Here is a 41,711-nt window from a genome sequence, read left to right as displayed (position 1 = left end):
ATCGGCCCCGACGCACCCATCATCACCACCGACGCCCGCCACCGCGCCGACGCCAAGAGCGCCCTCATCACGCTCGTCGAACACGCCCTCATGGCGCGCCTGCGGTAGGCGACGACGCTCTCTCGGACAGGCCCCCGTACGCGCGCAGCGTGCGGGGGCCTGTCCCGTACCGCCCCGGGGGCCTGTCCCGTACCGCCGCGGGGCCGCTCCCGGACCGCCGGGACTCGGGGTCCGGACATGCGTGAGGCCCCGCACCCGGGTCGGGTGCGGGGCCTCACGTCGAGAGCCGTGGCGGGACTCAGCCCTGCCAGCTGTGCGGCGCGCGGAAGCCGGGCGTGCGCTCCAGGCGGCGCCAGCCGGCCGTGGAACGGGACCGGCGGGCGGCCGGGACCTCCGAGGTGGAGGCGGCGCGGGCCAGCAGGATCGCGGTGATCGCGGCCAGCTCCTCGGGCTCGGCGTTGCCCTTCTCGACGCGCAGCAGCATGTCGGTGCTCATCGGTGGCTTCTCTCCCTTACTGCGGCGGGTTGCCGTGCTTGCGGGACGGCAGGTCGGCGTGCTTGTTGCGGAGCATCGCGAGGGCGCTGATGAGCGTCCCTCGGGTGTCCGCCGGGTCGATGACGTCGTCGACGAGGCCGCGCTCGGCCGCGTAGTACGGGTGCATCAGCTCGGCCTTGTACTCCTTGACCATGCGGGCGCGCATGGCCTCGGGGTCCTCGGCGTCGGAGATCTGCTTGCGGAAGATGACGTTGGCCGCGCCCTCGGCGCCCATGACCGCGATCTCGTTGGTCGGCCACGCGTACGTGATGTCGGCGCCGATGGACTGGGAGTCCATGACGATGTACGCGCCGCCGTAGGCCTTGCGCAGGATCAGCGAGATCCGCGGGACCGTGGCGTTGCAGTAGGCGTAGAGGAGCTTGGCTCCGTGGCGGATGATGCCGCCGTGCTCCTGGCTGACGCCCGGCAGGAAGCCGGGGACGTCCAGCAGCGTGATGATGGGAATGTTGAAAGCATCGCACATCTGGACGAACCGGGCGGCCTTCTCGGACGCCTCGATGTCCAGGACGCCGGCCAGGTGGCCGGGCTGGTTGGCGACGATGCCCACGACCTGGCCGTCCATCCGGGCCAGGGCACAGATGATGTTGCGGGCCCAGCGCTCGTGGATCTCCAGGACGTCGCCGTCGTCGACGACCTCCTCGATGACCTTGAGCATGTCGTACGGGCGGTTGCCGTCGGCGGGAACGAGGTCCAGCAGGACGTCGGAGCGCCGGTCGGCGGAGTCGTCGGTCGGGTGCAGCGGCGGGTTCTCGCGGTTGTTCGACGGGAGCATCGTGATGAGGTACCGGACCTCGGCGATGCAGGTCTCCTCGTCGTCGTACGCGAAGTGCGCGACGCCGGAGGTCTCGGCGTGCACGTCCGCGCCGCCGAGCCCGTTCTGCGTGATCTCCTCGCCCGTCACCGCGCGGACCACGTCCGGGCCGGTGATGAACATCTGCGAGGTGTCCCGGACCATGAACACGAAGTCCGTCAGGGCCGGGGAGTACGCCGCGCCGCCCGCGCACGGGCCGAGCATCACCGAGATCTGCGGGATGACCCCCGAGGCGCGGGTGTTGCGCTGGAAGATGCCGCCGTACCCGGCGAGCGCGCTGACGCCCTCCTGGATCCGCGCGCCCGCCCCGTCGTTGAGGGAGACCAGCGGGGCACCGGCCGCGATGGCCATGTCCATGATCTTGTGGATCTTCGTCGCGTGGGCCTCGCCCAGCGCACCGCCGAAGATCCGGAAGTCGTGCGCGTACACGAAGACCGTGCGGCCCTCGACCGTGCCCCAGCCGGTGATCACACCGTCGGTGTACGGCTTCTTCGCCTCCAGACCGAAGCCGGAGGCGCGGTGCCGGCGCAGCTGCTCGACCTCCCGGAAGGAGCCCTCGTCCAGCAGCAGGGCGATGCGCTCACGGGCGGTCAGCTTGCCCTTGGCGTGCTGCGCCTCGGTCGCCCGGTCACTGGGGCCGCGCCGCGCCTGCTCGCGCAGGTCGTACAGCTCGGCCACGCGCCCGCGGGCGTCCGTCGGCTCGCTCGGAGTCTGGTCCACAACGGTCATGTACTGACCTTACGAAGCCGACCAAGAAAAACCTTCCGTTGATTCCGCACAGTCTCGGGAGCTATCCGCTGTACGGCCCGGACAGTAGCCCGATGGGATGCATGGACATCACCAGTACGGACCAGCGGCGGTTGTGGGCACCGCACAAAACGGCGTGTCGCGCCTCCGGAAGGTTGAAATTTGAACGGAATGGGCCTAACGTCGTTCTCGTTGAAAGTTCAACAACAACGGATCACCCCCACACCGAGGAGCACGTCATGGGTCTGTTCACCCGCCGCACCCCGCAGGACACCGCCGCCGTCGCCACCCTGGAGGTCGACCCGGCCCTCGCCGCCCTCACCGGCGACTACGTCATCGACCCCGCCCACAGCAGCATCGGCTTCACCGTGCGCCACGCCATGGTGACCAACGTGCGGGGCAGCTTCACCGGCCACGAGGGCAGCCTGCACCTCGACGGCGCGGACCCGTCCCGCTCCACGGCCTCGATCGACGTCACGATCGCCTCCGTGGACACCGGCATCGCGGACCGTGACACCCACCTGCGCAGCGCGGACTTCTTCGACGCCGAGACCTTCCCGCTGATGCGCTTCCGTTCCACCGGGGCGCAGCAGCTCGGCGGCGACCTGTACCGCATCGCCGGTGAGCTGACCATCAAGGACGTCACGCGCCCGCTCTCCATCGACCTGGAGTTCAACGGCGCGGCCACCGACGTCTACGGCAGCGAGCGCGTCGGCTTCGAGGGCACGGCCGAGATCCTGCGCTCCGACTGGGGCCTGACGTGGAACGCCGCGCTGGAGGCGGGCGGTGTGATGGTCAGCGACAAGGTGAAGCTGACCTTCGACATCTCGGCGGTCAAGCAGGCCTGACCCGGCACGACGAAGCACCGGCGACCGGGGCGGCCGGAACCCGCCCCGGCCGGGGGCGGCTAGAACCCGCCCCCTCCGTCGAAGCCGCCGCCCCCGCCGAAGAAGTCGCCGCCGCCGAAGTCCGAGCCGTCGAAGTCGGCGCCGGAGTACTCCCCGCCCTCGAAACCGCCGCCGTCGCCGTACCCGCCGCTCCAGTCGGAGGCGTACGCCGGGCTGGACATCATCGAGCCGAGCAGGGTGCCGACCAGCAGGCCGGGCAGGATGCCGCCGCCGAAGTAGCCGCCGGCCCACGGCCCGTACGCGGGGCCCGCGTCGTAGTAGGGCCGCCGCCCCTGAGCCGTCTCGACCGTGCGGACCATCGGTTCGTCGCCCTCGCGCAGCCGGACCGCGTCCGCCGCGCAGACCGGCACCGTACGGGCGGCCCCGCCGGCCGGCGCCCACGCGGCGTCCTCGGTGCTGGGCCCGTGCCGCGGGTCGAAGAAGCAGGGCAGCCGGCGCTCGGGCAGCGCCCGGCCCTCCCGGCGGGCGGCGAGCACGGCCAGCGCGTGGCGGCCGTCCTCCAGGGCCTGCGTGACACCGATGACCTCTTGGGGGTGCTGGACGCCGCCCATGATCTGCTTGGCCTTGTCGTAGGAGTCCAGGGCCCGCTCGTAGTCCCCGCGCATGGCGTCGTCCGCGCCGGGCTCCGAGGGGTGGAAGTCCAGCCGTTCGAGTTCCTCGCCGAAGGCCGTGATGTCCTCGTCGACCACGACGCGCAGCTTCTCGACGGCCTCGCGCTCGGCGGCTTCCTTCCTGCGGCGCTTGGTGCGGACCAGGGTGTACGCGCCGCCGCCACCGATCAGGGCCACCGCCCCGAGGCCGACCAGCGCACTGATGGACACGCCTGCGCCGTCACCGGCGCCCGTGCTGCCCCAGGAAGCCGGCGCCTTGCCCTTGACCTGTGGCAGGGCCTGGTCGACGAAGTTGTTCAGCTCGGTGACGGCGTCCACGGGACCGCCGGCCTTCACCGCGTCGGTGAGGTTGCGGACGGCGTTGCCGGGCATGACCGAACGATCGGCGCCCGCGTCGAACCCGTCGCCCAGCCGGATCGCGTACAGCCCGGTGATCCCGGTCTGCGTCCGGACGGTGCGCAGCACGCTGTCGGCCGGGAACTCGGCGGCGGTGGGCAGCACGGCGACGAACACCGGCTTGCCCGCGTCCTTGATCTTCCGCGCGAGCGCGTCCGCCTGTGCCGGGGGCAACTGCGCCTCGGCGCGTGGATCGACGTAGACCGGGCCCTCCTTGAAGGCCTCCGCCACGGCGGCTGGGCCGGTGGCCGCGGCCGCCTGCGGGGCCGCCGCGAGGGCCCCCGCCGACAGGGCCAGCAGCAGACCGGAGAGCACGGATATCAGCCTGGTCCTCATGTCTACGACGCTACCGGAACCGGGCCTTCCCTGTGTTAATAGGACATAAGGGCACCCGGTGCCGGTGAGCTGCGACGACGTCGGCGCGCGGGACCCCTACTCGGCCGGTTCGACACCCGCGTGCAGGAGGCCGTAGGTGATGGCGTCCTCCAGGGCCTGCCAGGAGGCCGCGATCACGTTCGGGGCCACGCCCACGGTGTTCCACTCGCGCACGCCGTCCGTCGTGGCGATCAGGACACGGGTCGTGGACTCCGTGCCGTGCTTGCCCTCCAGGATGCGGACCTTGTAGTCCACCAGCTCGAACTTGGCCAGCTGCGGGTAGAAGCGCTCCAGGGCGACCCGCAGCGCGCGGTCCAGCGCGTTGACGGGGCCGTTGCCCTCGGCCGTCGCGACGATCCGCTCGCCCTTGGCCCACAGCTTCACCGTGGCCTCGTTGGCGTGCGTACCGTCCGGGCGGTCCTCGACGATCGCGCGCCAGGACTCCGTACGGAAGTACTTGCGGGCGCGGCCCTCGACCTCGGTGCGCAGCAGCAGCTCGAAGGAGGCGTCGGCGGCCTCGTAGGTGTAGCCGGCGAGCTCGCGCTCCTTGACCCGCTCGACCACGCGGGAGACCAGCGCGCGGTCCCCGCCGAGGTCGACGCCGAGCTCCTTGCCCTTGAGCTCGATCGAGGCGCGGCCGGCCATGTCGGAGACCAGCATCCGCATGGTGTTGCCGACCCGCTCGGGGTCGATGTGCTGGTAGAGGTCGGGGTCGACCTTGATCGCGGAGGCGTGCAGGCCGGCCTTGTGCGCGAAGGCCGAGACACCCACGTAGGGCTGGTGCGTGGACGGGGTGAGGTTGACGACCTCGGCGATGGCGTGCGAGATGCGGGTCATCTCGGCCAGCGCGCCCTCGGGCAGGACCTGACGGCCGTACTTGATCTCCAGCGCGGCGACCACCGGGAACAGGTTGGCGTTGCCGACCCGCTCGCCGTAGCCGTTGGCGGTGCACTGCACGTGCGTGGCCCCCGCGTCGACGGCGGCGAGGGTGTTGGCGACCGCGCAGCCGGTGTCGTCCTGGGCGTGGATGCCCAGCCGGGCTCCGGTGTCGGCGAGCACGGTGGCGACCACGGCCGTGATCTGCGCCGGGAGCATGCCGCCGTTGGTGTCGCAGAGGATGACCACGTCCGCGCCGGCCTCGTGCGCGGTCCGGACGACCGACTTGGCGTACTCGGCGTCGGCCCGGTAGCCGTCGAAGAAGTGCTCGCAGTCGACGAACACGCGCCGGCCCTGCTCGCGCAGGTAGGAGACGGTGTCGCGGACCATGGCGAGGTTCTCGTCGAGGGTGGTGCGCAGCGCGAGCTCGACGTGCCGGTCGTGGGACTTGGCGACCAGCGTGATGACCGGCGCGCCGGACTCCAGCAGGGCTCTGACCTGCGGGTCCTCGGCCGCCGAGCCGCCGGCGCGGCGGGTCGCGCCGAAGGCGACGAGCTGGGCGTGCTTGAGGTCGAGCTCGCGGGCACGGGCGAAGAACTCGGTGTCGCGGGGGTTGGCGCCGGGCCAGCCGCCCTCGATGAAGCCCACGCCGAACTCGTCCAGGTGCCGGGCGATCGTCAGCTTGTCGGCGACCGTGAGGTTGATGCCCTCACGCTGGGCGCCGTCGCGCAGGGTGGTGTCGAAGACGTGGAAGCTGTCGCCCGGGCCCCGGGTCGGCGTGGTCGCCTCTGTCGTCGTCATGCTGATCTGACTCCTGTCGGATGAGTGGCTCCGGATGCCCGCCCCAGGGGAGGCCGCCGCCACTGCCCCCATCATCGCGCGCACCCGTTGCCCCGGCCGGAATGGAGCCGGGAAACGAAAAGACCTCTCGCGGGTGCGAGAGGTCTGCGCGCGGGTCTGGGGCACGATGGCCGCCGCCGCGAAGTTCTTCCACGGTTCAGCGGCCACTGCGGACCGGCGCGCTGCTGCCGATAATCATGGACGGAGCAAGCACATCCGCAGTGTGGCACAGCGCCCGGCGCGCGCGGACACCGGTCTCACCATTCGGTCAGGCGTCCGCGGTCCCGCCGGAGGCCCGGGGTGCGAGCGCGTCGGTGAGGTACGCGTGCACGTGGTCGAGGATGTCCTGGCGGGAGACCGTGGGCAGCCCGACCGCCAGCTGGATGCTGAACCCGTCGAGCAGCGCCCGGGTGCGCGCGGCGAAGCGGTCGGCGTCCACCGGCCGGAACTCGCCGCGCGAGACGCCCTCGGCGAGCAGCGCGACCAGGTCGCGGTGCCAGGCTCCCTCGATGGCGGCCTGGCGGTCGCGCTCCTCGGGGCCGGCGTTCTGCGAGCGGTTCCAGACCTCCAGCCACAGGGTCCAGTGCGGGTCGCGGGCGCCCTCGGGGATGTACAGGTCGACGTACGCCTCCAGGCGCTCGCGCACCGGGCCGCGCCGGGCGAGCAGGGCGCGGCGCTCGTCGCCGAGCGCGGCCTCGCTCCACTCCAGGGTCTGCAGCAGGAGCTCGTCCTTGCTGCGGAAGTAGTAGAGGAGGTGGCCGCTGCTCATGCCGACCTGGCGGCCGAGCCCCGCCATGGTCAGGCCTTCCAGGCCGCGCTCGGCGATCGTGGCCATGGCGGCGACGAGGACGTCCTCGCGAGGCGGCGCGTTCTTCCGCGCGCGTACTCCACCCGCCACCATGGGCCACTCCTCGCCGTTCCGCCTCCGGTGCTTCTCAGACCTTCGGCTGCTGCTGGGTGATGCAGTGGATACCGCCACCCCCGGCGAAAATCGTACGTGCGTCGACCAGGGTGACGGTGCGGTCGGGGAAGAGACCGCGGAAGATCTCGGCGGCCTCCTCGTCGCGCGGGTCGTCGAAGGAGCACAGCACCACGCCGTCGTTGCACAGGAAGTGGTTGATGTAGGAGTAGTCGACCCAGTCGCCGTCCTCCTCCAGCACGGTGGGCGCCGGGATCTCCACGACCTCGAGCCGCCGGCCCCGCGCGTCGGTGGACGCGCGCAGGATGGCCGCGATGGTCTTGCAGCGCTCGTGGTCGGGGTGGGCCGGGTCGGGCTGGGTGTGCACCATCACCACGCCGGGGCGGGCGAAGGCGGCGACGATGTCCACGTGCCCCTGGGTGCCGTAGGTGCCGTAGTCGCCGGCGAGGCCGTACGGCAGCCAGATGGCCTTGGTGGTGCCGAGGTGGGCGTGGATCTCGGCCTCGACCTGCTCGCGGGTCCAGCCGGGGTTGCGGCCCTTGCCCAGCTGCACGGTGTCCGTGAGCAGGACGGTGCCCTCGCCGTCCACGTGGATGGCGCCGCCCTCGTTGACCAGCGGGGTGCTGTACGTCCGGGTGCCGGCCAGGTCGGAGACGTGCCGGGCGATCTTGGAGTCGTGCTCCCAGCGGGCCCACTCCTGGGCGCCCCAGCCGTTGAACGTCCAGTCCACGGCGGCGAGGCGGCCTGCGCCGTCGGTGACGAAGGTGGGCCCGATGTCGCGCATCCAGGCGTCGTCGAGCTCGCGCTCGACGAGGGTGACCGGGTGCCGGTCGCCGTCGCCGACCACGGCGCGGGCGCTGTCGGCGTCGCCGGGCGAGACGACCAGGGTGACGGGCTCGTAGGCGCTCACCGCGCGGGCGACGGCGCCCCAGGCGCGGCGGGCCTCGTCGAGCTCCTGGTCGTTGGTGAAGGTCGGGTTGGGGCTGGGCCAGGCCATCCAGGTGCGCTCGTGCGGGGCCCACTCGGGGGGCATGGCGAATCCGTCGGCGGCGGGGGTGGTCGGCTGGGTCATGGCGGGAATCCTTGGAGGAGGGCTGAGCCGGTGTGCGGGCGGGGCCGGCGGCTCAGAGGAAGTACAGGCGGTTGAGGGTGACCGACTCGGCGGCCTCGGAGCGCAGCGGGTCACCGTCAAGGGTGACCAGTCCGCTGCGCGCGTCCACATCGACCGCGCCCACCCGGGAGTTGAGCAGGAGGTCCGCGGGGCCGATGCCGCGGGTGCCGCGGACGGCGACCCGGCGGCGCCGGGTCGGCATCCGGTCGGAGTCGAGGGCCGCGGCCGCGGCGGAGACGAAGGCGACGGAGATGTCGGCGGCCGTCGCCCCGTACGCGCCGAACTGCGGGCCGAGGACGAGCGGCTCGCAGGTGTCGGTGGCGGCGTTGGGGTCGCCGGTGACGCCGTACGCCGGGAAGCCGGACTTCAGCACCAGCTGCGGCTTGGCGCCGAAGAACTGGGGGCGCCACAGCACGATGTCGGCGAGCTTGCCGACCTCGATGGAACCGATCTCGTGGGCGAGGCCGTGGGCGATGGCCGGGTTGATGGTCAGCTTGGCCATGTAGCGCAGGACGCGGGCGTTGTCGTCGCCCTCGCCGTCGCCTTCCATCGGGCCGAGCTCGGCCTTCATCTTGGCGGCCATGGCGAAGGTGCGCCGGACGGTCTCGCCGGCGCGGCCCATGCCCTGGGCGTCGGAGGAGGTGATGCCGATCGCGCCCAGGTCGTGCAGCACGTCCTCGGCGCCCATCGTCCCGGCGCGGATGCGGTCGCGGGCCATGGCGGCGTCGCCGGGCAGGTCCGGCTTGAGGTCGTGGACGGAGACGATCATGCCGTAGTGCTCGGCGACCGCGTCCCGGCCGAAGGGCAGGGTGGGGTTGGTGGAGGAGCCGATGACGTTCGGCACGCCCGCCATCTTGAGCACGTTGGGCACGTGTCCGCCGCCGCAGCCCTCGATGTGGAAGGCGTGGATGGTACGGCCCTCCAGCACCCGCAGGGTGTCCTCGACGGAGAGGCACTCGTTGAGGCCGTCCGAGTGCAGGGCGACCTGGACGTCGTGTTCCTCGGCCACCCGCAGGGCGGTGTCGAGGGCGCGGGTGTGGGCGCCCATGTCCTCGTGGACCTTGAAGCCGGAGGCGCCGCCCTCGGCGAGGGCCTCGACCAGGGGTGCGGCGTCCGAGGAGGAGCCGCGGGCGAGGAAGCCGATGTTGACGGGCCAGGCGTCGAAGGCGTTGAAGGCGTGCTTCAGGGCCCACGGGGAGTTGACGCCGACGCCCCAGACGGGGCCGAACTCCTGGCCGATGATCGTGGTGACGCCCGCGGCGAGCGAGGCCTCCATGACGCGCGGCGAGAGCAGGTGGACGTGGGTGTCGACGGCGCCCGCGGTGGCGATCAGGCCCTCGCCGGAGACGATCGACGTACCCGTGCCGACGACGACGTCGACCCCGTCCAGGGTGTCGGGGTTGCCGGCCCGGCCGATGGCGTGGATGCGGCCCTCGCGGATGCCGATGGAGACCTTGGCGACACCGAGGACGGCGTCGATGACCAGCACGTTGCTGATCACGACGTCGCAGGTCTCGCGGACGGCGGCCGCCTTGAGGTGCAGGCCGTCGCGGGCGGTCTTGCCGAAGCCGGCGAGGAACTCGTCGCCGGGCTTCTGGGCGTCGTGCTCGACCCGTACGGTCAGCCCGGAGTCGCCGAGGCGGACCCGGTCCCCGGCCCGGGGGCCGAAGACGGAGGCGTACTCGTGGGGGTCGATGTGCCGGCTGCCCGGCGCGCAGTGGTCGCTGTGTCGGGTCTGCTTGCTCATCGACGCTCTCCTTCCGCGCCCAGGTAACCGCAGGCCGCGGCCTTGCGCAGGGCTTCCTCCCGGGCCCCCGGGGCGTCGAGGGGGCCGTCGACCAGACCGGCGAAGCCGATGGCGACGCGGTCGCCGCCGATGGGGACCAGGCCGATCTCGGCCTCGCCGCCGGCGTCGAAGCGGACCGAGGAGCCCGCGGGGACGCACAGCCGCATGCCGTAGGCGGCCGCGCGGTCGAAGTCCAGGCGCGGGTTGGCCTCGAAGAAGTGGAAGTGCGAGGTCACGCTGACCGGGACGGTCGCGGTGTTGCGCACGGTCAGCCGCAGTGCGGGCTCGGGGGCCGGGGTGTCGGGGCCGGGGACGACCGCGCCGGGGGCGTCGTCGCCCAGACCGGTCGCGCCCCGGATCGGGGAGGAGACCACGGCGAGCCGGGAGCCGTCGTCGAAGACGGCCTCCACGTGCACCTCGGTGACCACGTCGGCGACGCCGGGCAGGACGTCGTCGGGGCCCAGCACGCTGCGGGCCGCCTCGATCGCCTCGGCCAGGCGCCGGCCGTCGCGGGCCGCCTCGCAGACCGTGTCCGCGATCAGCGCGGTGGCCTCCGGGACATTGAGCCTGAGGCCGCGGGCGCGACGGGCCCGGGCCAGTTCCGCCGCTCCGAAGAGCAGTAGCCGGTCGCGCTCCGTAGGGGTCAGCCGCACGACGTACACCTCCAAGGTCCAACGTTTAGAGCATCACTCTAACTCTTCACTTCTCCGCAAGGAACCATTGACCGGGCACCAGGCCTTAGGTCACATTGAGTGTCGCTCAAAGCTGGCCTCAGAACCTGCCCCACACCCTCGCCGTCCGCCCGTCCTCTGCACCGGGAGTCCCCCCATGCCCATCGAACAGCGCGGAGTCGACACCGTCCCCGAGGAGGAACGGACCAGCGGTCCCCGTGACCTCGTCTCGATCCTGCTGGGCTCGAACCTCTGCCTCGGTGTGATCGTGTTCGGCTGGCTGCCGCCCTCCTTCGGGCTGGGCCTGTGGCCCTCGGTCACCGCCATCGTCACCGGCACCCTGATCGGCATCGCGTTCACCGCGCCGCTCGCACTGGTGTCCCTGCGTACGGCGACCAACCTGTCGACCTCCAGCGGCGCCCAGTTCGGCGTCCGCGGCCGCCTCGTCGGCTCCGTGGTCGGCCTGCTCCTCTCCCTCGGGTACACCGCGCTCACGCTGTGGATCGGCGGCGACGTGATGGTGGGCGTGCTCTCCCGGCTCACCGGGCTGCCGGACACCGGCGTGACACGGGCCGCGATGTACGGCGTCCTGGCCGCGTGCACGGTCGTCGGGGCCGTCTTCGGCTACCGGCTGCTGCTGCGGATGAGCAAGCTGCTCTCCGTCGCCATGCTCGTGCTCCTCGCCGCCGGTGTCCTCGCCTACGCCGGCGACTTCACCACCGCCGCGCCGCCCGGCACCGACTACCTGCTGGGCTCCTTCTGGCCGACCTGGGTACTGGCCGCCGTCGCCGCCGGGCTGAGCGGGCCGGTCGCCTTCATCACCCTGCTCGGCGACTACACGCGCTACATCTCCCCGCGCCGGCACAGCTCCCGCAAGGTCTTCTGGGCCACCTGCGCGGGGCTGCTCGCCGGACTGCTGATCCCGCAGCTCTTCGGTACGTACACCGCGCTGGCCGCCCGCGCCGGCACCGACTACGCCGGCCCCCTGGTGGACGCCGCGCCGTACTGGTACCTGCTGCCGCTGCTGGCGGCCGCCGCCGGCGGCTCGGTGGGCAACGCCGGGCTGATGCTCTACTCCATGGGCCTGGACCTGGACGCGATCGTGCCGAGGGCCACCCGGACCACGGCCACCCTGGTGGCCGCGGCCGTCGCGACCGCCTTCGTCTTCGTCGGCTCCTTCGAGTGGAACGCGCAGGCCGCGATGACCTCGTTCGTGCTGCTGCTGACCGCCATCGGCACCCCGTGGGCGGTGATCACCCTGATCGGGTACGTACGCTGCCAGGGCCGGTACGACGCCGACGCCCTCCAGGTGTTCAACCGGCGCTCGGTCGGCGGCGCCTACTGGTACCGCGGCGGCTGGAACGTCGCGGCCACCGTCTCCTGGGCGGCGGGCGCCCTGGTCGGCCTGCTCGCCGTGTCCACCCCGGTCTACGAGGGACCACTGCTGGCCCTGACCGGCGGTGTGGACTGCTCCTTCGTCCTGTCGGGCCTGGCCGGCGCGGTGGTCTACTCGCTGCTGACCGCGTGGACCGCCCCGGCCGCCGTTCTCGCGCCCGCGGCCGCGGACCCCGAGGGGGCCGCCCCCGGATCCGCGGCCGTCTGAGCCACGGACGTCTGTACGGCGAAGGGCCCGCCTCCCCCGAGGGGAGGCGGGCCCTTCGCCCGTGACGCGCGACGCGCGGCCGGCTCAGCCGAGCGGGTGCATCCAGCCGTGCGCGTCGGCGGCCCGGCCGGTCTGGAGGTCCAGCAGCGCCTTGCGGAGCTTCATGGTGACCTCGCCGGGCTCGCCGTCGCCCTGGGTGAAGTTGGCGCGCTCGGACTTGACCGAGCCGACCGGGGTGATGACGGCGGCGGTGCCGCAGGCGAACACCTCGGTGAGGGTGCCGTTCTCGTTGTCGCGGATCCAGTCCTCGGTGGAGATACGCCCCTCCTCGGCGGTGTAGCCGAGGTCGCGGGCGATGGTGAGGAGCGAGTCACGCGTGATGCCCGGCAGCAGCGAGCCGGTGAGCTCGGGGGTGACGATGCGGTCGCCGTACACGAAGTACAGGTTCATGCCCCCCATCTCCTCGATCCAGCGGTGCTCGACCGCGTCCAGCCAGACCACCTGGTCGCAGCCGTGCGCGGCGGCCTGGGCCTGGGCGACGAGGGAGGCCGCGTAGTTGCCGCCGGTCTTGGCCGCGCCGGTGCCGCCCTTGACGGCGCGGACGTACTCCTCGGAGAGCCAGACGGACACCGGCTTGACGCCACCGGGGAAGTAGGCGCCGGCGGGCGAGGCGATGACCATGAAGAGGAACTCGTTGGCCGGGCGGACGCCGAGGCCGACCTCGCTGGCGAACATGAACGGCCGCAGGTACAGCGAGGCCTCGCCGGAGTCCGGCACCCAGGCGCGGTCCTGCTGGATGAGCGCGTCACAGGCGGCGATGAACAGCTCGGTGGGCAGCTCCGGCATGGCCATGCGGCGGGCGGAGGCCTGGAACCGCTCGGCGTTGGCCTGCGGGCGGAAGGTGGCGACGGTGCCGTCGGGCTGCTTGTACGCCTTGAGGCCCTCGAAGATCGTCTGCGCGTAGTGCAGGGTCATGTTGGCCGGGTCGATCGACAGCGGCGCGTACGGGACCAGCTCCGCGTCGTGCCAGCCGCGGCCCTCGGTCCACTTGACCGTGACCATGTGGTCGGTGAAGTGGCGGCCGAATCCGGGGCTGGCCAGGATCGCCTCGCGCTCCGCGTCGGACAGCGGGTTCGAGGAGGGCTTGAGCTCGATCGTGGGCGTCGTCATGAGTGCTTGTCCTTCACCGTTTCGTAGGGCGGACCGCGCTCACGGCGTACTAGGACGTCCGAGCTTCCCCGTATTCCGCGGCCTCGCGTTCGATTATCGCCCGCGGGGTGGCTTCGGAGAAACGGGGCGTAGCGGCCCAGGGGAGATGGTGGCACCCGGGGCCGCACAGGGAAAGCCGCCGGGTGATGGTGCTGCCCGGCGGCTTCCTTGCGGGTGGAGCTGCCGGGGTCAGCCGGCTACTCGGGCGGCGAGGGCGTCGCCGATCCGGTCGGTGGAGCGGAAGGTGCCGTCGCGCTCGGCCAGATCGGCGCTGACCGCGTCCTCGATGCGGACGGCCTCGGCCTCGAAGCCGAGGTGGCGCAGCAGGAGGGCGACGGAGAGGATCGTCGCGGTCGGGTCGGCCTTGCCGGTGCCGGCGATGTCCGGGGCCGAGCCGTGGACGGGCTCGAACATGGACGGGAAGGCGCCGGTGGGGTTGATGTTCCCGGAGGCGGCGAGCCCGATGCCGCCGGTGACGGCGGCGGCCAGGTCGGTGAGGATGTCACCGAAGAGGTTGTCCGTGACGATGACGTCGAAGCGCTCGGGCTGGGTGACGAAGAAGATCGTCGCGGCGTCGACGTGCAGGTAGTCGGTGGTGACCTCGGGGTACTCCTGGCCGACCCGGTCGAAGATGTTCTTCCACAGGTGGCCCGCGTACACGAGGACGTTGTTCTTGTGGACCAGCGTCAGCTTCTTGCGGGGGCGGGAGTTCGCCCGCTCGTACGCGTCGCGCACGACGCGCTCGACACCGTACGCGGTGTTGACGCTGACCTCGGTGGCCACCTCGGCGGGGGTGCCGGTGCGCAGCGAGCCGCCGTTGCCGGTGTACGGGCCCTCGGTGCCCTCGCGGACGACCACGAAGTCGATGTCCGGCCGGCCGGCCAGCGGGGTGGCTGTGTTCGGGAACAGCTTCGAGGGCCGCAGGTTGATGAAGTGGTCGAAGGCGAAGCGCAGCTTCAGCAGCAGCCCGCGCTCCAGGACCCCGGACGGGACCGACGGGTCGCCGATGGCGCCGAGCAGGATCGCGTCGTGGTGCCGCAGGGCTTCCAGCTCCGCGTCCGGGAGGGTCTCACCGGTGCGGTGCCAGCGCTGGGCGCCGAGGTCGTATTCCTTGGTCTCCAGCTTCACGTCCTGCGGCAGGACCGCGGAGAGGACCTTCAGGCCCTGCGCCACCACTTCCTGACCGATGCCGTCACCGGGGATCACTGCGAGATTGATGCTGTGCGCCATGACGGCACCGTACTCCCTGTCCCAGCCCCTGACACGTCATGTCCAGCATGTGGAACCACGTGTCAAGGGCGCACGCCGTGCGGGGCCGTTGGGTCAGTGGCCGGTGGAGCCGCCGTTGTCGCGGCGGTCGAGGGCGCGCTGGAGGGCGGCCGCGGCGTTCTTGCGGTCGGCGTCGGCGGCGGAGGAGCGGCGCAGGCGGCGGGAGGCGGAGGCGGTGGTGGTGTGCATGGTGATCGACTCCTTGAGATCACGGCGTGGCGGGGCCACGGATGAGGGGTTCCTTCAAGGCGCCGGAAGGGGCGGGGAGCGGGGCGCCGCAGGGGTTGCCTGCCAGGGGCGCGCTCCGGACCGCCCTTCGCTGGATCAGCGAGACGTTCGGCTCCTACCAAGCTAGGGCACCCCGCGCTGTATGTCTCCGCAATTACTCGGACTTCCTACTATCTGAGACGCCGCACCCCCCGTACGGCGGTCCCGGGGCCCCTCGCGCGGCCCGGCACCCGGGCGAGGAAGGGTTCGTTCAGGCCACCGAAAGGCGCATTGGTTCGAAACCGCACCAATCCCCAGCACGCTGGAACGTCGGCAACCGGAAGTTAATCCAGGGATTACTGCACGGATCTAGACCTTTAAGCTCCGGACCCCCACCCTTGCCTCGACGTGCCGCCGGGGCACGTCGTGACACGAGGGACTGGGTATGACTCCCATCAGCCGCAGGGGATTCGTCGGCATCGGGGCGGGGCTGGTCGCGGGGGCGACCCTGTCCGGGGCCTCGGCGGCGTCCGCGTCGGCGGCGGCCCGCAGCGCCACCGGGACGATCACGGACGTGAAGCACGTGGTGATCCTGATGCAGGAGAACCGCAGCTTCGACCACTACTTCGGCCGTCTCAAGGGCGTCCGCGGCTTCGGCGACCGCGCCGCGGGCAACATCCCCGGCGGCTGGGGCATGTTCAACCAGCCCAACTGGGGCGGCCGCCAGTACCCCTGGAAGCTCTCCGCCACCCCGCCGGCGGGCGGCGTGGACGGCGAGACCCTCGCCCAGTGCAACGGCGACCTGCCGCACAGCTGGACCTCGCAGCACGCGGCGTGGAACAAGGGCCGGATGGACAACTGGGTCCTGGGCGTCGGCAACACCCGCACCCTCGGTTACCTGGACCGCGGCGACATCCCCTTCCACTACGGGCTCGCCGACCACTACACGATCTGCGACGCGTACTTCTGCTCCGCGCTCAGCGCCACCGGCCCCAACCGCACCTTCCTGTGGAGCGGGAAGATCGACGCCTCCAGCAAGGACGGCGGCGACGAGTCCGGGCTGACCTGGGAGACGTACGCGGAGGCCCTCCAGCGGGCCGGGATGACCTGGAAGGTCTACCAGAACGCCCAGGACAACTACGGCGACAACGGGCTCGCCTACTTCAAGAGGTTCACCGACGCCCGGCCCGGCGACCCGCTGTGGGACCGGGGCATGGGCTCGGTGCCCAAGGTCACCGGCTCCACCCCCGACGACATCGCGGCCGCCATCCGCGCGGACGTCGTCGCCGGCACCCTCCCCCAGGTCTCCTGGGTCGTCGCCAGCGAGGCGTTCTCCGAGCACCCCTACGCCCCGCCGGGCGACGGCGCGCACTTCGTGGACCTGGTCTACCGGGCGCTGGCGGCGGATCCGGAGGTCTTCGACTCCACCGTCCTCTTCCTCAACTACGACGAGAACGACGGCTTCTTCGACCACGTCCCGCCGCCCGTCGCCCCGCCCGGGACGCCCGGCGAGTACCTCGACGGCACCCCGATCGGCCTCGGCTTCCGCGTGCCCATGCTGGTGATGTCCCCGTGGACCCGCGGCGGCTGGGTGAGCTCGGAGGTCTTCGACCACACCTCGGTGCTGCGCTTCATGGAGACCTGGACGGCGGCCCTGGGCACCCCGGCCACCTGCCCGAACATCAGCGCCTGGCGCCGCAGGGTGGTCGGCGACCTGACCGGAGTGTTCGACTTCAGGAACCCGGTGTACGGCGTCCCGGCGAACCTGCCGTCCACCGCCAAGGTGATCGGGCAGTCGACCTGCGCCCCGCTGCCCAACCCGGTGCCGCAGGACAACGCCCTGCCGGCGCAGGAGCCGGGCACCCGCCCGGCGCGGGCCCTGCCCTACCAGGTCAACGGCAACCTGGACCGCTTCGAGTTCGGCGCGGCCGGCAAGATCCTGGCCTGGTTCTCGATGACCAACCAGGGCACGCAGGCGACCCGTCCGGCGCACTTCTCCATCCACCCGCACCAGCACCGCAACACAGAGGCCTGGCAGTACACGGTGGACGCGGGCGGCACGGCCGCCGACTACTTCAACATCGGCCTCGGCCACGGCTCCGGCAAGTACGACATCTCGATGCACGGGCCGAACCGCTTCCTGCGCCGCTTCATCGGCGACGCGTCGAAGGCGGGCAGGGCGATCGAGGCGGCGGCACGCTTCGCGGTGGAGCCGGGCACCGGCAAGACGGCGATCTGGTTCAGGATGACCAACACCTCGGGCGCGCCGGTCACCTTCACCATCCGCTCCAACGCCTACCGCACGGACGGCCCGTGGACGTACACGGTCCCGGCGAACTCCGCGCGCGAGGACTACTTCAACGCGGTGGCCCACCACAACGGCTGGTACGACTTCACGGTCCTGGCGGACGTCGACGGCACCTGGTCGCGCCGCTACACGGGCCACATAGAGACGGGCGCGCCGAGCGTGACGGGCGCCTAGGTCGTCTCTTTCGGATCTTGCCGGTTAAGCCCGCGTCGTCCGGTGCCGTGCATCGCAAGGCGGAGAGGCTCCCGATTACTGGACGTCCTCGGGTGCCTCGACAACGCGGCGAGGTGCGGTGCCGGGCGGCGCGGGTCTGGGGGCACCTCCCAGCGGTAGCTGGGGGAGCAAGATCCGGAAGAGACGGCCTAGTACTCAGAGCACGTCCCCGTCCCGCCAGTCGAAGTCGAGCCGTCCGGCGGGGTCCGGCCAGGACCCCCCGGGCGGCGTCCACACGTAGGTGGAGCCCTCCTCCTCCGGCAGCCGCAGCGGTCCGCCGGGCGAGAGCGCGCCGATCTCCCCGCCCCACACCCGCCAGCCGCGGCCGGCGTACAGGGCGGCGCCCTCGTCGGAGGCGGACAGCGCCCCGAGCACATAGGCTCCCGTTATCACCTCTTCGAGCGCGTCCATCACCGCGTTCCCCAGCCCCCGGCGCCGGTACCCCTCCCGTACGGCGACGGCCTCGACGTACCCCGTGCGCAGGGCCGTGCCCCCGTGGACCACCCGCCGCTGCACGACGCTGCCGTGGGCGACCAGATTCCCGTCCCGGTGCACCAGGGCGTGCATCCCGCCGAGCCCGTGCTCGAAGTCCTCGTCGGAGAAGTCGCCGTCGAAGGCGGCGTCGAGCAGGGCGCGTATCGCGCGGCGCTCTTCGCCCGTCAGCTGCGAGGTGTGCGCGAGCCGTGTCCGTGTATCGGTCATACAACCAGTGTCCACCCGCCAGGAATCGGCTGGCACATTTCTAGCCGCCCGGTCCGGACCTGGGCAGACTCGGCCCATGTCGCCTACCACCGAGCAGTGGACGCCCACCCACGGCGAGCCCTACCGCCCCGTCGCCTACCGTCCCGAGCGGATGCCGAGCAGCGAATCCCTGGTCCGCGCCGCCGAGTTGCGGGCCCGGATGGACGAGCGCCGCACCGTGCGCCACTTCTCCCCCGACCCCGTGCCCGAGCAGGTCGTCCGCGACGCGATCGCCTGCGCGGCCACCGCCCCCTCCGGCGCGCACCAGCAGCCATGGACGTTCGTCCTGGTCAAGGACCCCGCCATCCGCCAGCAGATCCGGGCGGCGGCCGAGCAGGAGGAGCAGATCTCCTACGACGGCCGGCTCGGCGACGAGTGGCTCGCGGCGCTGCGCCCGCTGGGCACGGACGCGGTCAAGACCCACCTGACGGACGCCCCGGCGCTGATCGTGGTGTTCCAGCAGCGGTACTGGCTCGGCCCGGACGGCACCAAGCGCAAGCACTACTACGTGGACGAGTCGGTCGGCATCGCGGTGGGCATGCTCCTGGCCGCCCTGCACCTGAGCGGTCTGGCGGCGCTGACCCACACCCCGAGCCCGATGCGCTTCCTCTCCCACGTCCTGAACCGCCCCGAGAACGAGAAGGCCTTCGCCGTCATCCCGGTGGGCTACCCCGCGGACGAGTGCGAGGTCCCGGACCTGACCCGCAAGTCCCTGGACCAGGTCATGGTCGAGGTCTAGGGACCTCGGGGAAGGCCCGGACATGGAAACCGCCCCCGCTCCGGACTTGGGGGTACCGGAACGGGGGCGGGGTCATGCGCAGGGCGCGATCAGCCCATGTGGGGGTAGCCGTACTCGGTCGGCGGGACCAGGGTCTCCTTGATGGAGCGGGTCGAGGTCCAGCGCAGCAGGTTGGAGGCGGCGCCCGCCTTGTCGTTGGTGCCCGAGGCACGGCCGCCGCCGAAGGGCTGCTGGCCGACGACGGCGCCGGTCGACTTGTCGTTGATGTAGAAGTTGCCCGCGGCGAAGCGCAGCTTGTCCATCGCGTCCGCGGCCGCGTAGCGGTCGGCGGCGATGACCGAGCCGGTCAGGGCGTACGCCGAGACGGACTCCATCTGGGCCAGCATCGCGTCGAAGTCGGCGTCCTCGTAGACGTACACGGCCAGGATCGGGCCGAAGTACTCGGTCGTGAAGACCTCGTTCTCCGGGTCGGTGCACGCGATCACGGTCGGGCGCACGAAGTAGCCCTCGGAGTCGTCGTACGTGCCGCCGGCGACGATGGTGCAGGTCGGGTCGGCCTTCGCACGGTCGATCGCGGCCTTGTTCTTGGCGAAGGAGCGCTCGTCGATGACCGCGCCGATGAAGTTCGACAGGTCGGTGACGGGGCCCATCGTGATGCCGTCGACCTCGGCCGCGAACTGCTCCTTGAAGCCGTCGTTCCAGATGGAGGCCGGGACGTAGGCGCGCGAGGACGCCGAGCACTTCTGGCCCTGGAACTCGAAGGAGCCGCGGGTCAGCGCGGTCTTCAGGATCGCGCGGTCCGCGGACGGGTGCGCGACGACGAAGTCCTTGCCGCCGGTCTCGCCGACCAGGCGCGGGTAGGACTTGTACGTCTCGATGTTGTTGCCGACCGTCTTCCACAGGTACTGGAAGGTCTTGGTCGAGCCGGTGAAGTGGATGCCGGCCAGCTCCGGGTGGGCCAGGGCGACCTCGGAGACGGCGATGCCGTCGCCGGTGACCAGGTTGATGACGCCCTTGGGCAGGCCCGCCTCCTCCAGGAGCTCCATCAGGAGGACCGCGGAGTGGGTCTGCGTCGGGGACGGCTTCCACAGGACCACGTTGCCCATCAGGGCGGGAGCGGTCGGCAGGTTGCCCGCGATGGCCGTGAAGTTGAACGGCGTGATCGCGTAGACGAAGCCCTCCAGCGGGCGGTGGTCGCTGCGGTTCCACACGCCGGCGGAGTTGGCGACCGGCTGCTCGGCCAGGATCTGCCGGGCGAAGTGCACGTTGAAGCGCCAGAAGTCGACGAGCTCGCACGGGGTGTCGATCTCGGCCTGCTGGGCGGTCTTGGACTGGCCGAGCATGGTGGAGGCGGCCAGCTTCTCGCGCCACGGGCCGGCGAGCAGCTCGGCGGCGCGCAGGATGATCGCGGCACGGTCGTCGAAGGAGGTCGCGCGCCAGGCCGGGGCGGCGGCGAGGGCGGCCTCGATCGCGTCGCGGGCGTCGTCCTGGGTGGCGTTGGCGTACGTACCGAGCACCGACTTGTGGTCGTGCGGCTGGACCACGTCGAAGCGCTCGCCGGCGCCCATCCGCTTGACGCCGCCGATGGTCATCGGGAGGTCGATCGGGTTCTCGGCCAGCTGCTTGAGCTGGGCTTCGAGGCGCGCGCGCTCCGCGCTGCCGGGGGCGTACGAGTGGACCGGCTCGTTGACCGGCGCGGGGACCTGGGTCACAGCATCCATGGGTCTGGTAACTCCTTGACCTAGTTCTTGGTGATCATCGAGCGGACGAAGAAGAGCAGGTTGGCCGGCTTCTCGGCCAGGCGGCGCATGAAATAGCCGTACCAGTCCGTGCCGTACGCCGTGTAGACGCGCATCCGGTGGCCCTCGGCCGCCAGCCGCAGGTGCTCCTCGCTGCGGATGCCGTACAGCATCTGGAACTCGTACTCGTCCAGCTTGCGCCCGGCCTTGCGGGCCAGCTCCTGGGTGATGGCGATCAGACGCGGGTCGTGCGACCCGATCATCGGGTAGCCCTCACCCTCCATGAGGATCTTCAGGATGCGGACGTACGCCTTGTCGATCTCCGCCTTGTCCTGGTACGCGACCTCGGCCGGCTCCTTGTAGGCGCCCTTGACGATGCGGACGCGGCTGCCGGCGGCGGCCAGGCGGCGGGCGTCGGCCTCGGTGCGGAAGAGGTAGGCCTGGATGACGCATCCGGTCTGCGGGAAGTCCTTGCGCAGTTCCTCGTGGATGGCGAACATCGAGTCGAGGGTGGTGTGGTCCTCGGCGTCCAGGGTGACGGTGGTGCCGATGGCGGCGGCGGCCTCGACGACCGGGCGGACGTTGGCGAGCGCCAGCTCGTGGCCGCCCTCCAGGGCCTGGCCGAACATGGACAGCTTGACCGACATCTCGGCCCGCTCGCCCAGCTCCAGGTGCGCCAGCTCCGCGATGAGCTCCAGGTAGGCGTCACGGGCCGCGTGGGACTGCTCCACGGTCGTGATGTCCTCGCCCACCACGTCGAGGGTCACCTCCAGGCCCTTGCCCGTGAGGTCCATGACGATCGGGATGACCTGGTCGACCGTCTCGCCGGGGATGAACCGGTTCACCACGGGCTTGGTCACCGGAGCGGCAGAGACGATTCGGCGCATCTTGTCGCTGCGGGACGCGGCGAGGATCGCGGGACCCAGCACGGGGCACCTCCAACGGGTGGCGGAAAGCGAATGCCGGACACCGCCAGTGAAGGCGGAGGCCGTAAAAGGAACGCAAGTAAAACCACCGTGAAACCTAAGGATCGCCTCGATCGTCGGCCATCGACAGCTGTCACGCATCCGTGTCCGCGATCTCATACAGATGTCTGAGGACACCGCCGAGGGGTGGGAGAATGTCCGGGTGAAGGGCGATTACCAGGACCTGGTGGACGAGATCTCGGCGCTGCTGGGCGCCCCGGCGACGCTGGAGAACCGGGATTTCCGCCTCATCGCCTTCGGCGCGCACGACAGTGACGACGACCTCGCGATGGACCCGGTCCGCACCCGCTCGATCCTGACCCGCCAGTCCACGCCGGCCGTGCGCACCTGGTTCGAGGCCTTCGGCATCGCCCGCGCGAGCGGGCCGGTACGGATCCCGGCCGCGCCCGACGCGGGCGTCTTCCGGGGGCGGATCTGCCTGCCGGCGCGCTTCCGGGGCATCGTCCAGGGGTACGTGTGGCTGCTCGACGCCGAGCCGGGGCCGGACCCCGGCCAGCTGGACGCGGCCATGGAGGTGGCCGCCCGCATCGGGGTGCTGCTGGCCGAGGAGGCGAAGGCCGGGGCGGACCTCTCGCGCGAGTTCCGGGCCGTGCTGACCGCCGGCCGGGGCTGGCAGCGGGACATGGCGGTGGCCGCGCTGCGGGTGGCGCTGGGGCCGGGGGCGGACGGACTGCACGCGATGGTGTGCGTGGCGCCGTGGCCGGGGGACGCGCCCCCGTCGGTGCCCGGCGCGGCGGCGGTGTGCGTGGCCCCCTGGCGGCCGGGGCCGCACGGGGAGGCCGCCGACTCCGGCGCGCAGGGCGGCGGGGCACTGGCCGTGCTCGTCCGGCTGCGCTCGGCCGACGCCCTGGGCCCGGCGCTGACGGCGGCCACCCGGCTGCTGCCCGAGGGGGCCGCCGCAGGCGTCGCGGAGCCCTCCCGGGGACCGGCGGAGCTGGGGACGGCCTGGGAACAGGCGGTCGCGGCGGCCCGGGCGGCGGTGGCGCAGCCCAGGCTCGGGCCGGTGGCCCAGTGGTCGCGGATCGGGGCGTACCGGATGCTGGCGGCGCTCGCGGGGAACGCACCCGGTGACCCGGCGACCCGGGCGCTGCTCGGCCCGGCGCACCCGGAACTGGCCCGCACCGCGGAGGTGTTCCTGGACTGCGCGGGGCAGGCGGGGCGCGCGGCGGCGGCCCTGGGCATCCACCGTCAGACGCTGTACTACCGGCTCTCCCGCGTGGAGCAGCTGACCGGCCTCGACCTGGACGAGGGCGAGGACCGGCTGCTGCTCCACATGGCCCTCAAGGCGGCCCGGCTGCAGGGCTGACGGGCGGACGGGCGGACCGGCGCGTGGATCCGGTTCTTACGGAATCGGAAATTCTCGCCGTCGGGCGCGCGCGGGTGGACCGGAGATGATCTGCTGGTCCCCGGGGGCCGTAGCCGTTCCCGGGCATGTCCTGAAACGACTGACGTGGAGCCGTCATGACCACACCGCGGGACCTGATGACCATCGCGCTGGACGTACCGTCCGGCCGGCAGGTGGAACGGGGCGACCTCGCCCTCGCGCTGGCGGGGGCCGAGCTGATCGACCTCCTGGCCGCCGGGGCGGTCTCCCTGGACGGCGACCGGATCGCGCCGGGCGACCGGCCGGCCCCGGCCGACCCCCTGCTGGAGGCGGCCGCGTCGGCGGTCGTCGCCGCCCCGCCGTACGAGCCGGTCGCGGACTGGCTCTGGCGCCGGGGTGACGGCCTGGCCGCGGACTACCGGACGGCGTTCGAGTCCGAGGGGCTGCTCGCCCCACGGCGCTCCCGCGGCCTGGGCCTGCGACGCGGCGGCCGTACGGAGCTGTCCGATACGCCCGGCCGCCGCCGTGCGGCCGAGCGCCTGGCCACCGGCGAGCCGGTCCTCGCCGCCTTCGCGTCGGCCCTCGGGGTCGGCGCGCGGGAGGGCGCGGACGCGCCGGAGGTGACCGACGACGCGGTCGCGACCGTCCTGGCCGCCGTCCACGACGCGCTGCTGGAGCTGGAGGGCGTCCGCCAGCGCCGCGCCGTCGAGGACGCCGCCTTCGACAACATCTGGCGGGGCCAGTAACACCGGGCGGCATCCCCGACGGCCTCCCTAGGGCCCTTCCCCGATATCCACGCGCGGGTCCTTCCCCTACCGTCTCGTGTAGGGCCGATTCCGGCCGACCGGGACCGAGTTCCGGCCGTCGTACGCGCAGGTGACGGAGACCCATGAAGGCGATAGTGCAAGGCCGCTACGGGTCGCCCGACGTCCTGGAGTTCAGGGACGTCGAGCGGCCGGCGCCCACCGGCCACGAGGTGCTGATCCGGGTCCACGCCGCGTCGGTCAACGCCCGGGACTGGCACATCATGCGGGGGGACCCGTACGTGGCGCGCCTGGCGTTCGGGATCCGCAGGCCCAGGGCGCGCGTCCGGGGCTCGGACTTCGCCGGCCGGGTGGAGGCGGTGGGCGCGGAGGTGACCGGGTTCCGGCCCGGCGACGAGGTGTTCGGCGAGTATGACGGGGCGTTCGCCGAGTACGTGTGCGCTCCGGAGCACCTGGTGGAGCGCAAACCCGGCCGGCTGACGTTCGAGCAGGCGGCCGCACTGCCACTGGCGGGGAACACCGCCCTCATGGGGCTGCGCGACCTGGGGCGGGTGGAGCCGGGACAGCGCGTCCTGGTCAACGGGGCGTCAGGCGGAGTGGGGACGTTCGCCGTCCAGATCGCCAAGGCGCTGGGCGCCCACGTGACCGGCGTGTGCAGCACCCGGAACGTGGACCTGGTGCGGTCCCTGGGGGCGGACGAGGTCGTGGACTACACCCGGGAGGACGTCACCCGCACCGGCCGGCTCCACGACGTGGTGCTCGACCTGGTGGGCAACCGCACGCTGGCCGAGTGGCGCCGCACCCTGAGCGGCACGGGCACGCTCGTCCTCTCCGGCGGGGGCGTGTCCGGCGGCGCCAGCGTGTTCGGGCCGATCGGGCTCATCCTCAGGGGGTGGGCGATGGCGCCGTTCGTCGGCCACCGGCTGCTCGTGCTCACGGCGACCCCGAGCAGGGAGAACCTGGCCACGCTGCGGGACCTGGCCGCGTCCGGCGACATCACGCCCAGCGTCGACCGCACCTACCCGCTGGCCGACGCGGCCGAGGCCATCCGGTACGTCGAGGTGGAGCACGCCCGCGCGAAGGTCGTCCTCATCGTCTGACGCCGTGGCGCCGACACGCGAAAGGGCCCGGGGAGACCCCGGGCCCTGTCCGCGTTCAGGTGCGCCGTGCCGTTCAGCCCAGGTTGACCGAGCGGGCCGACGACGCGCCGATCTCGGTGGCGATGTCCGCGAGGACGTTCGCCGGGACGGCCGCGTCCACGGTCAGGACGACCACGGCCTCGCCGCCCTCCTCGGCACGGGCGACCTGCATGCCCGCGATGTTCAGACCGGCCTCGCCGAGGTGGCGGCCGACGGTGCCGACGACGCCGGGACGGTCGGTGTAGCGCAGCACGATCATGTGGTCGGCGAGCGCCAGGTCCACGTCGTAGTCACCGATGCCGACGATCTTCTGCAGGTGCTTGGGGCCGGCGAGGGTGCCGGAGACCGACACCTCCTGACCGTCCGCCAGGGTGCCGCGCACGATCACCACGTTGCGGTGGTCCGGGGACTCCGAGCTGGTGGTCAGGCGGACCTCGACGCCGCGCTCCTGCGCGAACAGCGGGGCGTTGACGTAGGAGACCGTCTCGTCGACGACGTCCTCGAAGACGCCCTTGAGCGCGGAGAGTTCGAGCACCTTGACGTCGTGCTGGGTGATCTCGCCGCAGACCTCGACGTCGAGCCGGACCGCGACCTCGCCCGCGAGGGCGGTGAAGATCCGGCCGAGCTTCTCGGCGAGCGGCAGGCCCGGACGGACGTCCTCGGCGATGACGCCGCCCTGGACGTTGACCGCGTCCGGCACGAGTTCACCGGCGAGCGCGAGGCGTACCGACGTGGCGACCGAGATACCGGCCTTCTCCTGGGCCTCGTCCGTGGACGCGCCGAGGTGCGGGGTGCAGACGACCTGGTCCAGCTCGAAGAGCGGGGAGTCCGTGCAGGGCTCCTTCGCGTACACGTCGAGGCCGGCGCCCGCGACGCGGCCCTCCTTGATGGCCGAGTACAGCGCGGCCTCGTCCACGATCCCGCCGCGGGCGGCGTTGACGATCCGGACGGAGGGCTTCACCTTGTGCAGGGCCTCGTCGCCGATGAGACCGAGGGTCTCGGGCGTCTTGGGCAGGTGCACGGTGATGAAGTCGGCGGCCTCCAGCAGCTCGTCCAGCGTCAGCATCTTGACGCCCATCTGGGCGGCGCGCGCGGGCTGCACGTAGGGGTCGTAGGCCACGACCTTCATGCCGAAGGCGGACATGCGCTGGGCGACCAGCACACCGATGCGGCCGAGGCCGACGACACCGAGGGTCTTCTCGCTGAGCTCGACACCCGTGTACTTGTTCCGCTTCCACTCACCGTTCTTCAGGGCGGTGTTGGCCTGCGGGATGTTGCGGGCAGTGGCGATCAGCAGACCGCAGGCGAGCTCGGCGGCGGTGACGATGTTGGAGGTCGGGGCGTTCACGACCATCACGCCGGCCTTGGTGGCGGCGGAGACGTCGACGTTGTCCAGGCCGACGCCCGCGCGGGCGATGACCTTGAGCTTCTTGGCGGCGGCGATCGCCTCGGCGTCGACCTTGGTGGCGGAGCGCACCAGGATGGCGTCCACGTCCACGATCGCGGGGAGCAGCTCCGCGCGGTCCGCGCCGTTGCAGTTCCGGATCTCGAAGTCGGGGCCGAGCGCCTCGACGGTCGCGGGCGACAGCTCTTCGGCGATGAGTACGACAGGTTTCGAGCTCACGTGGGTCCTCACAAGTCCAGTGCAGACGGCCGTCCCGAGGCCGCAGGCGGTGGAGGGGGTAACCGCGTGGAAGACGCACGACACTGTGGGCCTGACGCGTATGTGTTGAGCAGTGTAGTGGCGGCGGGGGGCGGGTTTTCCGCCTGTCCGGAAGGATCACCCGTCCGGGGTTGGCCGGGGTGGACAAGCCGCACTACGGAAAGGCCATATTCCGGCCGGAGCCGGGTGTGCGGCGGGGCCGGGACGCGTACGTCCCGGCCCCGCCGCCGAGGATCAGTTCTCCTCGCTGTCCACCCAGCTCATCAGCTTGCGCAGCTTCTTGCCGGTGGTCTCCAGCAGGTGCTCCTCGTCGGCCTTCTTGTACTCGTTGTACTTCGGCAGACCGGCCTGGTACTCGGCCATCCAGGTCTTGGCGAAGGTGCCGTCCTGGATCTCGGCGAGGACCTTCTTCATCTCGGCCTTGGTGGCGTCGGTGATGATGCGGGGGCCGGTGACGTAGTCGCCCCACTCGGCGGTCTCGGAGACCGACCAGCGCATCTTCTCCAGGCCGCCCTCGTACATGAGGTCCACGATGAGCTTCAGCTCGTGCAGGCACTCGAAGTACGCGATCTCCGGCTGGTAGCCGGCCTCGGTCAGGGTCTCGAAGCCGGCCTTGACCAGGGCGGAGGCGCCACCGCAGAGGACGGCCTGCTCACCGAACAGGTCGGTCTCGGTCTCCTCGGTGAAGGTGGTCTTGATGACGCCGGCGCGGGTGCCGCCGATGCCGGCCGCGTAGGAGAGCGCCAGCTTGAAGGCCTCGCCGGTGTAGTCCTGCTCGACGGCGGCGATGCAGGGCACGCCGCGGCCCTCCTCGTACTGACGGCGGACCAGGTGGCCCGGGCCCTTGGGGGCGACGAGGGCGACGTCCACGTTGGCCGGGGGCTTGATGAAGCCGTAGCGGACGTTGAAGCCGTGACCGAAGAAGAGCGCGTCGCCGTCCTTGAGGTTGTCCTTGATGGACTCCTCGTACACCTTCGCCTGGATCGGGTCCGGGGTCAGGATCATGATGACGTCGGCCTCGGCCGCGGCCTCGGCCACGGAAACGACGCGCAGACCCTGCTCCTCGGCCTTGGCCTTCGACTTCGAGCCCTCCTGGAGGCCGACGCGGACGTCGACGCCGGAGTCACGCAGCGACAGCGCGTGGGCGTGGCCCTGGCTGCCGTAGCCGATGACCGCGACCTTGCGGCCCTGGATGATGGACAGGTCGGCGTCGTTCTCGTAGAACAGCTCGGCCACTGGGATATCTCCTTGGTGCGCTGGTGTTGCTCCCACCGTACGGCGGGGAACGTAAGTAAGGGTTTCAGGTCTCGCGATGCGAGCGGGTCAGGCGCTGCGGTCCAGGGCCCGCAGGCTGCGGTCCGTGATGGACCGGCCGCCACGCCCTATGGCGATCGTGCCGGACTGCACGAGTTCCTTGATGCCGAAGGGCTCCAGCATCTTGAGCATCGCGCCGAGCTTGTCGGCGCCGCCGGTGGCCTCGATGGTGACGGCCTCCGGGGAGACGTCGACGGTCTTGGCGCGGAACAGCTGGACGATCTCGACGATCTGCGAGCGGGTCTCGTTGTCGGCGCGGACCTTCACCAGGACGAGCTCGCGCTCGATCGCGGAGGAGGGCTCCAGCTCGACGATCTTGAGGACGTTGACCAGCTTGTTGAGCTGCTTGGTCACCTGCTCCAGCGGGAGGTCCTCGACGTTGACCACGATCGTGATGCGGGAGATGTCGGGGTGCTCGGTGACACCGACCGCGAGGGAGTCGATGTTGAAGCCGCGGCGGGAGAACAGCGCGGCGATCCGGGCGAGGATGCCGGGGGTGTTCTCGACCAGGACCGAGAGCGTGTGCTTGGACATGTGAGTCGTTCTCTCTCTTTCGGCTCTCGGCTCAGTCGTCTTCGTTGTCGCCGAAGTCGGGACGGACGCCCCGGGCGGCCATGACCTCGTCGTTGGAGGTGCCGGCGGCGACCATCGGCCACACCATGGCGTCCTCGTGGACGATGAAGTCGACGACCACCGTGCGGTCGTTGATCGCGTTGGCCTCGGCGATGACCTTGTCCAGGTCGGCCGGGTCCTCGCAGCGCAGCGCCACACAGCCCATGGCCTCGGAGAGCTTGACGAAGTCCGGGACGCGGGTGCCCTTGCGGGGCGCGTTGGACTCGCCCAGCTGGGAGCCGACCGTGTCGTGGCCGGTCTCGTCGGCGTGCAGGACGGTGTTGGAGTACCGCTGGTTGTAGAAGAGGGTCTGCCACTGGCGGACCATGCCCAGCGCACCGTTGTTGATGATCGCGACCTTGATCGGGATGTTGTTCAGTGCGCAGGTGACCAGTTCCTGATTGGTCATCTGGAAGCAGCCGTCGCCGTCGATCGCCCAGACCGTACGGTCCGGCTCGCCCACCTTGGCGCCCATCGCGGCGGGGACCGCGTAGCCCATGGTTCCGGCGCCGCCGGAGTTCAGCCAGGTGCGGGGCTCCTCGTAGTTGACGAAGTGCGAGGCCCACATCTGGTGCTGGCCGACGCCGGCCGCGAAGATGGTGCCCTGCGGCGCCAGCTGGCCGATGCGCTCGATGACCTGCTGCGGCGAGAGCATGCCGTCGTCGGGCAGGTCGTAGCCCAGCGGGTAGGTGTCGCGCCAGCGGTTGAGGTCGTTCCACCAGGCGGTGTAGTCGCCGGCGTTGCCCTCGGTGTGCTCGGCCTGGACGGCCTGGATCAGATCGGCGATCACCTCGCGGGCGTCACCGACGATCGGGACGTCGACCGCACGGTTCTTGCCGATCTCGGCGGGGTCGATGTCCGCGTGGATGACCTTGGCGAACGGGGCGAAGCTGTCGAGCTTGCCGGTGACGCGGTCGTCGAAACGGGTGCCCAGGGCGATCAGCAGGTCGGACTTCTGCAGGGCGGTGACGGCGGTGACGGCGCCGTGCATGCCCGGCATGCCGACGTGCAGCGGGTGGCTGTCGGGGAAGGAGCCCAGCGCCATCAGCGTGGTGGTGACCGGGACGCCGGTGAGCTCGGCGAGGACCTTCAGCTCGGCGGTGGCGCCGGACTTCATCACGCCGCCGCCGACGTACAGGACCGGGCGCTTGGCCTGGCAGATGAGCTTGGCGGCCTCGCGGATCTGCTTGGCGTGCGGCTTGGTGACCGGCCGGTAACCGGGCAGGTCCTGGCTGGGCGGCCAGCTGAAGGTGGTCCGGGCCTGGAGGGCGTCCTTGGCGATGTCGACGAGGACCGGGCCGGGGCGGCCGGTCGAGGCGATGTGGAACGCCTCGGCGATCGTCCGGGGGATGTCCTCGGCCTTGGTGACCAGGAAGTTGTGCTTGGTGATCGGCATGGTGATGCCGACGATGTCCGCCTCCTGGAAGGCGTCGGTGCCGATCGCCTTGGAGGAGACCTGGCCGGTGATCGCGACGAGCGGGACGGAGTCCATGTGCGCGTCGGCGATCGGGGTGACCAGGTTGGTGGCGCCCGGGCCGGAGGTGGCCATGCAGACACCGACCTTGCCGGTGGCCTGCGCGTAGCCGGTGGCGGCGTGGCCGGCCCCCTGCTCGTGGCGGACCAGGATGTGACGGACCTTCTTCGAGTCCATCATCGGGTCGTACGCGGGGAGGATGGCGCCGCCCGGGATGCCGAAGACGGTGTCGCACCCCACCTCTTCGAGAGAGCGGATGAGGGACTGCGCGCCCGTGACGTGCTCAACTGCGGGGGACTGCTGTCCGCCGGTACGGGCCCGCGGCTGCGGATGGTGGGCCCCGGTGGCCTGCTCGGTCATCGGCATTCTCTTCTCGAAGCTGAGGGTTTTACGGGGAATCGACGTGTGCGACGTGTGCGACGTGTGCCAGTGCAACAAAAAACCCCTCGTGCCGGCAGGCAAGCGAGGGGAGCGCGTCGGGGGTGTGGAGCGGGGACAGGTGGGCCCCAGCTTCAGCCGACGCGCTTTCCAAGTACGAGAATTCGGGTGCGCATGGCACTGACCCTCCCTCTGCCGGGAGGTTGATGTCAAGTGGGTGGGATGGGCGTCTCATTATGTGAGCCCCTCCGGATGGCCAGGGAGCCCCCCAGGGAACCGCCGGCCAAGGCAGGCTGGGCCGCCCCACCCGGTACTGGAAACGTACTCCTGCCCAGGGCCCGGCGCAGCCGGTATTCGTCCAGGGGGCCGGAAAACGCCATTCCCTGGCCATGGGTGCACCCCATGGCGCGCAGGGCCGTCACCTGTTCGGGCAGGTCCACCCCGTCGGCGACCGACTGCATGCCCAGATCATTTGCAATACGCAACAATCCAGCCGTGATCTTGTGCAGCCGGGTCGATTCGACCACGCCCTCGACCAGGCCCCGGTCGAGCTTGAGCACGTCCACGGGGAGCCTGCGCAGGGCGCTGATCGCCGCGTAGCCGCTGCCGAATCCGTCCAGGGCGATCCGTACCCCGAGCCGCCGCAGGGCCGCCAGGCGGCGCTCCAGGTCGTCGAAGGGCACTCTGGGGTCGGAGACGGCCAGCTCCAGGACCAGGGCGCCCGAGGGCAGCCCGTGGCGGGTCAGGAGGGCCTCGAGGGAGCCGTGGGGCATGGCCCGGTCCAGCAGCCGCTCGGCGGTCATACGGACGGACACCGGGATGTCGTGCCCGGCCCGGTGCCGCTCGGCGGCCTGCGTCACGGCCTCCTCCAGCAGCCAGCGGCCCAGCTCCGCCGTGCGCGCTCCGGCGCCGGCGGCGAGACCGGCGGGCGCGGCGGGGCCGTCCGGGCCCTCGCTGTGCTCGGCGACGCGCAGGAACTCGGCCGGGGTGAAGAGGATCCCCCGGGCGGAGCGCCAGCGGGCCTGGGCCGCCACCGCCGTGATCTCGCCGGTGGCCAGCGAGACGACGGGCTGGTGGAGCAGGGCGAACTCGCCGTCGTGGAGCGCGCTGCGCAGCCGGCCGGCGAGCTCGGCCTTGCGGACGACCTCGGCCTGCATCTGGGGGGCGTACAGCTCGACGCGGTCCTTGCCGCCCGCCTTGGCCCGGTACATCGCGAGATCCGCGTTGCGCATCAGGTCCGAAGGGGTGATACCGGGGTCGGCGAAGGCCACGCCGATGCTGGCGGCCACCCGGACCTCGCTGCCCGCGATGCGGTACGGCTGGGAGAGGGTGGTGCGCAGCCGGTCGGCGATCTCGTGGACCTGGTACTCGCGGGCGCTGCGGTCGCGGCTGCCGTCGCCCTGGATCAGAGCGGCGAACTCGTCGCCGCCGAGGCGGGCGGCGGTGTCCCCGGCCCGTACCGAGTCCTGCAGGCGCCGGGCGGCCTCGACGAGCAGCTCGTCGCCGGCCTGGTGGCCGATGGTGTCGTTGACGGCCTTGAAGCCGTCGAGGTCGATGAAGAGCACGGCGGTGCTGTGGTCGCCGGCCCGGCGGCCGGTCAGCGCCTGGCGTACGCGCCGGGTGAACAGGGCCCGGTTGGGCAGGTCGGTCAGCGGATCGTGCTCGGCGCTGTGCTGGAGCTGGGCCTGGAGACGGACCCGCTCGGTGACGTCCCGGCTGTTGAGGATGAGCCCGCCGTGGTGCCGGTTGACGGTGGATTCCACGTTGAGCCACTCGCCGCTGCCGGACTTGAAGCGGCACTCGATGCGGGTGGTGGGTTCCTCGGCGGGCGGCGCGGCCAGGAACCGCCGGACCTCGTGGACGACCCGGCCGAGGTCGTCGGGGTGGATCAGGGCGGAGAGCTGGGAGCCGACGAGCTCCTCCGCCTCGCGGCCGTAGACCCCGGCGGCGGCGGGGCTGACGTAGCGCAGCGTCCCGCTGGGCGCGGCGATCATGATGACGTCGCTGGATCCCTGGACCAGGGAGCGGAAGTGGTTCTCCTGCTGGGCCAGTTCCTGGGTGAGGGCGATGTTGTCGAGCAGCATGATGCCCTGACGGACCACGAGGGCGAGCACGACCGTGCACCCGGTGAAGACGACCACCCGGTCGACCTTCCGGCCGTCCACCACGTTGTAGAGGATGCCCAGCGTGCACACGGCCGCGGCCAGGTAGGGCGTGAGCGCGGGCAGCGAGCCGGTGATCGGCCGGCTGACCGGGCGGGCCCCGCGCGGGCGCCCGGCGCCCTGCGGCACGTGGTGGAACCGGCGGGCCCCCCAGGGCGCGTACGCGAGCAGCAGCGAGCCGGCGAACCAGCCGGCGTCGAGCAGCTGCCCGGACTGGTAGCTGGCGCGCAGCAGGGGCGAGGTGAACAGCGCGTCGCTGAGCACGGTGAGTGCGAGGGCGGCGATGGCGGTGTTCACCGCGGAGCGGTTCCCGGCGGAGCGCCGGAAGTGCAGGACGAGGACCATCGAGACGAGCGCGATGTCCAGGAGCGGGTAGGCGAGCGAGAGCGCGGCGCGCGGGACGCTGCCCGGGGCGCCGGACTGGGCGGTCTGCGCGGTGTGCGCGAGGGCCAGGCTCCAGGACAGGGTCAGCAGCGAGCCGCCGATGAGCCAGGAGTCCAGGGCCAGGCAGACCCAGCCGGCCCGGGTGACCGGGCGCTTGGCGAGGACGAGCAGGCCGACGATGGCGGGCGGCGCGAAGCAGAGGAAGGCGAAGTCGGCGACGGACGGCTCGGGGACCGGGCGGCCCAGGACGACCTCGTACCAGCCCCAGACCGCGTTGCCGCCGGCGCCCATGAGCGAGGAGAAGGCGAACAGCAGCCAGGCGGGGCGCTCACGGCTGTCGTTGGTCCGCGCGTAGTGGTAGCAGGAGACGGCCGCCAGCAGGCCTGCGGCGCACAGCCCGAAGTCGCCCATGATCAGGGCGACTTGCTCGGAACCCCAGCCGAAGGCGGCGCCGACGGCATAGCCGCCGCAGATCAGCGCGAGCGTCAGCTGCGCCGCCAGACCCTTGCCGCCGCTCTGGACCGGCGGCTGGGTCAGGAGCGCCCCGGGGGCGCTCACCGGTCCCCCTCGGTGGCCGGTTTCGGCGCGCCGGAGCGTCGCCCGCGGCGGCTCTGCCGCGTCGGATCCTTCGTCCATTGGCCGTGCATCGCCCGTCGCCCCCCAAAGTGTCCGATCACTCCCCAGCGCCAGACTGTTCGTGGCGCATCCCCCTGTTCCGGACGATACACCACTTTCGTCACTCAGGGATATAGACTATCTACTCTCCGTTACCATGCGGGGGGTTGTGGACACAGTACGCACGCGAACGGATCCGGAGCGTGCACATTCGGACTCATTCCGTGATCATTACGGTGTGTTCGACCGGCTCCCCCGCTGCGAACCGGGTGAGCTGGCGGGCCAGCAGGCGCTTGGCGCGGGGCTCGAACGCCGAGCTGCTGCCGCCGACGTGCGGCGTGATCAGGACATGCGGGGCGTGCCACAGCGGGTGCCCGGCGGGCAGCGGCTCGGGGTCGGTGACGTCGAGCGCCGCGCGCAGCCGCCCCGACTCCAGCTCCGCCAGCAGGGCCGCGGTGTCCACCACCGGACCGCGCGCGATGTTCACCAGCAGGGCGCCGTCCTTCATGCGGGCGAGGAAGGCGGCGTCGGCCAGGCCCCGGGTCGCGTCGGTCAGCGGCGTCGACAGGATGACCACGTCCGCCTCGGGCAGCAGCCCGGGCAGGTCGGCGAGGGCGTGCACGGGCCCGCGCGCGGTGGTGCGCGCCGAGCGCGCGACGCGCGTGATCCGCGCGCACTCGAAGGGCGCGAGCCGGTCCTCGACGGCCGCGCCGACGGCGCCGTAGCCGACGATCAGCACGGCCTTGTCGGCGAGCGCCTCGTAGAAGCCGAAGCGCCACTCCTGGCGGTCCTGGCCGCGCACCATGCCGGGGATGCCGCGCAGGGAGGCGAGGGTGAGGGTGAGGGCCAGTTCGGCCGTGCTCGCGTCGTGGACGCCGCGGGCGTTGCACAGCCGTACGCCGGAGGGCAGGTCCTCGATGCCGCCCAGCACGTGGTCCGTCCCGGCGGTCAGGGTCTGCAGCACGCGCAGCTTCGGCATGAGGGGCAGCGGGCGCAGGACCACCTCCGGCGGCTTCATGTAGGGGGTGACGTAGAAGACGCAGTCGGCGGGGTCCGCCGGGAACTGCTCCTCGCCGTCCCACTGTCGGTACTGGAAGGAAGCGGGCAGGCCTTCGATCTCCCGGGCCGGAAAGGGAAGCCAGACGTCCGCGGTCGTTGAGGTCATGATCACGAGGCTATGCGAAGGCATCGCGATCAAGCCGTTAGTTTGGGTCCGGGAGACGGAGGGGGACGCGGGCGTGGAGCGCAGGTCAATCGGGGCGTCGGCGCTGACGGTGGGCGCGATCGGGCTCGGCTGCATGCCGATGAGCTGGGCGTACGCGGCCTCCCGGCGGCAGGGCACGGAGTCGCTGCGGACCGTGCACACGGCACTGGACCTGGGGGCGAACCTGCTGGACACGGCCGACATGTACGGGCCGTTCACCAATGAGCTGCTGGTCGGCCGGGCCCTGCGGGGGCGGCGCGCGCAGGCGTTCGTGTCGACCAAGGTCGGGCTGATGGTGGGCGACCAGCACGTGGTGGCCAACGGGCGGCCGAGCCATGTGCGGCGGGCCTGCGACGCGTCGCTGCGGCGGCTGCAGACCGATGTGATCGACCTCTACCAGCTGCACCGGGTGGATCCGGAGGTGCCGGTCGAGGAGACCTGGGGCGCGATGGCGGAACTGGTGGGCGCGGGGAAGGTGCGGGCCCTGGGGTTCTGCGCGGTGGGCGCGGGCGCCGGGCCCGGTGCGGGGCGGCGCGGGGACCGGGCGTACGGGGTGACGCTGCGGCACCTGGAGCGGGCGCAGCAGGTGTTCCCGGTGAGCGCGGTGCAGGCGGAACTGTCGGTGTGGTCGCCGCAGGCGGCGTGGCAGCTGCTGCCGTGGTGCGCGGCGCGTGGCGTGGGGTTCCTGGCGGCGATGCCGCTGGGCAGCGGGTTCCTGACCGGGACGCTCACGCCGGGCCAGGGGTTCGAGGAGAGCGACGCGCGGGCCCGGCACCCGCGGTTCACCGCCGAGGCGATGGCCTCCAACCAGGTGCTGGTGGCGGGCCTGCGCCGGGTGGCGAAACGTCACGGCGACGGGGTGACGGCCGCCCAGGTGGCGCTGGCCTGGGTGCTGGCCCAGGGGCCGCAGGTGGTGCCGGTGCCGGGAGCCGAGCGGGCGGCGCTGGCCGCGGAGAACGCGGAGGCCGCGGCCGTGCTGCTCACGGCGGCCGACCTGGCCGAGATCGCGGCCCTGCCGGTGGCGGCGGGAGCCTGGGACTGAGGACCGTTCCCCGGTCCCGGCCGGCTCACACCACTCGATCGGGTGTACGAGCGGCGGAACTTCGCGGGCGGCCAGGTCTGTTGAGTCGGGTGTGAGGCGGTATTCGCGGGACCGAAGGGAGCGGGACCATGCGGTACGGACCGATGCGGCTGACGGCGGTGGCACTGGTGGGGTGCGGGGCGCTGCTCGCGACCGGATGCTCGTCGGGGAGCGGGGCGGGCGCCCCGGCCACGGCGACGGGCACGGCCGGGACGAGCCCCGCACGGGGGCCGAGCACACCACCGGGGGCGCCGGCACCGCCGGCGAAGGGCTCGGTCACGGTGACCGGGGAGATCGCCAAAGGGCTGGAGTCGCCGTGGGGCGTGGCCCCGCTGCCCCAGGGGGACCTGCTGGTGGCCTCCCGGGACCGGGGGACGATCAGCAGGGTCGATGCGGCGACGGGCGCGGTGACGCCGATCGGTGAGGTGCCCGGGGTGGCGCCGGGCGGCGAGGGCGGACTGCTGGGCCTCGCGCTCTCGCCCTCGTACGCCTCGGACAAGCTGGTGTACGCCTACTTCACGACGGAGTCCGACAACCGCATCGCCCGGATGCGGTACGACGAGCAGAGACCGCCCGGACAGCAGCTGGGGGCGCCCGACACGGTCTTCCGCGGCATCCCCAAGGGCCTGGTGCACAACGGCGGCCGGATCGCCTTCGGCCCGGACAAGATGCTGTACGTGGGGACCGGTGAGACCGGGGACACGGGCCTGGCGCAGGACAGGGCGTCGCTGGGCGGCAAGATCCTGCGGATGACCCCGGACGGGAAGCCGGTGCACGGCAATCCGGAGGCCGACTCGGTCGTCTACTCCTGGGGGCACCGCAATGTGCAGGGGCTCGCCTGGGACAAGGACAAACGGCTGTGGGCGGCGGAGTTCGGGCAGAACGCCTGGGACGAGCTCAACCTGATCGAGGCCGGCGGCAACTACGGCTGGCCGGCCGCCGAGGGCACGGCGGGCCGCGCCGGGTACAAGGACCCGGTGGCCCAGTGGAAGACCGAGGAGGCCTCCCCCAGCGGGATCGCCTGGGCCGCGGGCTCGGTGTGGATGGCCGGGCTCAGGGGCGAACGACTGTGGCGGATCCCGCTGGACGGGACGAGACCGGTGGCGCAGCCGGAGGCCTTCCTGGACGGCAGGTACGGGCGGCTGCGCACGGTGATCTCCCTCGGCGGGGACAAGCTGCTGCTCGTCACCAGCGAGACGGACCGGCGCGGCAGCCCGGAGGCGGGCGACGACCGGATCCTGACACTGACGGTGACCTGACCCTCTCTCCGCTCTCCCCCGGCGCGCCTTTCCCGCGACGCTAGACGGTCGGGGCGAAGAGCCGGAGGCGGTGGGCGAGGGCGGCCGCCTCGCCGCGGCCCGCGACGCCGAGCTTGGCCAGGATGTTCGAGACGTGCACGCTGGCCGTCTTCGGTGAGATGAAGAGCTCCTCGGCTATCTGACGGTTGCTGAACCCGGCGGCGACCAGGCGCAGTACGTCCCGTTCCCGGCTGGTCAGGCCCAGCTCCTCCACGGGGTCGGTGTGCGCCTCGGGCTCGACCGGCAGGGTGGCGTCCTCGCCGAGCGGCAGGCGGGCCCGCCGGGCGAGCAGCTCCAGGTCCTCGCGCAGCCGGCGCGAGCCCAGTCGGCAGGCGGCCTCGTGGGCGTGGCGCAGCTGCGCCGCGGCCCCGTCCCGGTCGGCGCCGGCGGCCAGCAGGGCCTCGGCGAGCCGGTGGCGGGCACGGGCCAGCAGGTAGGGGCGCTCCAGCGGGCGGATGGCGGCCTCGACGGCACTCCAGTCGTCGACGGTGTCCTCGCCCTCGGCCCGCCGGAGTTCGGCGCGGACGTATTCCGCGTGGGCCTCCCACACCGGGACCGGCGTCGCCAGGGTGCGGGCGGCGGAGCGCAGCGCGCTCACGGCGGCCTCCCGGCCGGCGTCCGCGACCGGCAGGCCCCGGGAGTCGGCCTCCGCGGTGGCGGCGGCCAGCAGCAGCGGCCAGGCGTAGCGGTGGTGACCGAGGGGGAAGCCGTCGGCGATCGCGGCTGCGGTCTCGGCCCGTACGTCGGCGATGCGTCCCTCGCCGGCCGCCACGCCGACGCCCAGGCGGTAGAGCGGGATGCGGTGCTGGGGCTGGGTGTCGTGGGTGCCGAAGTGCTCGTGGGCGGCGGCGAGCCGGGCGGCCGCCTCGGTCAGTTCACCGCGGGCCAGGGCCAGGTAGGCCAGGCGCGCGGAGGCGGAGCCGCGGGGAGCCGCGCTCTGGCCGACGCGCAGGGTGCGCCGGGCCGCGTCGGCGGCCTCGTCCCAGCGGCCGAGGCTGTACAGGCTCTCCGCCATGTTGCCGCTGATCCACGCCTCGGTGTCCAGCAGCCGTGACTTGCTGACCAGTTGTACGCCCTGTTCGGCCAGTTCCACCGCTTCCCGGGACCGGCCCATGCTCTCCAGCTGAGAGGTGAGATTGATATGCGCACGACCCGCGAGCATCGCGTATCCGCGCTCGGTGGCCCGGTTCTTGACCTCGAACATGGCGGCCAGGCCCGCCTGGGGATCGCCGGCGTCGGTGAGCAGGCTGCCCACCGTGACCCGGGCGTTGAGTTCGACCTCCTCCGCCCCGACCATCCGCGCGTACTCGACGGCGCGTTCGGCCGCCGCCAGGTTGTCGGGGCCGGGGTTGTGCAGCATGCCCCAGCCCGCGACGCGCATGAGGACCTCGGCGTGCACGTGGGACGGGGGCAGCCCCCGGACCAGATCCTGGGCGGTGCCCAGTTCCTTCCAGCCGTCGCCGCGGGCCAGGCTGGAGACCAGCCGGGAGCGCTCGGTCCAGAACCAGGCGGCGCGCAGCGGGTCGTGGTCGTCCTCCAGCAGGCGCAGCGCCAGTTTGGTGAACTTCAGGGCGCGTTCGCGCTCCCCGCCGAAGCGGGCGGCGACGGTGGCCTCGGCCAGCATGTCCAGCCGGACCAGCGGGGTGGTCGCCGGGTCGCAGCCGCACGGCGGATACACCTCGGTGTAGTCCACGGGGCGCAGCGCCTGGCGCACCTCCTGCGGCGCGCCGTCCCACAGTTCCATCGCCCGTTCCAGCAGTCGCAGCTGTTCGGAGTAGGCGTGCCGGCGGCGGGCGGCCACCGAGGCGTCGAGGACGGCGGGCAGGGCCTTGGCAGGGTCGTTGGCCCAGTACCAGTAGCTGGCCAGCCGGATGACCCGCTCCTCGGCGCGCACCAGCGAGTCGTCGGCCTCCAGGGCCTCGGCGTAGCGGCGGTTGACGCGGGCGCGCTCGCCGGGCAGCAGGTCGTCGCTGACGGCCTCGCGGACCAGCGAGTGCCGGAAGCGGTAGCCGTCGCCGTCGGGGCTGGCGAGCAGGATGTTGGCGCCGACGGCGGCGCGCAGGGCCTCGATCAGCTCGTCCTCGGTGAGCCGGCAGACGGCCAGGAGCAGCGGGTACTCGACGGTGGAGCCGCCCTCGGCGACGACGCGCACCACCCGCTGGGCGGCCTCGGGCAGCACCTCGACGCGCACGAGCAGCAGGTCGCGCAGGGATTCGGTGAGTCCGGTGCGGCAGCCCCGGTCCAGGGCTGCGACGAGTTCCTCGACGAAGAAGGCGTTGCCGTCGGAGCGGTCGAAGACCGAGTCGACCAGGGACTCCTCGGGCTGGGAGGCGCGGATCCCGGCGAGCTGGCGGCGGACCTCGGCCCGGTTGAAGCGGGCCAGCTCGATCCGCTGGACGGTACGCAGCCGGTCCAGTTCGGCGAGGAGGGGGCGCAGCGGGTGGCGCCGGTGGATGTCGTCCGCGCGGTAGGTGGCGACGATGACGAGGCGGCCGCTGCCCAGGGTGCGCACGAGGTAGGCGAGCAGGTGGCGGGTCGAGGTGTCCGCCCAGTGCAGGTCCTCCAGGACGAGGACCACGGTGCGGTCGGCGGCGAGCCGCTCCAGCAGCCGGGCGGTCAGTTCGAAGAGCCGGGCCGTGCTCTCCTCGTCGTGCGGGCCCCGGGGGGTCTCGCCGAGTTCGGGGAGGATCCGGGCCAGTTCGTCCTCCTGGCCCGCGGCCGCGGCGGCCAGTTCCTCGGGGAGCCCGCGGCGCAGCGCGCGCAGGGCAGTGGAAAACGGGGCGAAGGGAAGTCCCTCCGCCCCTATCTCCACACAGCCGCCGACGGCGACGACGGCTCCGCGCCGGGTGGCCTCGCAGAGGAACTCCTCGGTGAGGCGGGTCTTGCCGACCCCGGCCTCGCCGCCGATGAGGAGGGCCTGAGGCTCCTGGCCGGCGGCGCGGCCCAAGGCGTCGGTGAGTATCGCCAGTTCGTCGGCTCGGCCGACGAACACCGGGCTGACAGATCTGGTCTCCACGCCGCCGAGCATCGCACACGGATCCGGGGCGGCGCCGCCGCTTATCGACACGGCCGTCCTCACGCGGTGGGGAGGAAGCGGCTCCGGCTCCGCCTCACCCGCCCCTCGCTCTCGTTGCCGCGGGAGCGGCGGGCCCGCTTGGCCTGGCGGACCAGACGGTATTCGGCGGCCTCGCGGAGCAGGTCGGCGCGGCGGCTGGAGGCGATCTCGTGCTCGAACATGTCGTTCTCCCTGGTCGGTTCTCTCGGGCACCTCGTTCGGTGTGATCCAAGATTCGCGTCCCAGAGGGTGCCGGCACATCGGGCTCATGCCGCATCCCGGCGGGGCAGGGGGCCTTAGTCCGGTGGCAGGTGTCCCCATTGCGGACTAAGGCGGCCGGGGCGGAGGGCCTGGGAACCTAAGGGGTCCTCAGGGTTCTAGGGAGCGCTCGGCAGGGGGAGGGCGTAGATGACACCGAAGACCACCAGGCCGAGGACACCGAAGCCGATGCCGGCCCAGGCGACGGCCTTGACCCAGGTGGGGTGGACCCGGCCGGGGGCGCCGAAGGCGGGGCTCAGCAGCACGAAGACGGCGAGCAGCAGGGCGAGCGCGGAGACGACACCGTTGACCAGGGCGGTGAGGTGCCAGGCGTCTCCGTACAGCGCCTCGATCTTGGCCTCGGTGCTGGCGGCCTCCGACGCGTGGATCTGTCCGACGAGGGTCTGGCGCTCGGCGAGGACCCGGGAGACCCAGCTGCCGCTGAGGGCGAGGAGACCGAGGCCGGCCGCGAAGACGGCGCAGGCGGCGGCGCCGACTCCGGTGGGGCTCTGCTCGACGGTCTCGTCGAGTTCGTCCAGCTCGTCCGCGTCGTCGAGTTCGGCCCTGGTGTCCTGGCCGTCCTCGCCGGCCGGCTTCTCGGACCCGGCCGGGGCGGCGGCCTCGGCGTCCGTCGCCGGCTCGGTGCGGGACTCCTCGTCGGCCGGCTGGTCGGCGGGGTTGTCGGTCTTCGTGAGGTTCATGCGGGGCACGGTAGGCGGCCCGCATGAGAGCTTTCTGAGAGACCGGGCCGCCGAGCCGTACGGCCGGCCCCGCGGGGGAAGCGCTAGCGGGAGAGGGCGGCCGGTTCGGTGTCGTGGGCGGCCGGCCGCGGTGCGGGCAGCGCCGTGTGGGCGTCGCGGCCGGGCGGCTCGATGCTGATCCTGGGCAGCCGGCGGTCGAGCCAGCCGGGCAGCCACCAGTTGGCGCCGCCCAGCATGTGCATGAGGGCCGGGACGAGGAGGGTGCGCAGGACGAAGGCGTCGAGGGCGACGGCGACGGCGAGCGCGATGCCGAACATCGCGATGATCCGGTCGCCGCTGAGCACGAAGGCGAGGAAGACGGAGATCATGATGACGGCGGCCGAGTTGATCACGCGGCTGGTCTCGGCGAGGCCGACGCGTACGGCCCGCCGGTTGTCGCCGGTCTCCAGCCACTCCTCGTACATCCGGCTGACCAGGAAGACCTGGTAGTCCATGGACAGTCCGAAGAGCACGGACACCATGATCACCGGGAGGAAGGGTTCGATCGGGCCCGCGCTGCCCAGGCCCAGCGGCTCGGCCCCCCAGCCCCACTGGAAGATCGCGACGACGACACCGAAGGAGGCGGCGACGGCGGCGACGTTCATGACGGCCGCCTTGACCGGGA

33 protein-coding genes and 1 pseudogene (1 of these 34 only partly in view) are annotated in these 41,711 nt (G+C 72.1%); 10 read left to right on the top strand and 24 right to left on the bottom strand.

Translation table 11 applies throughout. The annotated features are described in order from the left end of the window. Window positions 1–108: pseudogene (locus tag ACZ6KO_RS18370) on the top strand (ATP-binding protein); the annotation flags it as partial. A 190-nt stretch (window positions 109–298) separates the two neighbouring features. Here ACZ6KO_RS18370 and ACZ6KO_RS18365 read toward each other — a convergent pair. Together ACZ6KO_RS18365 and ACZ6KO_RS18360 are read right to left on the bottom strand one after the other, a co-directional pair. Then, on the bottom strand, window positions 299–496 hold the full coding sequence (locus tag ACZ6KO_RS18365) for an acyl-CoA carboxylase subunit epsilon (RefSeq protein WP_469304959.1): 198 nt from the start codon (window positions 494–496) through the stop codon (window positions 299–301). 16 nt (window positions 497–512) lie between these two features. Further along, window positions 513–2,096: an acyl-CoA carboxylase subunit beta gene (locus ACZ6KO_RS18360; protein ID WP_469304958.1), complete on the bottom strand. Its 1,584-nt coding sequence runs from the start codon at window positions 2,094–2,096 to the stop codon at window positions 513–515. 257 nt (window positions 2,097–2,353) lie between these two features. Here ACZ6KO_RS18360 and ACZ6KO_RS18355 point away from each other — a divergent pair, with 257 nt between their 5' ends. Continuing rightward, window positions 2,354–2,962 carry a YceI family protein gene (locus ACZ6KO_RS18355; RefSeq protein WP_469304957.1) on the top strand — a complete coding sequence of 203 codons (609 nt, stop codon included), beginning with the start codon at window positions 2,354–2,356 and terminating at the stop codon, window positions 2,960–2,962. A gap of 59 nt (window positions 2,963–3,021) precedes the next feature. Here ACZ6KO_RS18355 and ACZ6KO_RS18350 read toward each other — a convergent pair whose 3' ends face one another. The 6 genes from ACZ6KO_RS18350 to ureA all read right to left on the bottom strand — a co-directional run bounded on the left by ACZ6KO_RS18350 (window position 3,022) and on the right by ureA (window position 10,589). Further along, a complete protein-coding gene (locus ACZ6KO_RS18350) occupies window positions 3,022–4,365 on the bottom strand; it encodes a hypothetical protein (protein ID WP_469304956.1) in 1,344 nt (447 codons plus the stop codon). Window positions 4,366–4,461: 96 nt separating this feature from the next. After that, window positions 4,462–6,081: a citramalate synthase gene (gene cimA / locus ACZ6KO_RS18345; protein ID WP_469304955.1), complete on the bottom strand. Its 1,620-nt coding sequence runs from the start codon at window positions 6,079–6,081 to the stop codon at window positions 4,462–4,464. A gap of 307 nt (window positions 6,082–6,388) precedes the next feature. After that, window positions 6,389–7,021, bottom strand: a complete 633-nt coding sequence (locus ACZ6KO_RS18340) for a TetR/AcrR family transcriptional regulator (protein WP_469304954.1) — start codon at window positions 7,019–7,021, stop codon at window positions 6,389–6,391. 34 nt (window positions 7,022–7,055) lie between these two features. Then, window positions 7,056–8,111: an agmatine deiminase family protein gene (locus tag ACZ6KO_RS18335; protein ID WP_469304953.1), complete on the bottom strand. Its 1,056-nt coding sequence runs from the start codon at window positions 8,109–8,111 to the stop codon at window positions 7,056–7,058. 52 nt (window positions 8,112–8,163) lie between these two features. Continuing rightward, the gene (locus tag ACZ6KO_RS18330; protein WP_469304952.1) at window positions 8,164–9,897 is read right to left on the bottom strand and encodes an urease subunit alpha; all 1,734 of its coding nucleotides are present in this window, start codon (window positions 9,895–9,897) and stop codon (window positions 8,164–8,166) included. Continuing rightward, window positions 9,894–10,589: an urease subunit gamma gene (ureA, locus tag ACZ6KO_RS18325; RefSeq protein ID WP_469304951.1), complete on the bottom strand. Its 696-nt coding sequence runs from the start codon at window positions 10,587–10,589 to the stop codon at window positions 9,894–9,896. The genes ACZ6KO_RS18330 and ureA overlap by 4 nt, the downstream gene beginning before the upstream one ends. Before the next feature lie 175 nt (window positions 10,590–10,764). On the opposite strand from ureA, the gene ACZ6KO_RS18320 reads away from it, so the two are divergent. After that, window positions 10,765–12,210, top strand: a complete 1,446-nt coding sequence (locus ACZ6KO_RS18320) for a cytosine permease (protein ID WP_469304950.1) — start codon at window positions 10,765–10,767, stop codon at window positions 12,208–12,210. Between the two features lie 84 nt (window positions 12,211–12,294). Here ACZ6KO_RS18320 and ACZ6KO_RS18315 read toward each other — a convergent pair whose 3' ends face one another. From ACZ6KO_RS18315 to ACZ6KO_RS18305, 3 genes are all read right to left on the bottom strand, one after another. Continuing rightward, on the bottom strand, window positions 12,295–13,380 hold the full coding sequence (locus ACZ6KO_RS18315; RefSeq protein WP_469304949.1) for a branched-chain amino acid aminotransferase: 1,086 nt from the start codon (window positions 13,378–13,380) through the stop codon (window positions 12,295–12,297). A gap of 228 nt (window positions 13,381–13,608) precedes the next feature. Further along, window positions 13,609–14,649 (bottom strand): 3-isopropylmalate dehydrogenase, encoded by a 1,041-nt coding sequence (locus tag ACZ6KO_RS18310; protein ID WP_469304948.1) that lies wholly within the window; start codon window positions 14,647–14,649, stop codon window positions 13,609–13,611. A gap of 93 nt (window positions 14,650–14,742) precedes the next feature. Beyond that, window positions 14,743–14,877: a hypothetical protein gene (locus tag ACZ6KO_RS18305; RefSeq protein WP_469304947.1), complete on the bottom strand. Its 135-nt coding sequence runs from the start codon at window positions 14,875–14,877 to the stop codon at window positions 14,743–14,745. Between the two features lie 463 nt (window positions 14,878–15,340). On the opposite strand from ACZ6KO_RS18305, the gene ACZ6KO_RS18300 reads away from it, so the two are divergent. Next, window positions 15,341–17,377, top strand: coding sequence for a phosphocholine-specific phospholipase C (locus tag ACZ6KO_RS18300; RefSeq protein ID WP_469304946.1), 2,037 nt, complete (start codon window positions 15,341–15,343; stop codon window positions 17,375–17,377). Between the two features lie 195 nt (window positions 17,378–17,572). Here the strand turns inward: ACZ6KO_RS18300 and ACZ6KO_RS18295 are convergent, their stop codons facing one another. After that, the gene (locus ACZ6KO_RS18295) at window positions 17,573–18,118 is read right to left on the bottom strand and encodes a GNAT family N-acetyltransferase (protein WP_469304945.1); all 546 of its coding nucleotides are present in this window, start codon (window positions 18,116–18,118) and stop codon (window positions 17,573–17,575) included. Window positions 18,119–18,194: 76 nt separating this feature from the next. On the opposite strand from ACZ6KO_RS18295, the gene ACZ6KO_RS18290 reads away from it, so the two are divergent. After that, window positions 18,195–18,896, top strand: a complete 702-nt coding sequence (locus ACZ6KO_RS18290) for a nitroreductase family protein (RefSeq protein WP_469304944.1) — start codon at window positions 18,195–18,197, stop codon at window positions 18,894–18,896. Between the two features lie 89 nt (window positions 18,897–18,985). Here ACZ6KO_RS18290 and pruA read toward each other — a convergent pair whose 3' ends face one another. After that, the gene (gene pruA / locus ACZ6KO_RS18285; RefSeq protein WP_469304943.1) at window positions 18,986–20,617 is read right to left on the bottom strand and encodes an L-glutamate gamma-semialdehyde dehydrogenase; all 1,632 of its coding nucleotides are present in this window, start codon (window positions 20,615–20,617) and stop codon (window positions 18,986–18,988) included. A 20-nt stretch (window positions 20,618–20,637) separates the two neighbouring features. Next, window positions 20,638–21,564: a proline dehydrogenase family protein gene (locus ACZ6KO_RS18280; RefSeq protein WP_401452761.1), complete on the bottom strand. Its 927-nt coding sequence runs from the start codon at window positions 21,562–21,564 to the stop codon at window positions 20,638–20,640. 199 nt (window positions 21,565–21,763) lie between these two features. On the opposite strand from ACZ6KO_RS18280, the gene ACZ6KO_RS18275 reads away from it, so the two are divergent. From ACZ6KO_RS18275 to ACZ6KO_RS18265, 3 genes are all read left to right on the top strand, one after another. Continuing rightward, window positions 21,764–22,927, top strand: coding sequence for a PucR family transcriptional regulator (locus tag ACZ6KO_RS18275; protein WP_469305018.1), 1,164 nt, complete (start codon window positions 21,764–21,766; stop codon window positions 22,925–22,927). 155 nt (window positions 22,928–23,082) lie between these two features. Continuing rightward, window positions 23,083–23,691 carry a GPP34 family phosphoprotein gene (locus tag ACZ6KO_RS18270; RefSeq protein ID WP_469304942.1) on the top strand — a complete coding sequence of 203 codons (609 nt, stop codon included), beginning with the start codon at window positions 23,083–23,085 and terminating at the stop codon, window positions 23,689–23,691. 143 nt (window positions 23,692–23,834) lie between these two features. Continuing rightward, on the top strand, window positions 23,835–24,809 hold the full coding sequence (locus ACZ6KO_RS18265; protein WP_469304941.1) for an NAD(P)-dependent alcohol dehydrogenase: 975 nt from the start codon (window positions 23,835–23,837) through the stop codon (window positions 24,807–24,809). A 73-nt stretch (window positions 24,810–24,882) separates the two neighbouring features. Here ACZ6KO_RS18265 and serA read toward each other — a convergent pair whose 3' ends face one another. The 6 genes from serA to ACZ6KO_RS18235 all read right to left on the bottom strand — a co-directional run bounded on the left by serA (window position 24,883) and on the right by ACZ6KO_RS18235 (window position 34,615). Next, window positions 24,883–26,472 (bottom strand): phosphoglycerate dehydrogenase, encoded by a 1,590-nt coding sequence (gene serA, locus ACZ6KO_RS18260; protein WP_469304940.1) that lies wholly within the window; start codon window positions 26,470–26,472, stop codon window positions 24,883–24,885. A gap of 273 nt (window positions 26,473–26,745) precedes the next feature. Next, entirely contained in the window at window positions 26,746–27,747 is a 1,002-nt protein-coding gene (ilvC, locus tag ACZ6KO_RS18255; RefSeq protein WP_401452753.1) for a ketol-acid reductoisomerase, read from the bottom strand. An 87-nt stretch (window positions 27,748–27,834) separates the two neighbouring features. Further along, window positions 27,835–28,359, bottom strand: a complete 525-nt coding sequence (ilvN, locus tag ACZ6KO_RS18250; RefSeq protein WP_389475631.1) for an acetolactate synthase small subunit — start codon at window positions 28,357–28,359, stop codon at window positions 27,835–27,837. Window positions 28,360–28,390: 31 nt separating this feature from the next. Then, window positions 28,391–30,277 (bottom strand): acetolactate synthase large subunit, encoded by a 1,887-nt coding sequence (locus ACZ6KO_RS18245; RefSeq protein ID WP_469304939.1) that lies wholly within the window; start codon window positions 30,275–30,277, stop codon window positions 28,391–28,393. A gap of 221 nt (window positions 30,278–30,498) precedes the next feature. After that, window positions 30,499–33,393: a putative bifunctional diguanylate cyclase/phosphodiesterase gene (locus ACZ6KO_RS18240; RefSeq protein ID WP_469304938.1), complete on the bottom strand. Its 2,895-nt coding sequence runs from the start codon at window positions 33,391–33,393 to the stop codon at window positions 30,499–30,501. Window positions 33,394–33,667: 274 nt separating this feature from the next. After that, on the bottom strand, window positions 33,668–34,615 hold the full coding sequence (locus tag ACZ6KO_RS18235; RefSeq protein ID WP_469304937.1) for a 2-hydroxyacid dehydrogenase: 948 nt from the start codon (window positions 34,613–34,615) through the stop codon (window positions 33,668–33,670). A 73-nt stretch (window positions 34,616–34,688) separates the two neighbouring features. Between ACZ6KO_RS18235 and ACZ6KO_RS18230 the strand changes: the two genes are divergently transcribed. Further along, window positions 34,689–35,696, top strand: a complete 1,008-nt coding sequence (locus tag ACZ6KO_RS18230) for an aldo/keto reductase (protein WP_469305017.1) — start codon at window positions 34,689–34,691, stop codon at window positions 35,694–35,696. 128 nt (window positions 35,697–35,824) lie between these two features. Continuing rightward, window positions 35,825–36,994 carry a PQQ-dependent sugar dehydrogenase gene (locus tag ACZ6KO_RS18225; protein ID WP_469304936.1) on the top strand — a complete coding sequence of 390 codons (1,170 nt, stop codon included), beginning with the start codon at window positions 35,825–35,827 and terminating at the stop codon, window positions 36,992–36,994. 40 nt (window positions 36,995–37,034) lie between these two features. Here the strand turns inward: ACZ6KO_RS18225 and ACZ6KO_RS18220 are convergent, their stop codons facing one another. The 4 genes from ACZ6KO_RS18220 to ACZ6KO_RS18205 form a co-directional block, all read right to left on the bottom strand. Next, window positions 37,035–40,061, bottom strand: a complete 3,027-nt coding sequence (locus ACZ6KO_RS18220; protein WP_469305016.1) for a helix-turn-helix transcriptional regulator — start codon at window positions 40,059–40,061, stop codon at window positions 37,035–37,037. A 47-nt stretch (window positions 40,062–40,108) separates the two neighbouring features. Beyond that, entirely contained in the window at window positions 40,109–40,270 is a 162-nt protein-coding gene (locus ACZ6KO_RS18215) for a hypothetical protein (protein WP_401452744.1), read from the bottom strand. A 195-nt stretch (window positions 40,271–40,465) separates the two neighbouring features. Continuing rightward, the gene (locus ACZ6KO_RS18210; RefSeq protein ID WP_469304935.1) at window positions 40,466–41,047 is read right to left on the bottom strand and encodes a hypothetical protein; all 582 of its coding nucleotides are present in this window, start codon (window positions 41,045–41,047) and stop codon (window positions 40,466–40,468) included. A gap of 83 nt (window positions 41,048–41,130) precedes the next feature. After that, on the bottom strand, window positions 41,131–41,711 hold the final stretch of the coding sequence (locus ACZ6KO_RS18205) for an MMPL family transporter (RefSeq protein ID WP_469304934.1). Its footprint extends 1,675 nt past the window's final position; only the last 581 of its 2,256 coding nucleotides appear in the window; the start codon falls outside the window, past its right edge — the gene reads right to left on this strand; it ends in the stop codon at window positions 41,131–41,133.

It is taken from the genome of Streptomyces sp. NPDC042102 (genome assembly GCF_055582305.1).
Note: the sequence above shows the minus strand (reverse complement) of the source record. Positions and strands in the feature narration are given on the sequence as shown.

Coding starts and splice junctions, on each gene's coding strand:
- ACZ6KO_RS18320 (WP_469304950.1), top strand. CDS start 10,765: ATGCCCATCGAACAGCGCGGAGTCGACACCGTCCCCGAGGAGGAACGG.
- ACZ6KO_RS18340 (WP_469304954.1), bottom strand. CDS start 7,021: ATGGTGGCGGGTGGAGTACGCGCGCGGAAGAACGCGCCGCCTCGCGAG.
- ACZ6KO_RS18245 (WP_469304939.1), bottom strand. CDS start 30,277: ATGCCGATGACCGAGCAGGCCACCGGGGCCCACCATCCGCAGCCGCGG.
- ACZ6KO_RS18215 (WP_401452744.1), bottom strand. CDS start 40,270: ATGTTCGAGCACGAGATCGCCTCCAGCCGCCGCGCCGACCTGCTCCGC.
- ACZ6KO_RS18330 (WP_469304952.1), bottom strand. CDS start 9,897: ATGAGCAAGCAGACCCGACACAGCGACCACTGCGCGCCGGGCAGCCGG.
- ACZ6KO_RS18210 (WP_469304935.1), bottom strand. CDS start 41,047: ATGAACCTCACGAAGACCGACAACCCCGCCGACCAGCCGGCCGACGAG.
- ACZ6KO_RS18265 (WP_469304941.1), top strand. CDS start 23,835: ATGAAGGCGATAGTGCAAGGCCGCTACGGGTCGCCCGACGTCCTGGAG.
- ACZ6KO_RS18355 (WP_469304957.1), top strand. CDS start 2,354: ATGGGTCTGTTCACCCGCCGCACCCCGCAGGACACCGCCGCCGTCGCC.
- ACZ6KO_RS18295 (WP_469304945.1), bottom strand. CDS start 18,118: ATGACCGATACACGGACACGGCTCGCGCACACCTCGCAGCTGACGGGC.
- ACZ6KO_RS18315 (WP_469304949.1), bottom strand. CDS start 13,380: ATGACGACGCCCACGATCGAGCTCAAGCCCTCCTCGAACCCGCTGTCC.
- ACZ6KO_RS18225 (WP_469304936.1), top strand. CDS start 35,825: ATGCGGTACGGACCGATGCGGCTGACGGCGGTGGCACTGGTGGGGTGC.
- cimA (WP_469304955.1), bottom strand. CDS start 6,081: ATGACGACGACAGAGGCGACCACGCCGACCCGGGGCCCGGGCGACAGC.
- ACZ6KO_RS18235 (WP_469304937.1), bottom strand. CDS start 34,615: ATGACCTCAACGACCGCGGACGTCTGGCTTCCCTTTCCGGCCCGGGAG.
- ACZ6KO_RS18350 (WP_469304956.1), bottom strand. CDS start 4,365: ATGAGGACCAGGCTGATATCCGTGCTCTCCGGTCTGCTGCTGGCCCTG.
- ACZ6KO_RS18365 (WP_469304959.1), bottom strand. CDS start 496: ATGAGCACCGACATGCTGCTGCGCGTCGAGAAGGGCAACGCCGAGCCC.
- pruA (WP_469304943.1), bottom strand. CDS start 20,617: ATGGATGCTGTGACCCAGGTCCCCGCGCCGGTCAACGAGCCGGTCCAC.
- ACZ6KO_RS18305 (WP_469304947.1), bottom strand. CDS start 14,877: ATGCACACCACCACCGCCTCCGCCTCCCGCCGCCTGCGCCGCTCCTCC.
- ACZ6KO_RS18300 (WP_469304946.1), top strand. CDS start 15,341: ATGACTCCCATCAGCCGCAGGGGATTCGTCGGCATCGGGGCGGGGCTG.
- ilvN (WP_389475631.1), bottom strand. CDS start 28,359: ATGTCCAAGCACACGCTCTCGGTCCTGGTCGAGAACACCCCCGGCATC.
- ACZ6KO_RS18310 (WP_469304948.1), bottom strand. CDS start 14,649: ATGGCGCACAGCATCAATCTCGCAGTGATCCCCGGTGACGGCATCGGT.
- ACZ6KO_RS18270 (WP_469304942.1), top strand. CDS start 23,083: ATGACCACACCGCGGGACCTGATGACCATCGCGCTGGACGTACCGTCC.
- ACZ6KO_RS18360 (WP_469304958.1), bottom strand. CDS start 2,096: ATGACCGTTGTGGACCAGACTCCGAGCGAGCCGACGGACGCCCGCGGG.
- ACZ6KO_RS18335 (WP_469304953.1), bottom strand. CDS start 8,111: ATGACCCAGCCGACCACCCCCGCCGCCGACGGATTCGCCATGCCCCCC.
- ACZ6KO_RS18220 (WP_469305016.1), bottom strand. CDS start 40,061: ATGCTCGGCGGCGTGGAGACCAGATCTGTCAGCCCGGTGTTCGTCGGC.
- ACZ6KO_RS18290 (WP_469304944.1), top strand. CDS start 18,195: ATGTCGCCTACCACCGAGCAGTGGACGCCCACCCACGGCGAGCCCTAC.